This is a genomic window from Streptococcus equi subsp. zooepidemicus (assembly GCF_015689395.1).
Taxonomy (GTDB): Bacteria; Bacillota; Bacilli; order Lactobacillales; family Streptococcaceae; genus Streptococcus; species Streptococcus equi.
On sequence record NZ_CP065054.1, the window covers coordinates 1,093,544 to 1,151,214 of the forward strand.

Sequence of the window (57,671 nt, forward strand, 5' to 3'; positions counted from 1 at the left end):
GACCGTATTGCAGTTATTCATGACGGTAAAATTCAAGGTATTGTGTTGCCTCAAGATACCAATAAGCAAGAATTGGGAATTTTGATGGCTGGTGGTTCCATTGATAAGGAGGAGAGTCATGTCTAAAAATGCACAAAAGATTGCTGTGCCAATGATTTCTATCTTGTTAGGATTCTTACTTGGCGCTATTGTCATGTTTATCTTTGGCTATGATCCAATTTGGGGCTATGAGGGCCTATTTCAGGTAGCCTTTGGTAGTATCAAAAATATTGGTGAAATCTTCAGAGCGATGGGGCCGCTTATCCTTATTGCCCTTGGTTTTACCGTTGCTAGCCGTGCCGGCTTCTTTAATGTCGGGCTGTCAGGTCAAGCTTTGGCTGGTTGGATTGCTGCAGGTTGGTTTGCTCTTGTCAATCCTAATATGCCTCGTCCGCTTTTAATTCTGATGACGGTCTTGATTGGTATGGTTGCCGGTGGAATTGCTGGCGCTATTCCAGGTATTTTGCGAGCTTACCTTGGTACGAGTGAGGTCATTGTCACCATTATGATGAATTATATTATTCTGTATGTTGGTAACGCCATCATTCAAAGAGGCTATCCTGAAAGTGTTAAGCAAAGTATTGATTCAACCATACAGGTCAGCGATAATGCCAGCTATCAAAGTCAATGGCTGTCAGATTTGACCAATAATTCTCGTATTAATATTGGTATTTTCTTTGCACTTATTGCAATTGCAGTTATTTGGTTCTTGCTAAACAAAACAACTCTAGGCTTTGAAATTCGTTCAGTAGGTCTTAACCCACATGCTTCAGAATATGCGGGTATGTCCTCAAAGCGTACGATTATCCTATCAATGATCATTTCAGGTGCTTTAGCAGGCTTAGGAGGAGTTGTTGAAGGCTTGGGAACCTTTGAGAATGTTTTTGTACAGGGAAGCTCTCTAGCAATTGGTTTTGACGGTATGGCTGTTAGCTTGCTTGCTGCCAATTCACCGATTGGTATCTTCTTCTCATCATTCCTATTTGGGGTGTTGAGTATAGGTGCTCCTGGTATGAATATTGCAGGGATTCCACCAGAATTGGTAAAAGTAGTGACTGCCTCAATTATCTTCTTTGTAGGTGCTCACTATCTTATTGAACGCTATATTATCAAGCCTAAAAAACTAGTAAAGGGAGGTAAATAAGATGAGTTTAGTTACTATTTTTGCTTTATTGGTTTCATCAATGCTTATCTATGCTACACCTCTTATTTTTACAAGTATTGGTGGTACCTTCTCAGAACGGGCTGGTGTTGTCAATGTCGGCCTTGAAGGCATTATGGTCATGGGGGCTTTTTCAGGAATTGTCTTTAATCTTGAATTTGCTCATATCTTTGGCAAAGCTACTCCCTGGATTGCGGTTCTTGTGGGAGGAGTTGTCGGATTGATCTTTTCATTGATCCATGCGCTTGCAACAATTAACTTTAGGGCAGATCACATTGTCAGTGGTACAGTGCTAAATCTACTGGCACCATCACTTGCCATTTTCTTGGTAAAGGTGATGTACGGTAAGGGGCAAACTGATAATATCCAGCAATCATTTGGTAAGTTTGATTTTCCGATTCTCTCAAAAATTCCGATAATTGGGGACATTTTCTTTAGAAATACTAGCTTAGTTGGGTATTTAGCTGTTGCCTTTTCTTTCCTAGCTTGGTTTGTGCTTTATAAAACAAGATTCGGGTTGCGCTTACGCTCTGTAGGTGAACACCCTCAAGCAGCCGATACACTTGGTATTAATGTTTACCTCATGAAATATTATGGGGTTATGATCTCTGGTTTTCTTGGGGGTATTGGTGGAGCTGTCTATGCACAATCCATCTCTGTTAACTTCGCAGTGACAACCATTTTAGGACCTGGATTTATTGCCCTTGCCGCTATGATTTTTGGTAAATGGAATCCAGTAGGTGCTATGTTATCTAGCCTATTCTTTGGATTATCACAGAGCTTGGCAGTTATCGGAGCACAACTACCAGTATTGGAAAAAATCCCAACGGTTTATCTCCAGATTGCGCCATACCTATTGACCATCATCATTCTGGCTGCTTTCTTTGGACAAGCAGTAGCTCCAAAGGCAGATGGTGTCAACTACATCAAATCAAAATAAAAAAACAATTAGAGGCTGAGACAAAAGTTTGCCTCAAAATAAAACAAACGAATAAGTCTAGTTTTCGGAATCTTAGAAAACTGGACTTGTTCGCTTTTTAATGAATTAAATTAGGTCATAAAGTATATTAGTTAAGATTTTCTAAGATCAGACTCTTTTGTTCTTAGCAGATCCTTTAAAGGCATGCTATCAAGCTTTTTATCAAAAGAAGTGGCTTGACTTTGGTTTAGCAAGTGAAGTGCTGACAAAAGCTAGCTAAAACACTGAGTTGACAATGTAGAGAATGGCCCGTTTTGACAAGGTTAGAGTGCTTTTTGCTGTATGGTTTTTAATCCACGCACCTAAAAAGAAAGGACAGGACCTGTGCGAGCTTACTTGTGGTTAGTAGGTTTCAATCCATGCTTCCATAAAGAGAGCGATACAGCTACGAGAATAGGTCTTAGGGTAGCTTTACAGTTTGCTCACAGCTAATGGTGTAAAGCAAATAGACCACCCTGTAACGGGTGGTCATGGTTAGATATCAGCTCTTTTAAGAGACAAAGGCGTTGATTTCAGATTCAATATTGGCAATTTTTTCTTCGGCAAGCGCAAGGGTGTCACCAACAGTTGCGATATAAAATTTAATTTTTGGCTCTGTTCCTGATGGTCTTACAGCAAACCATGAATCATCAGCTAGGGTATATTTTAAGACATTGCTTGGAGGAGTGGTTAGCTGGGTTTGACCAGCTTTATGAGTTGCAGTCTGACTGAGGAAATCCTCTGTTAACACAATATCAGTGTGGTTAAACTGCGCAGGGGCATGCTTGCGGAATTTATCCATAATCTGTTTGATTTCAGCTGCGCCATCAACACCAGACAGCGTAACAGAAATAGTTTTTTCTGCAAAGTAGCCGTATTCCTTGTAAATGTCATCAATACCATCAGCAAGGGTTAGTCCACGAGAGCGGTAGTAGGCAGCAATCTCAGCCACCAATAGTACTGCTTGAATAGCGTCCTTATCACGTACGAATGGCTTAATGAGATAACCAAAGCTCTCCTCAAAGCCAAACATATAGGTGTAATTGTGCTTTTCTTCAAATTCTTGAATTTTTTCAGCAATGAATTTGAAGCCTGTCAAGACATTAAACATGGTTGCCCCGTAGCTCTCTGCAATTTTCGTCACTAACTCAGTAGAGACAATGGATTTGGCAAGAGCGGCATTGTTAGGCAGAGTTCCAGCCTGCTGATGTGCTTCTAAAATATACTTAGCAATTAAAGCACCAATTTGGTTGCCTGATAGGTTGCGATAGCTGCCATCTGCCTGCCGAATCTCAACCCCAAGACGGTCAGCATCTGGATCAGTAGCAACAAGAACATCAGCGTCAACCTGACGTCCAAGCTCCTCAGCAAGGGCAAAGGCCTCTTGACTTTCAGGATTAGGGGATTTGACAGTAGAAAAATCTGGATCTGGCTTCGCCTGCGCCTCGACCACCTGAACGGACTCAAAGCCTGCTTGTGCTAAGGCACGACGTGCTAGCATTTCACCTGTTCCATGAAGAGGAGTATAGACAATTTTCATGTCACGACCGTAATCATTGATGAGGTTCTGGTTGATATTGACCTTTTTGACCTCTTCTAAATAAGCAAGGTCAACAGCTTCACCAATTACCTCAATGAGTCCATTAGCTTTGGCTTCCTCTAAATTAGCAAGCCTAATGGCAAAGGGATTATCAATCGCACGAATGTAATCTGTTAGAGCGTCAGCGTCAGCTGGAGGCATTTGACCTCCGTCAGCCCCATAAACCTTATAGCCATTGAATGGAGCAGGGTTGTGACTGGCGGTAACCATGATACCGGCAAAAGTACCAAGGTGTCGTACAGCAAAGGAAAGTTCAGGTGTTGGCCGAAGGCTTTCAAAAACGTATGATTTAATGCCATGAGCTGCTAGCACCTGTGCAGATTCAAAGGCAAATTCTGGAGAAAAATGACGAGAATCATAGGCGATAGCGACACCTGCCTTCTTAGCAGCTTCTCCCTTTGACTCAACTAATGCTGCCAAGCCTTCAGTTGCTTGGCGAACAACAAAAACATTGATACGATTCGTTCCAGCGCCAATATAGCCACGCATACCAGCTGTTCCAAATTCAAGATTGGTGTAGAAGGCATCTTCCTTTGTTTTGTCGTCCATGCTAAGTAATTCATCTCTTAAATAGGCTGGAAGATCTGGAATATCAAGCCATTTTTGATAGTTTTCTGTGTAAGTCATAGTATTCTCCTTTATATTTTTAACCGCTTTCATTATATCATGTTGAAAAGGAAAAATCACTTATTTTCTGTAATAGCTTCCAATCATTTTTTCACATAAGGATCAATTTTCTTGCTTGTCACATATCATAAAAGCATGCTATCCTTATCAGACAGCATGCTTCATAGCGTGAGCCATATTATGATTTTTTAAGCTTGGATAAAGCTGGGATAAGAGTAATGGTAACGATAGCTGAAACAATCATTTCAGTAATAGCGTTGCCAGATACAATGGTAGTTAGAAACGTTTTAACATTGTCTCCAGAGGCTGTTGGGAAAAAGACAAATATTCCTGAGAGAACAAAAATGGTGTTTGTCAGCGAGCCAACAAGACCAGCTAGGACAAGCCCAAGCTCGTTTTTGATAAGCTTATAGCAATAATAAGGAGTGACCCCGATCAGGATACGAGGCAGCATAGCGATCATCAAGGAAGCCAGACTACCATTTGTGACAAATGGTGAGAAAAGATAGCTTGTTGGAAGTAAAACAAAGGTATTTGTGATCACACTGACAATCCCCATCAAGCCTCCTAAGATAGCTCCAGTGCGCGGACCATACATGATAGAAGCAACAATAACTGGAATATGGACGAGTGTTGGTTTAATTGGGACAGGCCAGATATAAAAAAACCAGCTACTAATGAAGTGAATAACCAGCATGACTGCAAAAAAGATGGCAATACGAGAGATTTCAGAAGATTTGTTATGATTCATTGCATTCTCCATTAAATTTTTATATTATAATACAGCAATTGCTAATCGGTGACCAGCTATCTTGCTAGCTGCTGACTAATTGCTGTAACCATATCATCAATATCTGCTAAGGCTCCAGGTCCTCTGTCGCCGCAGGCAAGGAGTGCTGTCTTAGGTGGTATTTCTCGAAAGCCAAGATCAGCTAAGCGTTTGATGTTTCCCTGAGTAATTGGGTTAAGGTACATGTTAGTATTCATAGCAGGAGCGATGAGTTTGGGTGTTGCCTCAGGCAGGGCTAGGGCGACACTGGTAACCATATTATCAGCAAAGCCATAGGCTAAATGAGCAATGGTATTGGCACTTGCAGGAGCAAGGACAAATAGATCTGTTGTTTTAGCTAGCTCAATATGATTGACAATTTTGACATCGTGCTCTGCCATGACATCTAGATGGACAGGATTTTTCGATAAGACCTGTAGGGTCAACGGAGTGATAAAGGCAGTAGCCGCTTGCGTCATCAACACAGTAACCTCATAGCTTTTTTTGGTTAATTGGCTGGTGAGATCAGCTGCCTTATAGGCAGAAATACTACCTGATACCGCAAGTGTTATTCGCTTAGTCATTGGCTATTATCCTTTCATAGATTAATTGTGCAAGCTCCTCTTTGGTGCTGGCAGAGCAGACTGTTTTGTCATTGACAAGAAAAGCCTTGTGCTGATTGGCCTTAATATCTGCTAGGTCATTGGCTACTATATAGTCTGCTTTGTTTTTATGCAGGCTATCTCGTGCCACTGAAATTAGCTCCTCAGCTGGAGCATTGACCAATAGCTTAAAGCCGACTAGCCTTATATTAGGATTCCATTCCTTAATATAGGATATGACTTTAGGTGTTTTTTTAAGAAAGAGCACCTGATAATCAGCTGCCGATGAGATTTTGGCTTCCTTATTGCTTGCTGTTAAAAAGGTCTGTAAATGATCAGCAGCTGCAACTGTATCAAAGTCTGTCATGTACACTGGGCTATAATCCGAAACAGCCATGCTGTGAATGAGAAGGTCATGCTTAGGAACCTCCTCTTTTAAGATAGCCATCAGCTGATCAACATTGGTCACCTCACGAATGGTCAAATGAGGCTGCTGTGCTGGTTTTACTGAAGTTTTTGTTGTCACTAGAGTAACGTCAAATCCCTTTGCTAGAAAGGTCTCAGCTATTATCTTTCCTAGCTGGCCAGTGGAATGATTGGTAATCCCTCTAACGGCGTCTATTGCTTCGGTTGTTCCGCCTGACGTGATTAATAATTTCATAGCCATATTTTATCAGAAAAAGCAAAAATAGTAAATAAAATCACTAATTAAAATTATTTTCACTGACAATGCTGATGCTATTAAGCTTTTTTTCTTTCAGAACCATTATAAAAACGAACATTTTTGTATACGAAATAAATCAATGTACGTTTAGGGTAGAGTGTGATATAATAACACTATCAAGTAAGAGTCAAGGAGTTTTCATGAAATTAGATATCGAAATTGCTCAAAGTGTCCCCTTAAAGCCGATTACAGAAATCGTTAAAAAGGTGGGGATTGATGCTGATGATTTGGAGCTTTACGGTAACTACAAAGCCAAATTATCCTTTGAAAAAATCAAATCAGTAGAGGACAATAAGCCTGGTAAGCTCATTTTAGTGACTGCTATTAATCCAACGCCAGCAGGTGAAGGCAAATCAACCATGTCTATTGGTTTGGCAGATGCCTTGACTAAGATCGGTAAAAAAACCATGCTGGCCTTGCGTGAGCCCTCTTTAGGACCGGTTATGGGGATCAAGGGTGGTGCTGCAGGTGGCGGCTACGCTCAGGTTCTTCCGATGGAAGATATTAACCTTCATTTTACCGGGGACATGCATGCTATTACCACAGCTCATAATGCTTTATCAGCCCTTATTGATAATCACCTTCAGCAGGGCAATGAGCTTGGTATTGACCCGCGTCGTATCATCTGGAAGCGTGTGCTTGATTTGAATGATCGTTCTCTTAGGCAGGTCATTGTTGGCTTGGGGAGTCCTGTCAATGGTGTGCCACGAGAAGATGGCTTTGATATTACAGTGGCCTCTGAAGTGATGGCTATCCTTTGCTTGGCGACTGATCTCAAGGACTTGAAGGCTCGTTTAGCTAATATTGTGATTGCCTATCGTTACGATAAATCACCTGTATATGTGCGTGATTTAAAGGTAGAAGGGGCATTAGCCTTGATTTTGAAGGACGCCATCAAGCCTAACCTTGTTCAAACAATCTATGGCACACCGGCCTTTGTACATGGAGGGCCATTTGCCAATATTGCGCATGGCTGTAATTCTGTTTTGGCGACATCAACAGCTTTGCGGTTGGCAGATTATACTGTTACAGAGGCAGGCTTTGGAGCGGATCTTGGAGCAGAAAAATTCCTTAACATCAAAACACCGAATCTACCTAAGGCTCCTGATGCAGTTGTTATTGTCGCAACACTTCGTGCCTTGAAGATGCATGGCGGTGTTGCTAAAGCAGATTTAACCTTTGAAAATGTTGCTGCGGTTCGGGCTGGCTTTGCTAATTTAAAGCGTCATGTTGAGAATATTCGTAAATTCAATATTCCGATTGTTGTAGCTATCAACGAATTTGTGACAGATACTAAAGCAGAAATTCAAGTCTTAAAAGAATTGTGTGCAGAAATAGCTGTTCCGGTTGAATTGGCAAGCGTGTGGGCCAAGGGGGCTGATGGCGGTATTGCTCTTGCCAACGCTGTTGTCAAGGCTATTACAGAGGAAAGCGCAGTCTATAAGCGTCTATATGCAGACAAGGATAGCTTAGAGGAGAAACTTAAGGCAATTGTGACTGAAATTTATGGTGGTAGGGCTGTGCAATTCGGACCTAAAGCTAAAAATCAGCTCAAGCAATTTGCCCAATTTGGCTGGGATCAATTACCTGTTTGCATGGCTAAAACCCAGTATAGCTTTTCAGACGATCCATCGCTCCTAGGCGCACCAGATCAGTTTGACATTACCATTCGTGAATTAGTGCCTAAGACCGGTGCTGGCTTTATCGTCGCCTTAACTGGAGATGTGATGACAATGCCAGGCTTGCCAAAGACTCCTGCGGCTATGAAAATGGACGTCACTGAAGACGGTACAGCGGTAGGATTGTTTTGATCAATTGGTCATAGCTAGAATCAGGATTGAAGAAAGCCTCAGAAAGGGGTTTCTTCAATCTTTTTTAATGTCTAAGGATAAGCTGATAACGACAGCTAATATTGTACTATTTTAATCGTTATTCACAATCTTTTTTTACCAGTAGAGGTGTCATATTGACAAACATTAATGCTTTAGTTCTGCTTTGGTGGGGATATTTTTTAATAATCTGACTTTTAATGTTAAATGATAAGATTAATTTTTCACAAATCTATTGTTAATAAAGAGATATTGTTATATTATTATAGTCAGGTACAAATGGAGGTTTTATTAGTGACTAAAAAATATCACTCAAAGAAAAGTTTATTATGCCAGTTAACACTGGCAACAACAAGTATTTTATTGCTTCACAGTCAGTCTGTATTTGCCGAGGAGCAGCAGGGCTCAGACGCTTCTGTATCACAAGCGAGTCCAGTTGTAGCTGTTGAAGCTATTGCTACAGGTGACAATTCTCAAGCAGCAGCAAGCAGCCAGGCGGCTTCAGAAACAGAGGCTAAAACAGAAAAAGAAATATCAGCCTTTGCAGAAGGCCCAGAGAGTATAGCACCGACCAATTTATCACTGAATGACTCGGTCAACGCTAAAGCCTTACAAGAGCAAACACAAAAGGGAAGCGGAGCGGTTATTGCTGTTATTGATGTTTCCTTTGATCCTGAGCATGACGCCTTTAAGCTTGATTCAGACTTAAAAAATAGCGATACTATTCCTGCTAAAGAGGTATTTCTTGCTAAAAAGCAGGATCAGCACATCACATACGGTAAGTGGTACAACGAAAAAATTATTTTTGCCTACGATTACACCAAGCAATCAGATGATATTGGCGGCTTGACCGCTGATAATGGTCATGGTAACCATACTGCCGCTATAGCAGCAGGTAATGGGAAAACACCAGCAGGAAATGGCCTTCGTGTTGAGGGGATTGCACCAAATGCTTCTCTTATGCTGATGAAGGTAACTGGTGCCCCAGAAAGGGATCAATTTGCAAAATCCTATGCTAAGGCGATCACAGACGCGGTTAATCTAGGAGCTACAGTGATTAGCATGAGCTTTGGAAAAACAGCGGATTCCTTATCAACGGTTCATGAGGACGTTAAAAAGGCTATAGCCTATGCTCAAGAAAAGGGTGTTTTGTTGGTTGCTGGAGCTGGTAATGAGAGTGCAGTTGGTATGGGAACTCGAGAGCCTCTAGCAGCAAATCCTGATTTTGGTACCCTTAATAGTCCAGCTATTTTTGAAGAGGTTATCAGTGTTGCGGCTTCCAATCCTGTTTACGCTATTAGCCAGTCTGTCAATACTAAGACCGCAGACGGTAGTCAAAAACTAGCTATCTTTATGTCAGAGGGCGACTCATTTGATGCTGATCAGGATTACTTTGTGGCTGATGCCAAATTCGGTGAAGCCTCTCACTTTACTGGTCTTGATATTAAAGGCAAGGTTGCTTTGATTGAACGTGGCGGCTCACTTAGCTTTTATCAAAAGATTGAAAATGCTGTTAAAGCTGGTGCTAGCGGTGTGATTATCTACAATAACAATGCGCTTGAAGGAAGCTTTACGATTGAAAAGGCCTCTATTCCAAAGGAAGCTCACATTCCTGTTGGCTTTATGAGCTACAAGGACGCTCAAGCTCTTAAAAAAGGTCAAAGCTTTACCTTTAATAAGGCCTATGAGAAAATGTCTAGCAATGCTGGTGGCCGCGTTATCAGCCAATCCAGCTGGGGTGTGACAGCAGAAGGTCGTATCAAGCCAGATATTTCAGCACCTGGTGTCAATGTCTACTCTGCAATTCATGGTAACCAATATGATTACAAGACTGGTACAAGCATGTCAACACCTATGGTGTCAGGGCTTGTGGCCATGCTACATAAAGCTTACAAAGAGAAATTCCCAGAGCTTTCTGATAAGGAGCTTTCTCAGCTTGTTAGAGCTGTGTTGATGAGCTCAGCAAGAACACTTTATAGCACAGAAAACAAGGCTTATATTTCTCCACGCCAGCAGGGTGCTGGTGAGGTAGATGGTCAAAAGGCACTAGCAGCCAGCTATTACCTTACTGATCAGAAGCAAAACCCTAAAATCAATCTGGGGAACATTACAGATGAATTTGTCATTAATCTAAATGTTAATGCCCTATCGAAAAATCAAGGGCCTAAAAAGCTTTATTTCCAAGTCAACCTAATCACTGATCAAACTAAAGATGGTCACTTCACCTTGCAGCCAAAAGCATTAAAGGATTCAGAGTGGCAGGAAATTAATATCACCGAGGACCAGCAGCATATTCAAGTTTCTGTTGACGCTAAGGCTTACGCTGCTGAATTGTTAAAAGCAATGCCCAATGGCTACTTCCTTGAAGGCTTTGTCCGTTTCACAGACAATTTAGACACTAAGGAAGAATTGATGAGTATTCCATTTAGTGGCTTTAGGGGTGATTTTGCTAACTTGCCAGCCTTAGATACTCCTATTTATGAGACGCTTGAGCATGGTGCCTTTTATCAAAAGCTTGAGCAAGATCCTGAAACAGGTAAATACATATTACCAGAGAAATTCAGCAAGCTAACTGCTTTGATTGGTCAGGTCAGCCCATACTTCTTGTCTCAGGATACAAAAAATGGTACAGTCAACGAGCTAGGTCCTGAAGCAGAACGGTATATCATTTTAGGAACACAGGAATCAGCTGATCAAAAGGATTTGATAGCAAAAGAGGCAAATAGAACCTTCTTAATTTCCCCAAATGATGATGGCAATAAGGACTTTATTCTCTTCCAAGGGGTATTCCTAAGAAGCGTTAAGGACATTAAGGCTCAGGTGCTTGATCATCAGGGTCAGGTCGTTTGGGAAAGTGATGTTGCTACAGCACAGAAATACTATCAAGCGAGTGCTGTGTTACCGTATCGCTTTGAGCATACAAAATGGAGTGGAAAAGACGCCAATGATCAGCCTGTAGCAGATGGTAGCTATACCTATCGCGTTTGGTATACTCCTGTAGCAGATGGTGCTGAGGCTCAAAAGCAAGACTTTAAGGTTCAAGTGAAAACAAGCCTACCAGAGCTACCAAAATCAGCTTCCTATGACGAATCTACCAGAACACTTAAGATCGACACTGCTAAATTCTCAGCCTACCGTATTCAGGTTGGCCATATTGTCGAGATTGGAGAAGGAGAGGAAGCAGATATTGTGATCAATTACTTCCAATTGGCTGAGGACGGCACAGTTATCATTCCAAAAACAGTGACCTCCGAGCTATCAGGTGAAGAGGTTGAGGTTGATATGGCAGCACTAAAAGTAATCGTCGAAGATGAATTTGGCAACTTTAACGCGATTGCTCTTGCGGACCTTTTAAAACAAAAGGAACCAGAGATTAAAGACGACAAGCAGCCTGAGCCTGAGACACCAATGCCAGAGCAGCCAAAGGGCAATGACTCATCTAAGGAGCAGCAGTCACCTAAGGGTAATAATTCAGGTTCTAAGCAGCCGTTAGTCATGAAGCAAGATAGTGCAGTAAAACCGATGACCTCATCGCCTAGCTATGAGCTTCCTAAAACCTCAGAGAAACAAGGCTCATCATTATTAGCAGGCTTAGGTATGCTACTAGCTAGCCTATCTCTAGGCTTATTTAAAAAGAAATCAGATAATTAATCTCATCACCTGATGAGACTTGGATTGAAGGGGAATCATATCTCCTTCAATCTTTTTTAGTTTTTGAGGCAATAGGTCTTATGAGGATTACAGGCTGTAAAGGAAGTATTGAGGTCTTTTTTAATGCTTGCACTAATTGCTGAAACTTTTAGCAGCGACTTAAATCATGGCCTCCAGTTTTATGATATAATAAGAAAAAATAAAGCTGGAGGGTTGACTATCAAAAAGAATAAAAAAGTAAGATACCTGCTCCATAAAGGGAAAAAAGGATTGCTGAGGGGGATTTTTAGCAGAACAACCATTATTGCTGCTTTGATCGTTCTGCAAATCTTCTTTTTATGCCAGTCCTATGCTTGGATGGAGCAGTATCGTGTTTTAATTGCTATTATTGAGCGTATTTTTTCAATTTCAATTGTCTTGTACCTGGTGAATAGTGATATGGACGCTATTTCAAGGGTGACATGGCTGATTCTTATTATGATAGCCCCTTTACTAGGCTCTTTATTTCTTATTTACACTAAATTAGATTGGGGTTATCGTGACCTAAAGCAGCGAATTAACCATTTAGTTGACTTGTCTTCTCCTTACTTGAGAGATGATGACGCTATTTTACAGGCGTTGAAGGGGCATACCTCAACGACCTATCACCTCGTTCAGTATTTAGAGCGCAGTCGTGGGAACTTTCCCATTTATCGCAAGACTCAAGCTACCTACTTTCCCATCGGAGAAGCCTTTTTTGAAGGTTTAAAAACTCAGCTTTTATTGGCTAAGTCCTATATTTTTCTAGAATTTTTTATCATTGCAGAGGGGCAGATGTGGGGAGAAATTTTAGGAATTTTAGAAAAGAAGGTGCAAGAGGGAGTAGAGGTTCGCGTTCTTTTTGATGGCATGACAGAGCTGTCGACCTTATCAGCGGATTATGCTGCCAGACTTGAACGCATTGGTATCAAAGCAAAGTCTTTTTTGCCGATCTCGCCTTTTATTTCAACCTACTACAATTATCGGGATCATCGTAAAATTGTGGTGATTGATGGAGAGGTGGCCTTTACAGGCGGTATTAACCTAGCTGATGAGTACATTAATGAAGTCAAACGCTTTGGGCATTGGAAGGACGCAGGTCTTATGCTAAAGGGTGAGGCTGTTGATAGCTTTTTGATCATGTTTTTACAAATGTGGTCAATTACCGAAAAAAGGCTGATCGTGGAGCCTTATCTGTCCCAGCATACAGAGGAGGTCGCCTCAGATGGCTATGTCATTCCTTATGCAGACTCACCACTTGATACCGACAAAATTGGCAGAAACGTCTATATTGATATCTTAAATCACGCTAAGGAATATGTTTATATCATGACTCCGTACCTGATTTTGGATGGCGAAACAGAGCATGCTCTCAGATTTGCAGCAGAGCGAGGGGTGGATATTCGGATTATTATGCCAGGTAAGCCTGACAAGGCTGTTCCTTATGCCCTTGCTAAAACCTACTATAAAGGCTTGATCACCTCAGGAGTTAAAATCTACGAATATAGTCCGGGATTTGTGCATTCTAAGGTCTTTATTTCAGATGATTCTAAGGCAGTCGTTGGAACCATTAATCTGGATTATCGCAGCCTCTATCATCATTTTGAATGCGCCACCTACCTTTATCGTTCCTCTGTTATTGCAGACATTGTTCAGGATTTCAAAGAAACCCAGGCAAGCTCTAAGCTAGTCACAGAAAGTCAGCTAAGGCAAAGACCTTGGTATCAAAAGCTCGTTGGTTTATTGGTTAAAACAATAGCTCCCCTCTTGTAAAGAGATGATATGTTTGCTATAATAGACCTATGCGATGAGTCGATTGTGGTTTTTAAATCACAGTTGTGCTGGGGAGGTCATTAAGGCAGGAGCCGACTTTGATAATTTGTGTGAACCTTTTTATCACATTCGTGATACGAATGCCCCTGAGAGCTGAGAGTTTTTCTCAGCTTTTTTTGTTGTGATGTTTAGTTCATCTCACTGTGTTAGATGTGACTCTCATCATATCCATAGCATAACTGCCACTCCTAAGGGGGTATGTTATCATGGAACAATAGCACTGATGTGAAAAACTTATCTATTGACTGTCATATCATAGGCTTCTAGCTACGACAAACGCATGAAGAAAAAATTTCCAAGATATTTCTGAAATGCGAAAACTTGTTCTGAAAAATAGGAAAGCCATAGCGATAGTTGCAGAAAAGAAATTTTTCAAGAAAAGTTTATAGAGGGAGAATATAACAATTCAGGAAACACTCTGTCAAAATACCCTAAAATGGCTATTTTGCTATTTTCACAACTTTTTCAATAAATGATTTTCTTCATGCGTTTGTTCTGGCTTCTAGCTTGCTTTTCTTTTGTGATGAAATAGGCTATAATAGGTCCATTATCATCAGTTAAAGTGAGGTAGACCTATGGGATATACAGTAGCAGTGGTTGGAGCGACAGGCGCTGTCGGTCAGCAAATGATTAAGATGCTGGAGGAGTCAAGACTGCCTATTTCAGCTATTAAATTATTAGCGTCTGCACGTTCAGCAGGAAAAATCCTCTCATTTAAGGGAGAGGATTTTGTTGTTGAGGAGCTAACAAAAGCAGCCTTCCAAGGCATTGATCTAGCCCTTTTTTCAGCAGGAGGCAATGTTTCTGCAAAATATGCCCCTTATGCTGTTGCGGCAGGTGCTGTTGTGGTTGACAATACCTCTTATTTTCGTCAGCACCCAGCTGTTCCACTTGTTGTTCCTGAGGTAAATGCTCACGCTCTTGATACACATCAAGGCCTTGTTGCTTGCCCTAATTGCTCTACGATTCAAATGATGATAGCGCTGGAGCCTATTCGTCAAAGGTGGGGTCTTGAGCGTATTATTGTTTCCACCTATCAGGCTGTTTCAGGTGCTGGTCAATCAGCGATTCGTGAGACCCTAGCTCAGTATGACCAGGTTATTAACCAGGGCTTGTCTCCTAAGGAGGTGGAGGCAAGTGTTTTACCGTCAGCTGGTGACAAGAGACATTATCCAATTGCTTTTAATGCTTTACCACAGATTGATCGTTTCACTGAAAATGACTACACCTATGAAGAGATGAAAATGACAAATGAAACGAAAAAAATCATGGAGGACGATACGATTAAGGTGTCTGCGACCTGTGTTCGTATACCCGTTTTATCAGCCCATTCAGAATCTATTTATATTGAGACCAAGGCAGTAGCTACTATCGAAGCTGTTAAGGAGGCGATTGCACAATTTCCGGGTGCTGTTTTAGAGGACGATACCGGAGTGCAGCGATACCCGCAGGCCGTTAATGCTGTTGGCAGTTGTGCGACCTTTGTAGGAAGGCTTCGTAAGGATTTAGATGTTGAAAAGGGCATTCACATGTGGGTGGTATCTGACAATTTGCTCAAGGGCGCAGCCTGGAATTCTGTTCAGATTGCAGAGACCCTGCACGAGCGTGGGCTTGTCCAACCAGCACAGGACAATTTATTTGATTCTAGTGTCTCTTTTGACTGATCATTCCTAAGAGGCATAGGAGCCTAATAGCTTGACAAATGATGAAAACATTTGCATAATGAATGTAAGCAATGAAACTAAATGAAAAGAGGCGCTCTTATGCAAATTATTAAGCGTGACGGTCAGCTGGCAGACTTTGATCCGGATAAGATTTATCAGGCTTTGATCAAGGCAGCAAGAACAGTTTATGTGATTGATGACAGCTGGAGACAGCATCTAGCTCAAGTAACTAAAAAGGTTGTTATTGATCTAGAGGAGGTGCAGGCGGAGCGTCCGACGATTAATATGATTCAATCACTTGTTGAAAATCGTCTGATTGACGCAGGCTACATGACTATTGCAGAGCATTATATTGCTTACCGCCTCCAAAGAGATTTGGAGAGAAATGGCTACGGCGATAGCATTAGTGTTCATTTACGATTCGAGCAAATCAAATAGCTATTGACATTTTTATGACACTGAGACCCAATGAGCTATTCTTGGGTCTTTTCATGTGTCACTGAAAACAAGTCAAGCAGCTTAGATGGCATGTCAGGGCTGATTGTTAGAATCAGATACCTTGCTTTTCTTGTTGAGATGATTTGGGCATGGTGTGTTTTAAGAAGCTTTTTGCGATTGAATGCTTTATCTAATTGAATAATCAGTGCTTGAGGAGTGAGCTGATAAGCTAGGTTAGGAAGGTGTTTTTGTAGAAAATCTAGTAAGTTATGCGCTCTATTGTTGAAAAAATGCCTCATTTGCTTTAGGTTTTTTTGAAACATACCATTTGCTAAATATAATGCTAGTGCCTTTTGCATGATCAGGTTGGTATCAAGGTCAATCATTGACTTTTGTAACAAAAAGCCTTCCTTGAGATCATCAGGTAAAAGCAGGGCTCCAATGCGCAGAGCAGGAAAGACGCTCATTGAAAATGATTTCAGATAGATGACCCGGTGTTGAGTGTCGTAGTAGTGTAGCGGAAGCTCACTATGCGATGCAAAGTCCCCTAGATAATCGTCCTCTACGATGTAAACCTGATACTGCTCTGCCAGCCGAATAATGCTTTCCTTTTCTTTTTTGCTGTAGGATAGGCCAAGAGGGTTTGAAAATCGTGAAATAGTATAGAAAAAAGCGATCTGTCCGGTTTTAAAGATGCTTTCAAGCTGATGAAGATTGATACCGTTGAAATCGCGTTCAATGGTTTGGTAGGGTAAGCCTAAGGAAGTCGCTAGCTGCTCCATTCGGTGATAGGTCGGTGTCTCAAGGAGAATGTGATGGCGGCCATTGGGAAACCTCATTTGAGCTAAAATGTAAAGGGCCTGTTGTGTACCCGAGGTAATTAGCAGCTGATTTTTGTTAGCGTAAATCCCATTATCAGCCAAATAAGGTAGCAAAGCCTCTCGCAGCTCCTCAAGTCCCTCAGCCTTATGATAGTAATTAAATAAATCAGAATCTTTACCGTCTAGGGCTTCATTTAGGCAGAGCCGAAAATCCTCATAGGCCAACTGATTATAATCCTCAAGGCTTAGCTCAAAAGAATGCTGCTTTTCTTCAATTTTACCAAGCACATAATAGCCACTTTTTGGAATAGCATAAATGAGGCGCTTGTATTGTAAGGCTAAAAGTGCTCTTTGCACTGTATCCTTGCTGCAGTGATACTGTTGACTTAATTGTCTAATAGAAGGGAGTTTCTCTCCCTTTTTGAATTGGTTTGATTGCATGGCTTGCTCTAGGTCTGCAATGATTTGTTGATATTTACTTGTCATAAGTGTCCCCATACAGATGAAATCTATCCTTATTGTATCTCATCAGGGATTTTCTTACAATAGTTAAAAAAGAGATGAAGGAGCTTATTGGTTGTTAAAACGTGTTATTGTTGCAAATGATATTGTCGGAGTTGGCAAGGTTGCTCTGTCCGCTAGTATTCCCATTATGGCGGCTTGCCAGATTGAACAGGCCGTTCTTCCAACCTGTTTGTTATCAAGCCACACCGCAATTGCTAAGACGCCTTATATTCAGAGCACGTCAGAGGGGGTGAAGCCATTTTTGACAGCTTGGTCTCAAGCGGGTCTTGTCTTTGATGGCTTTTTTTCCGGTTATTTGTACCGTCCTGATGATGCTTTGATCATTCTTGATTACATCAAAAAGCATCAGCTTCCCTTTGTGCTAGATCCTATCATGGCTGACAAGGGAAGCATGTATGCGCAGCTAACCCCGCAGCATTTATCGGCAATGAGATTGCTCGCTCAAGCTGCACGGCTGATATTGCCAAATGTGACGGAAGCTTGTTTGTTAGCTGATATTCCCTATTTGGGAGAGACCTATAGCAGAGAGGATTTGGAGAGGCTATTGTTTAAGCTAGCTACACTAGGACCTAGAGATATTGTCCTTACTGGCATATCCTTTGATGATCAGCACATCGGCTTTGCTTATTATCAAAAGGCATCAGGGACGGTTAGCTATCATTTTGGAAAACGATACCCTTATCACTTTTATGGTACGGGTGATCTTGTCTCTGCTATTGTTAGCGCTGGGTATTTTCACAGGCTTGCTATTGATGAGTTGTTGGATATGGTTATTAGCTTCTTAGACAAGTCGTTAGCGGCTACTGTTGCGCTAAATCGAGAGCTTTCACTTGGAATTGCCTACGAAGCAGAATTGGGCAGCTTGGGAGCCGCGTTTAGAAGATTATTGGAGGAAAAAGATGACATCAAAACGATTGACTGATCAGATCGAGCTTAGCCTATTTGCTGCTCTTATTTTTATATCGGTTGAACTGCTGCGTATTCCAGTTGGAACCCAATTTATTCATCTAGGGAATGCCTTAGTGGTGGTGGCTGTTTTATTGTATGGTGCTAGAAGGGCAGCTTTGGTGGCAGCCATTGGTCTAGGACTGTTTGATATGATTAATGGCTATGCGGCTGTGGTCTGGATAACAGTGCTTGAAGCCTTAGTGGTTTGTTACCTGCTTCATGTGATTTATGAGAAACTTCTGAAATCAGTTGATAAACCGATGATTATTGTAGCAATTGGCTTGTTAGCAGCAGCAGCAAAATTAGTCATGAATCTTGTGAAATATAGCTTGATTGCTTATTTTGGCGCCCAGCTGCCCTTGTCTGTTGCTTTGTGGGCAGCACTTGGCAAAATTGGTGGCAGTCTTGGTACTGCCCTTGTGACCGTTATTGCTGTGCCTCTCTTATACCCTGTTTTTAAGCAATTAAGGCAGGCAGTAAAAAAGCAAGAAGCGAGTAATAGGCTTGGTTGAGCTAACCTTGCTAGCAGTATCATCATTTTTGTTATCTAAGCCTATTAATAACTAATGATTTGACAAACTATTTTTAGTTATTTTTAATGAAATAACGGTATTTCCTTGTATTAGAAATCATTTTCCTTTATAATGAATGATAAGGTTAGCTGATACAGGAGAGTGTTTTTTGTCCTTAAGTTCGATCTGAAAACCTGAAAAAGACGAGGCTGAAACAAAAGGCTACCTCAATATAAGACAAATGAACAGGTCTAGTTTTCTGAGATTCCAAAAGCTAGACCTGTTCGCTTTTTAATGAATTAGACTGGGCAATAAAGCATGTCAATTAAAAATGGCTAAAGCGCAGCTCTTGTTGTCTCAGACTCTCCATGTCTTTGTTGTGAGCGGCTTTCCACGACAAACGAGCGAAACAGTTCTTTCCGAATGATAGTAGGGATTAAAGCAGGCACTTTTAAGGTTTTTCCTATAGTAAAGTTTCTAAAATAATAAGACATATTCTTAAAATAGCTGAACATTAAAATGCAAAAAACCTTCTGTTCTTGCTAAAAATCTTTCATGCGTATGACGTAGGCTTTTTCAGCCTTCATTGACAAAAGGCTGCATTTTTGCCATAATTGAGAGAGTGTAAGCCGTTTTAACGGCTTTTTTGATGACAATAAAGGAAAGTAATCATGAGCATATTAGAAGTTAAGCAGTTAAGTCATGGATTTGGTGATCGTGCCATTTTTGAAGATGTTTCCTTTCGTCTTTTAAAGGGCGAGCATATTGGATTAGTAGGAGCAAATGGAGAAGGCAAGTCCACCTTTATGAGTATTGTTACTGGTCACTTGCAGCCTGATGCTGGTAAGATTGAATGGTCAAAGTATGTTACAGCAGGCTATTTGGATCAGCATACCGTTTTAGAACCTGGTCAAACTGTGCGTGATGTTCTTAGGACAGCCTTTGATGAGCTATTCAAAACAGAGGAGCGTATCAATGCCATTTACATGTCTATGGCAGAGGAGACAGCTGATGTCGACGCCTTAATGGAGGAGGTCGGAGAGCTACAGGACCGTCTTGAAAGCAGGGACTTTTATACCCTAGATGCTAAGATTGATGAGGTTGCGCGTGCCTTAGGAGTTATGGATTTTGGGATGGAAACAGAAGTGACCTCCTTATCTGGAGGGCAAAGAACCAAGATTCTGCTGGCCAAGCTGTTACTGGAGAAGCCAGATATTTTGCTGCTGGACGAGCCGACCAATTATCTTGATGCTGAGCATATTGAGTGGTTAAAGCGCTATTTACAGCATTATGACAATGCCTTTGTGCTCATTTCACATGATATTCCTTTTTTAAATGATGTCATTAATATTGTTTATCATGTTGATAATCGGAATTTGGTTAGGTATTCTGGAAATTACGATCAGTTTAAGGAAGTCTATGAGATGAAAAAGGCTCAGCTAGAGGCAGCCTATGAGCGTCAGCAAAAAGAGATTGCAGAGCTACAGGATTTTGTCAATCGTAATAAGGCCAGAGTAGCTACCCGCAATATGGCTATGTCCCGTCAAAAGAAGCTTGATAAAATGGAAATCATTGAGCTTCAGGCAGAAAAACCAAAGCCAAGCTTTGAGTTTAAGGAAGCAAGAACACCAAGCCGCTTTATTTTCCAAACAAGGGAGCTTGTCATCGGCTATGACAGACCCTTAACAAAAGATTCCTTGAACTTAACATTTGAGCGTCATCAAAAAGTTGCAATTATCGGTGCTAATGGTATTGGTAAGTCAACCCTCCTAAAGAGCCTGCTTGGCATTATTCAGCCACTGTCAGGAGAGGTGGAAACAGGAGATTTCGTGGAGCTTGGTTATTTTGAGCAAGAAACTGCAGGTGTTAAGCGTCAGACCCCACTAGAAGCAGTGTGGGACGCTTTTCCTGCTTTAAATCAAGCAGAGGTTCGAGCAGCCTTAGCCCGTTGTGGTCTAACCTCTAAGCATATTGAAAGTCAGATTCAGGTGCTCTCTGGTGGTGAGCAAGCCAAGGTTCGTTTTTGTCTCTTAATGAATCGTGAGCACAATGTTTTAATCCTAGATGAGCCAACCAATCATTTAGATGTAGATGCCAAGGAGGAGCTAAAGCGCGCCTTGCAAGCCTATAAAGGCTCTATTTTGATGGTTTGCCATGAGCCGGAGTTTTATGAGGGCTGGGTAACTGATATTTGGGATTTCAATCAATTAACGTCATCATAGCAGATGTTCAAGGTCTTTATCTTGGACATTTTTGCTACCTAAAGCAAAATCATTGACGATAGACCTGTATTTTAGTAAAATGACAATATAATAAATAAAAAGTGTTGTCACTTTGGATTTGATGATAGCTGAGCTTATAGCCTGGCGATAGGTATTATCGTAACTAAGCTAGTGCTTAGCTGTATCTAAACTAATCTGACACACTGATAGTTCTTAGCTTGCGCTGCCTAATCAGGCAGCCTCTGACACTGCGCAATAAAAGTCCATTGCATGGTGCAAATGATAAAAAGGAAATAGCACAATGGTGAAAAAACGACGAAAAATCAAGTATATGGATCTTTTACAATTGGTGCTTTTAGTAGTACCAGCTGTAAAATTAGCTAAAAAAATGATTAAGGAAGGTCATAGAAAGTAGGTTTGATGATGAAAAAAAGCTATGGAATCGGCTTAGGATTACTTCTGGGTTCAGCAGCGATTGCTGTTACGCATTTAAGTCTATCCTCAGCCAAAAAGAAAGAGCTCTTAAAGGAAAGCTCTGAAACTATTGAGGATTTGAATCGTTATATCCAAGAAAAGGGTGGACAGCTTGTTGAAACGGCCTCTGATAAGGTAGAAGCCTCTAAGGTTGCTGCTAATGCCTGTGGTCATTCAGCAGCTAAAGCTATTAAAGAAACCTTAGAAGCAATAAAGCCATAAGAGCGTCAAGCTAAATCGCCTGATAATCCTCTATAATATGCGACCAGTCTTATCGCTATAGCTGGTGTCAGTCAATAGGGCTGCACTTACGATGAGACATAGAGACAGCTAAGGTTCTCTAGGATCCAAAGGGAATCCCCTTTCTCGCTGTTTGTCCTGAGAATAGAAGATCGGACTAGTCAGATAGCTTCTTTGTTAAAGCCGATATTATGAAAGAGCTAGCTGTTAAGACAAGAAAAGAGTACTGCAAGCCAGCAAAAACAAGCTACAGCTTGTTTTTCTAACCCCCAGATTTGAGATGAGTGTATGTAAAAAGTGCCCTAGAGCACTTTTTACTGGCTAACAATAATGGAAATCGCTTTTGGAATAACCTTCAATTCAACAGGGAGATCATCAGCCTTATCGCCATCAATGCGAGTTCTAGGAATGGCTGATTGACGTTGATATTGTGGCAATAGCTTTAGAGAATCAGCTTGAAAATGGCTAATCTCCTTTACCTTGGAAAAATCCCCCCGTCTAAAGTCTCTAATATGGCGCAAGCATTTCAGAAATGATAGCCGGCTCATCGTGTAAACTTGACACAAGCCATCGTCAGCTTGTGCACCTGGTGAAAACGATGGAAGACCTGCTATAGTATTGGTTGTGGTAATCAATAAGAATTTGGTTTTCAAGTGAAGAACATGATGATGGCTGATTAAGCTAATTGCATATGTGCGGTTTCGTTTTAGTATCTTAATACTATCCTTTAAAAAGGCCAAGGGGCCAAATTTTCGTTTTTCTTCTGTAGTCACATTAGCCGCAATATCAGCAAGCAGACCCAAGGTTAGGCTAGAAATCATATAGCCCTTGTTTACCTTGCAAATATCTACTTTTTTAATCGTGCCAGATAAAATCGTCTCAAGTGCCTCAGTTAGCTGGAGTGGAATGTTTAAGGCCTTTGCAAAGTTATTGACAGTGCCCGACGGTACGAGTCCAATAACAGAATGAGCACCACCTTCATAAACACCTCCAATAATTTTATTAAGTGTCCCATCTCCGCCTAGAGGAATGACTAGATCAATATGATCCTGTGAGGATTTTTTGGCTAATTGAAAGGCTTGATCAGCATTTTTGGGGGTAATAATCTGAACCTTGTCTTCAGAAAAACCATTTTGAATCAGATAATGCTTGACCTTTTCAGCCAGGTCCTTTTCTGGTTTTCCTGAATTAGGATTGTAAAAAATATGTACCGTTTTCATATTGCTTTGATCCCTTCAACTATTTACTGCCCTTTATTATAGCATGAATCAAGCCAGGTGTCTGGGGGTAAGCAAGCGCTCGCGTTTAAAAAGTAGCAACAGCTACTTTTTACAGCATATAGAAAATAATGGCAATAACCTGTAAAGCAGAGGCTAAAAGGATAAAAAGGTGCCAGATCATGTGATAATAGGGCTTCTTTTTAGCATAAAAGCCTGCGCCGACAGTATAGGATAAGCCACCTAGTAGCATCAAGATTCCAAATGGCAGACTGGCCTTTTGGATAATCACCGGCAGGATAAAAACGACCAACCAGCCCATAATAATGTAAAGCGCAAGACTGAACTTTTCATTAATCGTTTTAGCAAAAATTTTATACAAAATCCCAAAAAGTGTGATTCCCCACTGGAGTATGATAATCACATAGCCCAACAAGCCCTCAACCAAGGATAAGGCAACAGGTGTATAGCTACCAGCAATAGCAATATAAATCATGCTATGATCAATGATACGTAAAATGTATTTGTGAGTTGTTCCATAGGACATGGAATGGTAAATCGTTGATGATAAAAACATGAGAAATAAGCTGATGATAAAAATAGATGCTCCAACGGCAGCTTTGAGATCATAAGTCTGGTAAGAGTAAATAGCAGTGATGGGTAGCAGTATCAGCATAGCAGCTGCTCCAATAGCGTGTGTCACACTATTTGCGACCTCTTCATTAACTGATAGTGGGAGACTTTGTTTAAAGGTTTGGTTCATGCTTGGTATCCTCCATTTCTCTTGAAAGCTTCATTGTGTGCTGATAGTCCTTGACGGTTTGACAAGCATAGCTAATAATTTCAGGCGTTGATTGGGTAAGGCCATTATTCCAATAGTTGACAAAGGTATCGTACAAGACCTCTGAGCTGGAGGCTGCTTGTAGCCTCGTCAAGACTTGACTAATATCCTGAATAGGAAATACATTTTTCAAAATGCTAATAGCAATTAAGCGGGCAACCTGCTTTTTTTGATATTTTTTCTTAATAGGTTTATCAATATAGCCATGTTTGACATAGTTATTGATCATTGAAGCAGTCAGTAGCTTATGGTCTGTGGCTTGACTCAATTGTGTGACTTGATTGACATAGAGTAACACTTGATCTAAGTATAACTCCAAATCAGGTAAATCCTTCCAGCTGGGCAGCTTATCATATTCCATTACTAAAACCCCTTTATCTAGTTTTGATAACTAGATTATATATTATTTAAAAAATAATAGCAAGTCAAAAGGTCGTATAGCACAAGAAATATGAGCCAATTCTATGATTTATCATAAAAACAATCATCAGAAATGCTTAAGCTTCATTGAGGATATGCTTTAAGTGTGATATAGTTGTAGTAATCATTTATTGATCAATTTGTTAACAGTTAGTTTATTCTAAGTGAGGATATATAGTAGAGCAATAGGAGGGCATGTGATGTCTCAAAAAGAAGTTGGTCACCAGTTTTTAGCTCGACTGGGAAAGAAACGACTACGGCCTGGTGGTGTTGAGGCGACAAATTGGCTGATTCAGCAAGGAGAGTTTTCGAGTGATTGCAAGGTCTTGGAGGTGGCCTGCAACCGTTGCACGACCTCCATTGAGCTGGCACAGACTTATCAGTGTCATATTACAGCAGTGGATTTGGATACCAAGGTACTGGCGGAGGCAAGAAAGGCTATTGAGGCAGCTCAAATGCAAGACTATATTCACCTTACCCAAGCTAATGCCTTGAAGCTGCCTTTTGCAGATAATAGCTTTGATATTGTTATTAACGAAGCTATGCTAACCATGTTGAATGATGCTGCAAAGGAAAAAGCACTCAAGGAATATTGGCGTGTTTTAAAGCCGGGTGGTCGCTTACTAACGCATGATGTTTCCTATGAAGCTGATGAAACAAAGGCTGTTATAGAGCAACTAAGAGATACGATTAATGTGAACGTATCGCCATTGCAGTTAGATGCCTGGAGACAATTGCTGGTAAACAGTGGCTTCACAGCAGTCAATTACTCCTATGGTAACATGACGCTCATGTCCCCACTTGGCATGATTAAAGATGAAGGGGTTGTCGATGCGATTCGTATTATGCTGCGCGGTATGAAAAAAGAAAATCGAAAGCAATTTTTAAAGATGCGTCATTTCTTCAACAAAACTGGAAGAAAGCTGTGTTATATTGCCGCTGTAAGTCAAAAATAACTAGAATAATGGTAAAGGAGAAGTGACATGTCATTGATTCATAAAATTCCAACAAGCACAGTCATTGATTTAGAATAGGGGTATACTATGAAAAAACTATTTATATTGTTATCCAACTTGCTTGCTAGTTTGTTCTTTGTTTGGGTGTTTACCATTTGGAGTGATACTTATGTTTCCCATTATTACCCTAACATTGCTGTGCATGATTCTTCTTCTGAGACAACCTTTCAGCAAGTTACAGAACGCTTGGAAAAACTAGCAAAAGAGATGGACAGTTTTATTGCGATTCAACATCAAGATCCAACCTCAGAAGGCAATACAGCTTTTTCTTATACGACCTTCGGGGAAGGAAAGTTACCTGATGGGCTTCAGGAAAGAACGCTTGAAGATTCTCAAAATAGTAGTGTTGAAACTAACTATTTTATATTTGATGGACACTTAGATATTCACTTGCTAAGGGATGAACTAAGTCATCTTGGCTTGACAAACATGCACCTAACGATTCCGTCTAAACTATCTACTTTACTATCTATATTTAGTTTCGGTTTTCAGTTAATAGGCTTATTGATTTTCTGTTTAACCTTCGGCTCTCTTACTTTAATTAACCAAATCAGCCAATTACGCTCGTCAGGTATTCGTCTTATTTCAGGAGAGCGACGGTGGTCAATTTTTCTTAGACCAGTTGTTGGGGATTTGAAAGGAATAGCTGTCGGTTTCGGTTTGGCTGTCATGCTCACTATTGTTTTGCAAAAGTTACTTTCGCTTCCGAAAGAATCTCTGTTGACCATAGGAGCAGGCTTGCTCAGCTATAACCTAATACTGCTGTTGATTTCCTTGTTTTTTGCTCAACTCTTCGCAGTTGGGATAAAAAAGGTACATCTGATGCAGATTATAAAAGGGCAAGTGCCTGTTAGAGGAATTATTAGTTTGATTTTAATCGGTCAGCTATTGGCTGTTATTATCGTGACGCTAGGGACAGGGAGTAGTTTAAAGTATTCCCAAGCCTGGCAGCAGCATAGGCTAGGGAAAGAAGCCTGGAGTCAGGAAAGGCAGTTGATTATCTTATCGATCAGCCGAGAAGGGACAGCTCTAGGTTTTGATGAGCAGACTCAAAGGAAACTCGCCGTTTGGTATAATTTAATGGATCAGGCTGTTTCAGAACAAAAGGCAATCTTATCCAGACACCAATTGATAGATCGTCTGATGCAAAATGGCATAAGTTCCTCCAAAAACTTGACAACCTCTACAGAATGGCAAGATTACAGCCCGAATGGCAATGTCCTTATTGTAACACCGCAATACTTGGAGCGTCAAAATATCCCTGTAGATACGGCTATTGAACAAAAACTGAATCACCTCGCACTAGGGGAATTTGTCTTGCTGTTGCCTGAGCATCTCCGTTCAGAGGAAGAACATTACAAATCTGTTTTTGAAGACGACTTAACTAGTCGCATGTCTAGTCAAGATGGTCGACAGCAAATGACTGCGACGGTAGCTTATTTGGAATCAAGCCAAGACCGTTTTGTGTATAATACGACACCTATTTCCTATCAACAGTTTCTGAAAGATCCGATTATCATTGTCGTGACACCCCAGTCAACTGGACCTCAGTCCGTCATGTTTTGGTTTGACGCGGTACAGAATTATGTCCTCTTTAATCAGTTGTCCGATGCCCAGGAGCTTATCCAGAGACAGGGCATTGAAAATTGGGTCTCAGAAATGCAATCAGGATACCAGAACTACATCACATTGTTGAATAATATCCAGAGGGAACGCTGGGTAATGCTTGCAGGAGCTGTGCTTGGGATAGCAACCTCAATCTTGTTGTTTAACACCATGAATAGTCTCTACTTTGAAGAATTTAGACGTGCCATTTTCATCAAACGTATTGCTGGACTAAGATTTTTAGAAATCCATCGGAATTACCTCTTGGCTCAATTGGTTGTCTTTTTACTCGGATTTGTTGCGAGTGTATTCCTTCAGGTAGAGATAGTGATTGCTTTCTTAGTATTGTTACTCTTCACTGGCCTATCTCTTTTACAATTACATGTTCAAATGCAGAAGGAAAACAAGATGTCCATGCTTGTTTTGAAAGGAGGTTAACATGATTGAACTTAAACAGGTGAGTAAGTCTTTTGGAGAACGAGAGCTATTTTCTAATCTTTCAATGACATTTGAGGTTGGAAAAGTCTATGCTTTGATTGGTTCAAGCGGTAGCGGAAAAACGACCTTGATGAATATGATGGGGAAATTAGAACCTTATGATGGGACTATTTTTTACCGAGACAAAGACTTAGCCAGCTATAAATCTAGTGATTTTTTCCGTCATGAATTAGGTTATTTGTTCCAAAATTTTGGCTTGATTGAAAATCAAACGATTGAAGAAAACCTAAAACTTGGTCTCATTGGTCAAAAATTGACTAAGTCTGAGCAACATAAAAGAGAGAAACAGGCTTTAGAACGTGTAGGTTTATCCTATCTGAACCTAGATAAACGTATTTTTGAGCTATCTGGGGGTGAGTCACAACGAGTTGCCTTAGCAAAGGTTATCTTAAAAAATCCGCCATTTATTTTGGCAGATGAACCAACAGCTTCAATAGATCCAGCCACGTCCAAGTTGATTATGGAGATTTTGCTGTCTCTTCGTGACACTAACAGATTAATCATCGTAGCAACCCATAATCCAGCAATATGGGAAATGGCTGATAAAATAATCACTATGGATAGTTTGCGATAATGATTCATAATTTTTGGGGTATTTTTAGCTATTAAGCCCTTGTTTTCTCCTAAGTTAATAGGTAAAGCTTATTTAGAAAGCAATTTTACTCACATTAGTGGAAAGTTGGTCAAATAATGTTGCGAAGAAGACTAGAGAGGATCATTTGGGTCTTCTCTTTTTTGGTCTTTATGACGATTAATATCCTCTTTTACAAAGGAGAAATTCAAGTGTCTGACTTGAAAAGGATAAGAAATTCTTTTACCATATTCTGTTTGTCCCAAAAATTTCTAAATAAAAGAATTGTAACTTTTATTTTCTAAACTTAACATTTTTTAAAAGCTAAGGACAGCGGGTGCAAGTTCCACGTAGGACTTAACCAGTTCTGCCCACTGAGGTCACAATTTATAGAAATAAGGAGGCAGATGTGAACGTAAACGATATACCTGTTGAAAATGCAATAGCAGAGTAGGGGGACAAAAAGAGTCTTTTGAAACGCTGGGAAGGCTTGGATTCAGTATACCCTGAATCGTTGGATTGCTGAGGTAAGAGAGCATCGGCAGTTCAAGCATATGTCATTAATCCAAGTCACAAACTGGCTTTCATCAATCTTGATGGATTTGAAGAACGTTTGAGATGGAAGCAGAGAATAGCGGTAAAATAAGGGAAATCGTGCTATAATAGTCTATGGTAATTTATTCTACTACGACTATTTTGATTTTCTTTATCATACAACTGGTAAATGGAAAAGATTACAGTTTCATATGCAAAAAATACCCGCAGGGCCAGGAAATAGGCTGAGCGAGATTACAGGGTAAAATTGAAGAGGCAATCTATTTAGCAGAGAATAGCTATAAGCCAGATACCATTAGGAATCATTTGATATTGTTGGCATTAAAAATAACCAAAACAAGTTGCGATTATATCGCCTGGTCTGGAGATAATGCTTAATATTTGGTGATTTTTTGGTGACTCGCATGATTTTTAAAAGACGAGGGGCTACCCCCCTTGCTACGAAAGGATTTTATACACATGGCTACGATTCAATGGTTTCCTGGACACATGTCCAAGGCAAGAAGACAGGTACAGGAAAATATTAAGCATGTTGATTTTGTGACGATTTTAGTAGACGCTAGGCTACCTTTATCAAGTCAAAATCCTATGCTGACCAAAATTGTTGGAGATAAGCCCAAGCTAATGCTTCTTAATAAGGCTGATCTAGCAGATAACACGCATACTAAGAAATGGCAACAATATTATGAGAAGCAAGGGATTAAGACATTAGCTATCAATGCTAAGGAACAGGCTACGGTCAAAAGGGTTACCGAGGCTGCTAAGGAATTGATGGCAGATAAGCTGCATCGCTTAAGAGAACGAGGCATTCAAAAAGAAACACTACGAACCATGATTATTGGCATTCCAAATGCTGGCAAATCAACCTTGATGAATCGCTTGGCTGGCAAAAAAATTGCTACAGTAGGCAATAAGCCAGGGGTAACTAAGGGACAGCAGTGGTTAAAGTCCAATAAAGAGCTAGAGATATTGGATACTCCAGGTATTTTATGGCCAAAATTTGAGGACGAATTGGTTGGTTTAAAATTAGCCTTGACAGGGGCTATTAAGGACCAGCTTTTGCCAATGGACGAGGTCACAATTTTTGGATTGAATTATTTTAAAAAGCACTATCCTAATCGCCTATTAAAGCGTTTTAAGGCCATTGATCTAGAGGCTGACGCTCCAGAAATCATCATGTCCTTGACACGCCAGCTTGGCTTTAAGGAAGACTATGATCGTTTTTACAGCTTATTCATCAAGGATATTCGTGATGGAAGACTTGGCCAGTATACCTTAGATCTGGTTGGTGGTGATGATGACAGCAATGACCATTAAAGACATTAAAGCTCGTTTAGAGGCTATTTCTAGTCTTTCTGATCCATTTTTTGAAGAGCTGAAGGCAGATAAGCGGCTTGGCGTTCAAAAGGCTGTATCTAACAGAAAAAGGGCTTTAGAGGCTATCTTAAAAGAGGAAGCCCGACTTGAGGCGATGTTGACGTATGAAAAGGCTCTTTACCAAAAAGGCTTTCAAGCGATTGCTGGTATAGATGAGGTTGGTCGAGGTCCTCTGGCTGGACCAGTTGTAGCAGCCTGTGTTATACTGCCAAAGGGTTGCACCATTAAGGGGCTAAATGATTCTAAAAAAATTCCTAAAGCTAAGCATGAAGCAATTTACCAAGCCATTCAAAAGAAAGCGTTGGGAATCGGTCTTGGAATTATTGACAACCATACCATTGACCATGTTAATATCTATGAAGCAACAAAATTAGCAATGACAGCTGCCATTAATCAGCTGGAGGGCTCTGTGAGTAAGCCTGATTACCTGCTCATTGATGCCATGACACTAGAGGTTCCTATTCCTCAACAGGCTATTATAAAAGGCGATGCGAGCTCTATGTCAATCGCTGCAGCCTCTATTGTGGCTAAGGTTACCAGAGATCGATTGATGCTTGATTACGATAAGACCTTTCCAGGCTATGGCTTTGCTAAAAATGCCGGCTATGGGACCAAGGAGCACCTGCAGGGATTGCACCAGTATGGTGTCACACCAATTCATCGGCAAAGCTTTGAGCCGATAAAATCAATGATCTTACGCTAAAAATCTCATTTTGAGAAAAGGTAGCTGCTTGAAAGCTTTTGCGGCCTAAGAACGATAGCCACTAGGCGGATCTACAATTCTGGTATTTTTCAATGGAATGCTATGTGATGAGCTGCCCTACAATGCTCATACAAAGGCTAGGAGGCCTCGATTTTTTTGCTGGAATCCTGTACAGCTCCTCAAGAGTTTGCAAAAAGCTTTGTTTAGTCAGAGCTTTTTTAATTTTTTTACGAATAAATCATTAGAGAGGTACAGTGATGAATAATTTTGAACTTTATAAATTAAAAAAGGCTGGGCTAACTAATTTAAATATTCTTAACCTGATTGACTACCAGCAGCGTAATAACAAGTCTCTATCCCTTAGAGATATGGCAGTGGTTTCTTGCTGCAAAAATCCAGTTTTATTTATTGAGACCTACAAGCAATTAAATGTCGCCTTGTTAAAAAAGGAATTCAACCAGTTTCCGAGCTTATCTATCCTAGATAAGCAATACCCATTGGCCTTGAGGGAAATCTATAATCCTCCTGTTTTACTCTTTTATCAAGGTGATTTAAGCCTGTTAGAAAAGCCTAAGCTGGCAGTCGTTGGCTCTAGAGAATCCAGTGAAATTGGGACGCGGTCTGTTTACAAAATCGTCAAAGAGCTTAAGAATCACTTTGTCATTGTAAGTGGACTTGCTAGAGGTATTGATACCAGTGCTCATCTCGCTTGCTTGAAAGCAGGTGGGCAAACTATAGCTGTTATCGGGACTGGCCTAGATCGCTACTATCCAAAGGAAAATCACCAGCTACAGGAGTTTTTATCTCAGCGTCATCTCGTGCTCAGTGAATATGGGGCTGGAGAGGCCGCCTTGTCTTATCATTTCCCTGAAAGAAACCGTATTATCGCAGGTCTTAGTCGAGGTGTCCTTGTTGTTGAGGCTAAGCAGCGCTCTGGCTCTTTGATTACCTGTCAGCTAGCTATGGAAGAGGGACGTGATATTTTTGTCGTACCTGACAATATTCTTAATGGGACATCAGCGGGCTGTTTGAAGCTGATCAAAGATGGTGCCAGCTGTGTCACTCATGGCAGAGACATTCTTTCAGAATACCACTATTCTTAACTTTTCTTCCTATTTATGGAAAATTTTTTGTGTCAATCGAAAATGACAATGTCTTGAAAAAATCGGTTAGATAAGTGAAAAATCTGTTATAATTGTGGGTGAGAAGAATTCTTCTCACGCTGGAATTCTTCATAAGATTTTCCGATTTTATGAAGGTATTGTTTGAAAGATGCAAGTTTCCACGGATGGGATTGTGGTGGAATATACTTGCGTCTTTCTTTTTTAGTTTTAGGCACCATTTCGAATTCTTTGGAGTGCTTCTCGTGTTTTGGTAACTTTCTAGTGGCATAAATATTGTCTGCGATATTAAGGTAGATGTCTCCATCGAATGCCTCAATCACAAGTGCTTTTGTCTTACGCGTAAAATAGATTTCTTTATCCCCTTCGACGGGCAAGTAGAAGTTGTTTTGATATCGAATATGATGCCCACTATCAATTACTCTTTCAGAGATTCTCGCTAACAGTAGGTTTCGCTGGGCTGGTTTAGGTGCTTTCTCAAAAACAGACTCACTAGCCAGTCCACCAAACTGCTTGTTAAATCGTTTAATCCATCTCTTAAGATAACGATTCGCTTGAGAGATGCTGGTAATTTGATTCCTCTGTAAATCAATTGGTAGACGCGATTGAAGGGTCTGATTAAGACGTTCTACACGCCCTTTAGCTTGAGGGATAGAAGACGTTTCAATGGCAATACCAAGCTGATGGCAAGCATATCCAAACTGTGTAAAGGTATCTTCCTCGATCTTTTTAGACTGACTGGAAGCATAAGTGAATACAGTCCTTTTATCAGTAAGGAATTGGAAAGGGATACCATGTACCTCTAGAATCTGTTCTAAGACATGATAATACCCGTTTAGCGTCTCCTGAGTATCAAAGTAAGCCCCGACAATATCACCGGAGGCATCGTCAATAGCGACATGAAGGTGTGTTTCCTGTTGTCCAAACCAAGGGAATTGACTGGCATCCATTTGAATGAGTTCCCCTTTGAATTTCTTTCTTGCTCGGCTGGGATGAGCTTTGTCAGGTTCTTCAAAGAAGTTGGAAGCAGTTGGGAGTTTGGATCCTCTTTTTTCTGCCTCCCTTTTCTTTTGTTTGGCTTCTTGTTTCAATCGTCTTTTCGTTGCTCGTTGAGTCTTTGGAGATAGAAACCCTGCTTGGTAGAGTAGTTTTCTAACAGTTGTATCTGAATAGGCGATGTTTTCTTCTTCCGCTAGTAGTTCGCAGAAATGAACAACATTTGGTCTTAAATCACCGTAACTTTGATATTTCTCGATAATCCTTCTCTTTGTTTCTAAAGACATGGCATGAGTTGGTCTTTTTGATCTATTACCATGAACGAAAGCTGACTTTCCTTTCTCTTGATAGGCTAGTATCAATCGGTTCACCTGCCTCTTGCTTAACCCTAATTCTACACAAGCTCTATTTTTCTGCTTTTTACCCTCACAAACAGCTTTGATGACTAGGTATTTCTTTGACTCTATCATAGTTAGTTCTATTTTCCTCATCTTTCTAGTTTAACAGACGGGACATTTTCACATTCGACCTAGCTAAGACATTATCACTTTCGAATGATATCTTCCTATTTATGGAAAATTTTTTGTTGACAGTTCTTAAAAAATGGGATATTATGCTAGAAGCTTTAACCATAACTGTTATAGGAAGTGTGTCAATTGGTAACAAAAACAGCAACTAAGTCAAAACGAGAGACGAAAAGGTCTGCTACAAAGAAAAAATCAGCAGCTGCTAAAAAAAATCTAGTCATTGTTGAATCACCTGCTAAGGCTAAAACCATCGAAAAATATTTGGGACGTCAGTATAAGGTCGTTGCCTCGGTTGGTCATATTCGTGATTTGAAAAAATCATCAATGTCTATTGATTTTGACAATCATTATGAGCCACAGTATATTAATATTCGTGGTAAGGGTCCGCTGATTAATGCCTTAAAAAAAGAAGCAAAGAATGCTAAAAAGGTTTATCTAGCAAGTGACCCGGATCGTGAGGGAGAGGCCATTTCATGGCATTTATCACATATTTTGGGACTTGATCCTGATGATAACAATCGTGTCGTTTTCAATGAAATCACAAAGGATGCCGTCAAAGAAGCCTTTGAAGGCCCAAGAAAAATTGATATGGATTTGGTTGACTCACAGCAGGCACGTCGTGTACTGGATCGTATTGTTGGTTATTCCATTTCGCCAATTCTCTGGAAAAAGGTTAAAAAGGGGCTTTCAGCAGGGCGCGTGCAATCGGTTGCTCTAAAGCTAATCATTGACAGAGAGCATGAGATTAAGGCCTTTGTTCCTAAAGAATATTGGTCAATTGATGGTCTCTTTAAAAAAGGAACAAAAAAATTCCAAGCAAGCTTTTACGGCCTTAATGGCAAAAAGATGAAGCTCAATACCAATGATGATGTTAAGCTTGTTTTGTCTCAATTAAGCAGCGATGATTTTATGGTTAGTAAGGTTGAGAAAAAAGAACGCAGGCGTCATGCTCCTTTACCTTATACAACCTCCTCATTGCAGCAGGACGCAGCCAATAAGATTAATTTTCGGACTCGTAAAACAATGATGGTTGCTCAGCAGCTTTACGAGGGGATTAGTCTTGGTCCTAATGGAACACAAGGGTTAATTACTTACATGCGTACGGACTCTACTCGTATCAGCCCAGTTGCTCAAAATGATACCGCAGGCTTTATTGTTGAACGCTTCGGTAGTCAGTATTCTAAGCATGGCAATCGGGTTAAAAATGCTACTGGTGCTCAAGACGCTCATGAGGCTATTCGACCATCTAATGTGAACCATACGCCAGAGGCCATTGCTAAATTTTTAGATAAGGATCAGCTAAAGCTCTACACCTTAATTTGGAACCGCTTTGTCGCTAGTCAGATGACGGCTGCTGTGTTTGATACTGTTAAGGTTAACCTCGAGCAAAATGGTGTCCTTTTTGTTGCCAATGGCAGCCAGATGAAGTTTGACGGTTATATGGCTGTTTACAATGATTCTGATAAAAGCAAGATGCTTCCTGAAATGACAGAAGGAGAAGTGGTTAAAAAGGTTACATTAACGCCTGAGCAGCACTTTACCCAACCACCAGCTCGTTATTCAGAAGCAAGCCTGATTAAGACACTGGAAGAAAACGGTGTTGGAAGGCCATCAACCTATGCTCCAACACTCGATGTGATTCAGCGTCGTTATTATGTTAAGCTGGCTGCTAAACGCTTTGAGCCAACGGAATTAGGCGAAATAGTTAATCAATTGATTGTGGAATTCTTCCCTGATATTGTTGATGTCAAATTCACAGCTGATATGGAAGATAAGCTTGATCAGATAGAGATCGGCAAGGAAGCCTGGCAGAATGTGATTGACCAATTCTACAAGCCATTTGTTAAGGAGTTAACCAAGGCTGAAACGGAGATCGAAAAAATTCAAATCAAAGACGAGCCGGCTGGTTTTGACTGTGAGCTGTGCGGCCACCCGATGGTTGTTAAGCTAGGTAGATTTGGCAAGTTTTATGCTTGTAGTAATTTTCCTGAGTGCCATCATACAAAGGCCATTACAAAGGAAATTGGAGTTTCTTGTCCAGCTTGTCAGCAAGGCCAGGTCATCGAGCGCAAAACAAAGCGTAACCGTATTTTCTATGGCTGCGACCGCTACCCTGAGTGTGACTTTACCTCGTGGGATTTGCCGGTAGGACGGTCTTGTCCGAAGTCAGGCGATTACCTTGTTGAGAAAAAAATTCGTGGAGGCAAGCAGGTTGTGTGTAGTAATGAAGCCTGTGACTATAAAGAAGAGATTGTAAAGTAGGTTTGAACTATTTTAGCAGAGGTCCATTATAATGGAAATATAGATAATTTTCCATTATAATGGACTTTTTGGTTTTTGCCTGTTATAATGGAAGTCATAAAAGGAGGGAAAATCATGCTATATATCGCTGTTATTGGGGATTTGATTCATTCTAAGCAAATTCAGTCGCGTTCCTTGGTACAAGAGTCCTTAAAAGCCTGTTTGGAACAGCTCAATCATGACTTTTCTCCCTATATCGTCTCTAACTTATCTGTGACTTTGGGTGATGAATTTCAAGGCCTGTTGACTAATGACGCACCTGTTTTTCAGCTCATTGATTTGATTAATCAAGCCCTGACAGGCTACCCTGTCAGGTTTGGTATTGGACAGGGAACTATTTTGACTGATATTAATCCTGATATTAGTATTGGTGCTGACGGTCCAGCCTATTGGCGTGCTAGAGAGGCTATTCATTACATTCATCAAAAAAATGATTATGGCAATACCCAGGTAGCTATACGGACTGATAAGGAGCAAAAGGATCTGGTGCTCAATAGCCTTTTAGCGGCTGGTGAGGCTATAAAGGCTAGCTGGCGTGCTAGTCAATTAGAGGTGTTTCATGCACTTTTAGGCTTAGGAATCTATGAAGAGCAATTTGATCAACAGCTCATTGGTGATACATTGGGCCTACAATCAAGTGCCTTGTCAAAGCGCTTAAAAAGCAGCAGTGTAAAGGTTTATCTTAGAAGTCGCCAAGCAGCTTTGACCTACCTACAAGAATAAAAAGAGGAAAGGAGCCACCTATGCAGGGCTTATCTGATTACCTTTATCAGCACCCTATTTTAGTGCTGCTAGTGATTTGTCATTTTTTATCAGATTATCACCTTCAGAGTCAGCTCATTGCTGATAAAAAGGAGGAGGAGTTCGCTTATCTTGGACTACATTTGTTAGGGATAGCTGCTCCATTGTTTCTAGTGGTGATGTGTATGCCTAAGCTTTGGCTAACAGCTGTTCTTATTTTTAGTAGCCATGCTGTTATTGATTATTTTAAGCCAAAATGGGCTCATATCATTAAGCTGGATCGGTCGTGGATCTTTGTGTTGGACCAGCTCCTGCATCTTTTCATCATTCTGGCTTTAGCCGCTCGTGTTAATCAGGTTGAGCTCCCTGATTGGTTACATGCTCGGCAGTTATTGTTAGTGCTTTTTATTGTTTTGATCACCAAGCCTGTCAATATTATCTTTAAGCTCTGCTTCAATAAATTCCAGCCAGCTGGTGACAAACCAATGGATACCATTGTAGGGGCAGGTGCAGCTATTGGTAATTTAGAGCGAATTGTTATGGGTGTTTGTATGGTGATGGGACAATTTGCTTCAATCGGACTGGTACTTACCGCTAAGTCTATTGCTCGTTACAATAAAATCTCTGAAAGCCCAGCCTTTGCTGAATATTATTTGATTGGGTCGCTATTTAGTGTTTTAAGTGTCTTTATCGCAGCATGGCTGTGTTTCTTCTAAACAATAACAAAGGCAGGCCTTCGCTTGCTTTTATTACTAGAAAAGGCTTGTTTAGTTGCTACCAGTAAGATGATGAGGTCTGGTGAAATATTTTTGACTAGATTTTGAAAAGTAAGCCTTAAAAAGCCTTCCAGTAACTGCTGCAATGAAGAAGATATGTGGATAGCTGGTATTGGGCGAAGGCTAATGTTTTGCAGTTGGCTTTATGGAGAGTGTGCAGGTACAGACTTATCTCCTTGGTATAAAAGACTGAGGCCGTTCACACAACAGACGCGCGAAATAGCTATGTCCAAATGATAATATAGTTTAAAGCAGATACTTTCAATGTTCTTACTATAGTAAATCTATACAAAATCGTACATATTCTTGAAAGAGCTGGGTATTGAAATACAGGAAGCTTTATTTTCTTGCTAAAAATCTTTTATGCGTCTGTCGTGGGTTGTCCAGCTCCTTCTTTTGCTTTGCTCTTATTTCTGTTATAATAGGCAGGGTAATTACTTGAAAGAAAGAGTTGCGGGGCAATCAGTGATGGATAAGTCCCCAAAGAGGTATTGGTCTATTGTCTCAATCTTATATTAATGTTATTGGTGCTGGTCTAGCTGGATCAGAGGCAGCTTATCAAATTGCTAAGCGTGGTATTCCTGTTAAGCTATATGAGATGCGTGGTGTCAAGGCAACACCGCAGCACAAAACCACCCATTTTGCGGAATTGGTTTGCTCCAACTCTTTTCGTGGTGACAGCTTAACCAATGCAGTAGGGCTTTTAAAGGAAGAGCTGCGTCGTCTGGATTCGATTATTATGCGTGCTGGCGAAGCCCATCGTGTCCCTGCCGGAGGAGCGATGGCTGTAGATCGCGAAGGCTATGCCAAGGCTGTTACAGCTGAGCTTGAAAGTCACCCTCTGATTGAAATCATTCGTGAGGAGGTTATTGACATTCCTAGCGATGCTATTACAGTAATTGCAACTGGCCCCTTGACCAGTGACAGCCTTGCTGAAAAAATACATGCCTTAAATGGTGGTGCTGGCTTTTATTTTTACGACGCAGCAGCTCCGATTGTCGATAAGTCAACCATTAACATGGATAGGGTTTATTTAAAATCACGCTACGATAAAGGAGAAGCAGCTTATCTGAACTGTCCAATGACTAAGGAAGAGTTTATGGCCTTTCACGAGGCTTTGACAACAGCAGAGGAAGCTCCTTTAAATGCTTTTGAAAAGGAAAAGTATTTTGAAGGCTGTATGCCAATTGAGGTTATGGCAAAGCGTGGGATTAAGACTATGCTTTATGGACCAATGAAGCCAGTTGGCTTGGAGTATCCAGATGATTACAAGGGACCTCGTGACGGTGACTTTAAGACGCCTTATGCTGTTGTTCAGCTGCGTCAAGACAATGCTGCAGGTAGCCTTTATAATATCGTGGGCTTTCAGACGCATTTAAAATGGGGAGAGCAAAAGCGGGTTTTCCAAATGATTCCAGGTCTTGAGCATGCTGAGTTTGTGCGTTACGGTGTGATGCACCGTAATTCCTATATGGATTCGCCAAAGCTTCTGACACAAGGCTTCCAATCACGTGCCAATCATAGGCTTTTCTTTGCAGGTCAAATGACCGGTGTGGAGGGCTATGTCGAGTCAGCAGCTTCTGGACTTGTGGCTGGCATTAATGCTGCTCGGCTATTCAGGGGAGAAGAGCCACTTGTTTTTCCAAATACAACAGCAATTGGCAGCCTGCCTTATTACATTACACACGCGGAGAGCAAGCATTTTCAGCCAATGAATGTCAATTTTGGCATTATTAAAGAGCTTGATGGTCCTCGTATCAGAGATAAAAAGGAGCGCTATGAAGCTATCGCTAAACGCGCCTTAGCTGATCTGGCGGCTTATTTAACAGTATAATCATTACCCCCCTCTCTAGTGCTAGAGAGGGGGTGGCTGTTAATTAATAATGCTTAAGGTCTGTTGCTGCTTTAATCTTAGTAATCGTGGGCTGAGCAGCCTCGCTCCTAAAAAAATCAAGTGAGGTTTTAGGAAGGAGTAGCTCTAAGAGAGCTTGATCATCGTCCTTGATGGCCTGTCTGGCAAGAGAGGCGCTGATGATTTTGCCTTCTGCAAAGGTTTTCCTAGGGATAACTTGCACATCAATGCCATAGCAAGGCAGCTGCTTGAGCATGACGGTGTTGTAATGCTGTGTGACCATGCTGGTAGGCTCTTCGCCAACATAACGCCTCTTGATCTGGAGTTTTTCTGCAATGTGACGGAAAATGACAATATCCAATTTAGCTTGACTATCAATAACTGCTAGCTCATCTTTTTGAAAATAAGCAGGAAAGGTTGCCTGACTAATCATGTAAGGTCCACTATCGTGGTATATGATATTTGCTAGGTGTGCAGTCCCTTTGATGATTAATTCCTTTCGGATATGGTAGGGGATCAGGCTACTGTCTTGACTGACCATAAAGAGATGAACGAGCTCGTTGTCAGCGCAGGCCTTTTCAATCAGATGCAGATGACCAAGGGTAAATGGATTAGCATTTAAAACGATTGCTGCGGTCTTTTGAGGACTGACCTGGGGCTTTTCTAGCTGTGACAGGTAGTGCTCAAAGCCTCTTTTTTTATTTTCTAAAAAACAAAGAGTATCATCAACCATTGCAATGACATGAAAGCCAAGACTTAGCAATAGAGGGGCAGCTGATATTTTAGTGTAGATAAACAGATGATAATGCCCACGTGAGTAGGCCTCCTCAATCAGATGTGAGACAATGTGATTAAGTAAGCCTTGTCCTTGGTAGGCTTGATCAACAGCTAAACAGCGCAAGCTATTGCCATACAAAGAACCAGTAGCAATAGGCTCACCCTGCTCATCAATAATAGCACAGGTATAATCTAAATGCGGGTCTCTTCTAATGTGCTGTTTTTGTAACAAGCAATCAATTTTTGCTTTTTGCTGCTTGTCAAAGGGAAAAATATGCTGTATCAAGTGCTGTGTCATGTGATCACCTCTTATTACGAAAGTATCCTCTTGCCTTTATTATAGCACGCTATGGGCTTATCCTTAAGCATCTTAGCTGGTTTATGAAAAAGAATGCACAAAAAAGACATCAATGACCTATTGTCTCCGATGTCATTATGATATGATTAGGGCTTTTAGATAAATGATTAAGGTATGGAGGATTTAAGCCTGCAGAAGGTGGCAATAATAGTTTTGTCTTATGCTATAATAGAGCTATTGATATTAAGGGGGATAAAGGGACTGGTATGCTTTCGATTCTAATGACTTTATTAGTTGGGACACTGGGAGGACTTGTTGCTAAGCGGCTGAGTATTCCTGCCCCTTTTATGATTGGGAGTATGGTAGCTGTTGCTCTAGCTTCTATCCTGACAAAGCAGGTAGAGGCTATTAGCCCCATGAAGATTTTTGCTCAGATTATTAGTGGTGCCTATATTGGCCAAAGCGTCAGCAAATCTGACCTGCTTAATCTGCCCAAGCTAGCCAAGTCTATTATTAGTCTCATGTCCTTGTTCACGCTGAATATGTTTCTTCTTGGTGGGGTATTTGTTTACTGCTTTGATCTTGATCCTGTAACAGCCTTGTTGAGCTGCTTACCTGGTGGCATTATGGACGTTTCTCTTATGGCAGTTGATATGGGAGCAAAGGCTGATATGGTTGCAACATTACAGTCAGCTCGATTGGTCGGTATGCTCTTGTTTCTTCCTGTTTGGGTGACGTTTTGGGTCAATCGCTTTGACCCAAAAGCAAAAGCTACTAAAAAAAAGATAGTCAAAAGTGCTAGCTCCCAGGATACAAGACCTTCTAGGAAAAAGCAGCTATGGAATAACATTCAGGTTTTAAGCATTGCTAGCATTGGAGGTTTGATCGGTTTAGGGCTAAAGATACCTGTAGGCGCTCTGATTGTTTCTTTGCTTTTTTCGACAGCACTGAAGGTGCTTCGGCAAACAAGTCAAATGCCAAGTACACTTCGTTATATAGCTCAGGTTTTTGCTGGCTCTATTATTGGAACAAGTTTTACTCAGGATAGTCTGCTTCAAATGGGACGTCTGATTGTTCCTATTCTTTTACTTTTGAGTAGCTATCTGATCATCAATCTCTTTTTTGGCTATATCATGTATAAAAAAGGGATCTTGGATCTGCAATCGGCACTCTTTGCCTCATCGCCTGCTGGCGCGACAGATATTTCACTATTGGCTGGTGAGCTTGGCGGAGATATGCCTAAAATCGCTGGCATTCAAATCAGTCGAACCCTCTATACTGTTGTTATCATGCCCTTGTTGGTTAAGTGGCTCATTAGCATATGGTAAAAAGAAGAGCCCCTCAGAGCATGAACCAGAGATATTTTACTATTACCAAATAGCACATCAAGGGTTTTGTTCAGGCTTGGAGCTGTTATAATTGATTTTCTAAAAAGGCAAAGTAGAGACTTAGCACTAGTAGATCAGCAGTCCCTCCAGGACTGAGATGCTGTTGAATCAGCTTATCGTTGTAAGCTGACAATGCAGCCTTTAAGTCAGTAGCGCTCAAAGCGCTATTGTGCAATAGCAGCATGTCCTGTTTGACCTGCTGCCAAGCTTTGATGCCTCCTCGGTGAATCAGGTTGCCATCTTCCACAATAGACATGAGGTAAACCAGCAGTTGCAGCTGAGCGGTCTCCTGATCAGTGCTGCGAAGGCTCTTGCGCAAAAAAGGTAGCGCCTTGTGAGCAATTGTAGGATAGCCCTCGCTGGCTTCTCCTCGAGGGCCCTTTATACCGTAATCTAGAAAGAGCTTCTCACCATAGGTGAGCTCTTTTGTTAGGTCTAAGCTACCAAAATCAGCCTCAAGGAGATGGGCTGTTAGAGGCTTGACGAGCTGACAAATAGCCAGACTATCCTCCTCAGTAAAGGCTGTTACATGAGCCAAGAGCTGTGGTTGATCGGCAAGATACATTCCCGTTGCCCCAAGCAAAAGTGCTAAGGAAAAATTGACCCCCTTATGGGTATTAACCCCCTTGGTTGCGCTGAACATGGCTTGCTCAGCCTCAATGCCTGAGGCGCGCAAGCGCTCAAAGATCAGGCTAGGATCTTCCTTAGCATGGTAAAAGCCAATGTCTAAATAAATCTTAAAAAAGGGGGCTAAGGCCAGAGCGCTATCAACAAAGGTTAAGAAGCTCATGTCATCATGAGCCCCGTTATCAAGCTGATCCACAAGCCCAGGCTTAGGAGATAAGGACACTTCGTAAAGCAAAGCCTTTAGAGCAAGCCTGCTAATATCATCAAATACCTTCTTAGTCATCCTGACGCCTGCTCATTTCCTGTAGGATAAATTCTAGTGAGCTGTTGAGGTGCTCATGCGTAATAAGGGTAATTTGCTCGTGGTCACGATTTTTCATGCCACGATAAATCATCCAATGCTCAGATAAAGCGCGTTTTCGTCTTTCTAGGGAAGAGATCGAAATTTTTCTAAAGTAAACAAGATAGGTCTGCAATTCAGTGACAATTTCTTTTAATCTGATCATCTGACTGTAGCTGTAAATCAGATTATTAAAGCTGTTGAAATTATCTAGAATTCTGTTGAGATCGTCATCTTCTATAAAGGTTTCACAATCAGCCAACAAATCATGCATGACCTGAAAATCTTCCTCTGTCATCAAATACATAGCGGTGCTTGTTGCTAGTGTCTCAAGTGCCTTTCTGATTTCAAAGATTTCACAAGCATCTTGGATACTAACACCTTTGACAATAATGCCTTTTTTAGGAATATGCTCTACCAAATGCTCCTCTGATAACAATCCTAAGGCGTACCTGATTGGTGTTCTGCTAATATTTAAGGCAACGGAAAATTCTTTTTCGTTGATACGACTGCCAGCAGGAATTTGTCTTAAAATAATCGTTTTCTTTAGAGCATTATAAAAAGCTATCTTCAAAGGGATATTACGGGATAAATCAAGATTATTTTTTACCGCTTCGATAATAGGATTCATATCATCTCCTTAATGTTAATGTCATAATATTATTATACTGAAAATCATTATGAATGAAAATAACTATTGGGTCCTGAAAAGTGAAAGCCATGCTCGTGAAAGAACATGGCTTTCATTAGTCTTCATTACAATCCTTACCAGTACTAAGTCTATTGTGGAATGTAAAGCGGCATTTGCCCCATAGCAATAATGGTTACAACAAAGATAATAAAGATGACAACGGCGTATTTAGCAGCTTCCTTTTGCCACTCTCCCATATCAAGACCAGTAAGACGAAGAAGCAGGTAGATAAACGCAACTAATGGACTGAGCAAATGGAAAGCCTGTCCCATAAGAGAAGCAAGAGCCATTGCCATATGACTAAAGCCATATTCAGCTCCAGCCTCCGCTAGAACTGGCAAAATACCATAGTAAAAGCCATCATTTGAAATAAAGAAGGTACCAGGTGCTGAAATCAAGGCAATCACAAGTCCCCAGAAGCCAGCCAACTGCTTTGGAATAATCGTTGCAAAGCTTTGGGCAAGAGCACTAGCCATACCAGAGCCTTGGAAAAGCCCCATAAAGATACCAGCAGCAAAGACCAAAATAACAACCTGAACAGCATCGCCAGCATTATCACCAATACGCTTTGTTTGGTCCTTTAGGACAGGATAGTTAACAATAAGGGCAATACAGGTTCCCACTGCAAATAAAAGAAGTGGTGCCATAGCAATAGCCTTATAGAAAGAACCGGCAACCAGCCAAGTAATTAAGCCAATTGTTAAGGCAGCATTAAAGACAAAGTTTTTAGGGCGACGGATAGAAAGCGTATCTGGGTCTGTAATGTCTGTTAGCTTACGCATCTCCTCTTCGGTCAAATCAACAACACCAAGTCTTGCACGTTCCTTGCGCCCCATGCTTGGCGCAACCCAGCAAATGACGTAAAGAAGAGACAAAATCATACCAGGTGCGAGGTATCCAAGGATTTCAGGTCCCACACTAAGTACAGACATAGCACGCGCAGTTGGACCACCCCAAGGAAGCAGGTTCATGATGGTGTTTTGCAAGATAATCAAGACACCCAGATTCATGATGCGCATGTTTAATTTCTTATAGATTGGTAAAAAAGCAGAGCAGCAAATCAAGGTTGTTGTCGTACCATCACCATTAAGTGAAACAGCTGCTGCAACAATAGCAGTTGCCATCAAGACCTTCATCGGGTCTCCCTTAGCAAAGCGAATCATTTTTTCAGTAATCGGGTCAAACAAACCAGCATCTAGCATAATGGAAAAGAACAGAATCGCAAAAAGCAGCATAATACCTGTCTTAGCAGTGTTATTAATACCGTACATGATCATAGGACCAATAGCTGTCAGATTTTTAGCAAGCCCATCCTCACCGACAAAGGCAACAAACTTGGCATCTGATGTAAAATCAGCAGAGCCTGTTAATATAACAGCAATTGTCATTATCAACGGAATCATGACCAGAGCTGTAAAAGGGGTCATTTTTTTCTTCATGACGACATACATGAAGATAATAATCATAGCATAAGCTAGAACTGTTAATAACATATTGTTATCTCCTTTTTGATTTTATGATTTCAGTATAAATGAAAGCGTTCGCAAAGGAAATACCTCCATGTACGGAAAAACACAAAAAAAACATCTTGAAAGCAGCGCCTGAAAAAATAAATGGTTACATTAATGTTTTCAAACGCCATTAGTTGCTCTTATCCTCAGCAATTACACTGTGTTTCAGCGTTTTTTAAAATCAGTCCTACTTGTTTTTAGTTACCCTATTTTGTAAAATCAGTTAACTAAAATAAGAAAATCCTTGAAAATGTGAAAGCGCTCTTAGAAAGAACACAAAAAAGCCATTCCAAAAAGAAGAGGTGGTATATAATAAGCATAGAAGCTTCCCATTCGTGGGCAAACTAAGAAAGGAGGTAGCTTATGCAGTTTTTCCAAAACATATTTAGACGCTCTAAAAAAGAGGCAACAACAAGCCATCAAGATAGAGAGAATAAGTCTGAATTTCCGTTAGATGACTGGGAGCCAGTGCCTAGCTACGTTGCGGCAGACAAAAAGGACTATCAGACAGTTAGTCTGATTGCCAGTGCCATTGCAGCTGGTGAGCAAGCTAGCAGTCAGTTTAAGGTAAAGCGAATCCTAAAGCGCAATCCTGAGGCCTTAACCGTATCCTTAATTGCATCAAGCATTGCAGCTGGTGTTTATCCGGAGAGTCAATTTCTGGTTAGGTCCATTTATAGTAAGAAAGTAAACGTTAGTCATAACTAGTAAAAGGAGAAAAGATTATGTTGCGTAAGTTTAAAATTACCATTGACGGGAAAGAGTACCTAGTTGAAATGGAAGAGATCGGTGCTCCCACCCAAGCCCCAGTAGCACCTCCTGTTCAGCCAGCAACGCCGGCTCCAGTAGCTGAAGAAAAGGTGGCTCCGCAAGCTCCAGCAGCAGCGCCTGTATCAGCGGGGGCAGATGCGATGCCATCACCTATGCCTGGTACTATCTTAAAGGTTTTAGTTAATGTCGGTGATGTCGTACAGGAAAATCAACCTCTATTGATTTTAGAGGCTATGAAAATGGAAAATGAGATTGTTGCCTCAACAGCTGGTACAGTCACAGGGATTCATGTTACTGCAGGTCAGGTGGTCAACCCTGGTGAAGGCCTCATTACCATTAGCTGATTACTCAATTATCTTTCAATTTAGAATGTAGTAGAAAGGGAAGTACATTTGTGGAAACATTAATTGCAGGAGTAACCTCCATCACTATTCCTCAAATCATTATGATGCTTATCGGTGCAATCTTAATGTACCTAGGAATAAAGAAAGAATATGAACCAACCTTACTAGTTCCTATGGGGCTGGGCACTATTTTAGTCAACTTTCCTGGAACAGGAGTCTTAACACAGGTTGTTAATGGCGTTGAGCAAGAAGGGGTCTTTGATGCCTTATTCAATTTTGGAATCGGTACAGAGCTATTTCCATTACTTATTTTTATCGGTATTGGTGCCATGATTGACTTTGGTCCTTTACTTCAAAATCCTTTCATGCTATTATTTGGTGCGGCGGCTCAATTTGGAATTTTCTTTGTAGTCGTTGTAGCCGTATTAGCTGGTTTTGATATTAAGGAAGCAGCTTCAATTGGTATCATTGGTGCTGCTGACGGTCCAACATCAATCTTTGTAGCAAACCAATTGGCAAAGGATTTGCTAGGCCCTATCACAGTGGCAGCTTATTCTTATATGGCCTTGGTTCCGATTATTCAACCATTTGCAATCAAGCTGGTAACCACCAAAAAAGAACGTCGCATTCGCATGACCTATAAGGCTGAAAACGTATCACAATTAACAAAGATTCTCTTTCCTATTGTGATCACACTTGTAGCCGGCTTTATTGCCCCAATTTCTTTACCATTGGTTGGTTTTTTGATGTTTGGTAACCTGCTTCGTGAATGTGGTGTTTTGGATCGCTTATCACAAACCGCTCAAAACGAATTGGTCAATATCATCAGTATTTTACTAGGACTAACCATCTCTATCAAAATGCAGGCCGAGCTTTTCTTGAATGTGCAAACCCTGCTTATTATCATCTTTGGTTTGTTGGCCTTTATCATGGATTCGATTGGTGGTGTGATGTTTGCTAAATTCTTGAATTTATTCCGTAAGGAAAAAATCAATCCAATGATCGGAGCTGCTGGGATCTCAGCCTTTCCAATGTCAAGTCGTGTGATTCAAAAAATGGCTACTGATGAGGATCCGCAGAATTTCATCTTGATGTATGCTGTGGGTGCTAATGTATCTGGTCAGATCGCCTCAGTTATTGCAGGTGGCTTGCTGCTTGCTTACTTTAGCTAAGAAAGGACGTGCTTATGACAATCAATATAGACCATTTGATCCAATCCTTTGAGCTAATGGCGCTTGGAATGGCAGGAGTGTTTGTTGTTTTAGGAATTCTCTATATTGTAGCAGAGGCTCTGATTAAGCTATTTCCAGTAGAAAAATAATAGAATATGATCTAAACAAGGAGGTCAATCAAATGGAAATCAAACAAATTGCTGTTGCTGGTTCGCTTGAATCCAGCGACATGATGATAACAATATCACCTAATGATGGTCAGGGAATCGTTTTGGAATTGGATTCAAGCGTTGAAAAACAATTTGGCAATCATATCAGAGCATTAATCAAGACAACACTTGCCAAGCTAGGCGTTGAGTCAGCAACGATCGAAGCTGTTGATAAGGGAGCCTTGGATTGTACCATTCAGGCAAGAACAATTGCAGCAGTCCATCGTGCTGCTGGAGTTGAGCATTACAACTGGAAGGAGATCGACTCATGGAACGCTTAAGAAGAACGATGATGTTTGTTCCGGGCGCTAATGCGGCTATGCTAAGAGACGCACCCTTGTTTGGAGCGGACTCTATCATGTTTGATTTAGAAGATTCAGTTTCCTTAAAAGAAAAAGACACCTCTCGCGCCCTTGTTCATTTTGCGCTAAAAACCTTTGATTATTCAAATGTTGAGACAGTTGTGCGCGTTAATGGCCTAGACTCTTGTGGTGCTCTGGATATTGAGGCAGTTGTGTTAGCAGGTGTTGATGTTATTCGCCTGCCAAAGACAGAAACTGCCCAGGATATTATTGATGTTGAGGCAGTCATTGAGCGTGTCGAACGTGACAATGGGATTGCTGTCGGTCGTACACGCATGATGGCGGCTATCGAGTCTGCAGAAGGGGTCTTAAATGCTCGTGAGATTGCAAAGGCCTCAGACCGTCTCATTGGTATCGCCCTTGGTGCAGAGGATTATGTGACCAATATGAAAACACGTCGCTACCCAGACGGACAAGAATTATTCTTTGCCCGCAGCATGATTCTTCACGCAGCACGTGCTGCTGGGATCGCAGCAATTGATACCGTTTATTCAGATGTCAACAATACAGAAGGCTTCCAAGCTGAGGTGCGTCATATCAAGCAATTGGGCTTTGATGGCAAATCTGTCATTAATCCTCGTCAGATTCCATTGGTAAATGAGATTTACACACCAACCGAAAAAGAGATTAGTCATGCCAAGCAAGTGATTTGGGCTATTCGTGAGGCTGAAGGTAAGGGATCAGGTGTCATCTCATTAAATGGAAAAATGGTAGATAAGCCAATCGTAGAGCGTGCACAGCGGGTTATCGCTTTGGCAACAGCTGCTGGGGTATTAACAGAGGAGGACATTTAGCATGGTTAAAAATAAACTTGGTCGTGATATTCCTCAGGAGTATGCTGATCACTATGGAGTATTTGAAGGAGAGCTAGCACGTATCACTAGCTACAATGAATCAAGCCGCCGCATTAAGCCTGTAAAGCCAGGTGACAGTAAATTGCTTGGCTCTATTCGTGAAGCTATTGAAAAGACAGGCCTAAAAGATGGCATGACCATTTCATTTCACCATCATTTTCGTGAGGGGGACTTCGTCATGAATATGGTTCTTGATGAGATAGCCAGCATGGGAATCAAAGATTTAGCTATCGCTCCAAGCTCTATTGCCAATGTGCATGAGCCATTAATTGAGCACATCAAAAACGGAGTGGTTACAAGCATTACCTCATCAGGTTTACGTGATAAGGTTGGTGCAGCTATTTCATCAGGGATTATGGAAAAGCCTGTTGTGATTCGTTCTCATGGAGGACGCGCTCGTGCGATTGCTAGCGGTGATATTCATATTGATGTTGCCTTTTTAGGGGCACCAAGCTCAGATGAATATGGTAATGTCAACGGTACGATTGGTAAGGCTACCTGCGGCTCACTTGGCTATGCTATGATTGATGCCAAATACGCAGATCAAGTAGTGGTATTGACAGATCACCTAGTTGATTACCCCAACACCCCAATTAGCATTCCGCAAACTGATGTTGATTATGTCGTGACAGTTGATGCTATTGGTGATCCGCAAGGAATTGCTAAGGGAGCAACGCGGTTTACAAAAAATCCTAAGGAGCTCCTAATTGCTGAATATGCAGCCAAGGTCATCACACAATCACCTTACTTTAAGAATGGCTTTTCCTTCCAAACGGGTACAGGAGGAGCTTCCTTAGCAGTGACTAGGTTCATGCGTGAGGCCATGCTTCAAGAAAATATCAAGGCAAGCTTTGCCCTTGGAGGCATTACAAACGCTATGGTAGAATTGCTCGAAGAAGGATTAGTTGAGAAAATCCTAGATGTACAGGACTTTGATTACCCTTCAGCAGTTTCGCTTGGTAAAAATGCTCAGCATTACGAAATTGATGCTAACATGTATGCTTCACCACTAAGCAAGGGATCGGTTATCAATCAATTAGACACCTGTATTTTATCAGCACTTGAGGTTGATACCAATTTCAATGTTAATGTCATGACAGGTTCTGACGGTGTTATTCGTGGGGCTTCCGGAGGGCATTGTGACACAGCCTTTGCTGCCAAAATGAGTCTAGTGATTTCGCCTCTGATCCGCGGACGCATTCCAACCTTTGTAGATGAGGTAAATACAGTAATTACACCTGGAACAAGCGTTGATGTGGTTGTCACAGAAATAGGTATTGCTATCAATCCAAACCGTCCAGATTTGATCGAGCATTTCAAAGACTTGGAGGTTCCTCAATTTAGTATCAAGGAATTAAAAGAAAAGGCCTACTCGATTGTTGGGACACCTGATTGTATCCAATACGGTGATAAGGTTGTAGCTCTTATTGAGTATCGTGATGGCAGCCTAATTGACGTTGTCTACAATGTCTAAGGAAATGATTTTCAAGGGGGAAGCTGTTACCCTAGCTGACATGCTAAGGGCACGTGAGGACAGAAGTTTTCGTCAAGGAAGGCTTCTAACAGAATTTCCAAACGAAAGCCTGCTTTGTGTGACCATGAATATTCCAGGCCCCATTAAAACGTCACCTGCTTTACTTGAGGTCTTTGATAATGTTATCAGGGCAATCCTAGAAAAGCTGGCTGGCAATCAGATTAGCTATCAGCTTCGTTTGCTGCCTAAAACGGGTTATGAATATTATCTTGTGACAGCCTTAGATAGTCAGGCATTAAAGCTTAAAATGATTGAGCTTGAGGCTGATTTACCGATTGGCAGGCTAATGGATTTGGACGTTTTAGTGATGTCAAATCAGCTGCCAACCCCTATCAGTCGAACAGCCTTAGGCTTTCCTCCACGTAGCTGTTATCTTTGCTCAAAAGAGGCTAAGGCTTGTAGCAGAAATCGCAGTCACTCGGTAGCAGACATGCAGGCAGCCCTTGCACAATTGCTTCAATCATTTTTTGAAGGAGACAATCACCTCAGTTAGACTTAACGGTATTCTTATAAGGAGAATGATATGACAAAAATCCGTATAACAGAAACAGTTTTGCGTGATGGTCAGCAAAGTCAAATTGCCACCCGCATGACTACAAAGGAAATGATTCCGATTTTAGAAACACTAGATAATGCTGGCTATCATGCCCTAGAAATGTGGGGAGGAGCTACCTTTGATTCTTGCCTACGTTTCTTAAATGAAGACCCTTGGGAGCGTCTAAGAACCATTCGTAAAGCAGTCAAGAAAACCAAATTACAAATGCTTCTGCGTGGGCAAAATCTTTTAGGCTATCGCAATTATGCTGACGATGTCGTCCGCAGCTTTATCCAAAAATCCATTGAAAATGGTATTGATATTGTACGCATTTTTGATGCCCTAAATGATCCCCGTAATCTAGAGACGGCCGTTTCAGCGACAAAGGAATTCGGCGGTCATGCACAGGTTGCTATTTCCTACACAACAAGTCCGGTTCATACTGTCGATTATTTTGTAGCCTTAGCAAAAGCTTATCAGGCTATCGGTGCAGATTCTATTTGTATCAAGGACATGGCTGGGGTGTTAACGCCAGAGATAGGCTATCAATTAGTGAAGCGTATTAAGGAAAGCATTGATCTACCACTTGAGGTTCACACACATGCTACCAGTGGTATTTCTGAAATGACCTATCTCAAGGTCGTAGAGGCTGGTGCAGATATTATTGATACTGCCATATCCTCATTTGCCGGCGGGACAAGCCAGCCAGCAACAGAATCGATGGTTATTGCTTTAGAGGACTTGGGGATTGATACCGGAGTAGACATGACAAGGCTGACAAAAATTGCCGAGTATTTTAATACTATCCGAGATCACTACAGGGCAGAGGGCATTTTAAATCCCAAGGTTAAAGACACTGAGCCTAAGACCTTGCTTTATCAGGTTCCTGGCGGCATGCTGTCCAATTTGCTAAGTCAGCTTAAGGAACAGGGACTCACTGACAAATATGAAGAGGTTCTGGCTGAGGTTCCAAAGGTTAGAGCTGATTTAGGCTACCCCCCACTGGTGACTCCACTATCGCAAATGGTGGGCACTCAAGCCTTGATGAATGTTATTTCAAGTGAGCGCTACAAGGTTGTCCCAAATGAAATCAAGGACTATGTCAGAGGACTTTATGGTCAACCTCCTGCGCCACTAGGCGAAGGCATTAAAGAGAAAATCATTGGTGATGAAGCTGTTATCACTTGTCGTCCAGCAAATTTGATTGAGCCACAATTGCCCTTGCTTCGTCAAGAAATTGCAGGCTATGCCTGCTGCGAGGAGGATGTATTGAGCTATGCCTCTTTCCCTCAGCAGGCAAAGGATTTCCTAGGACGCAGAGAGGATCCCTTTTATGATATCCCAGTTCAGTACGTCACCGTTGATATAGCAATGGATTAATCAAAAGAATAAAAAGCAAGATAACTAATAAAATCAATCTCCTAATTATTAGTCAAAGCTACCTACCAATAAACTCCTTGATCATAACCACCCGTCTAATGAAATGACCCCCAAAAGGTCAGTCCAAAATGCTAAATATTGAAGGCTGCTACATAACGGGTGGTTTATTTGTTTAGCACCTGCTGAGCAAGATAGACTTAAAGTCACACATATTAAAAAACAAGCTGATACTATTAGGGTCAGCTTGTTTTTTAACAGTTATAGCCTTATTTCTTCTTAAAAGGAAACTTAATTTGCTTAACAGCTTCGATGGTATCAGCAATTCTTTGATTTCGTTCGACAGCCTTTAGGGTCTCTTGATCTAAAATAGCCTGACTTTTCTCAAGGACATCTACAGTAACATAATAAAGCTTCACTAAGCTTCCCAGCTTATACTTTCCAGGCTTGGGTGACATGGAAACAACCTCATTTAAGCTAGCATGTATCCATTTTTTACTAGGCTTGACCGGCAATAGTGCGACAACAAAACCTAGCTGTTCCAGATGCTTTTGCGCTTTATCAACAGGTAAATTAATCACATCATCTAAAAGCGTTAGCTGCATTTCCTTTTCATGCTTTTGTTCCATATGCTTTTCGATAATGGGACGGGTGTTATCTATCGTTTTTCCTATAATTTCAGTGGTATCAGGGATAATGGAAAACAGCTTTCCGACAGTCCCTAGCGTTTTTTTGATTTTCTTAGCCATTGACGCTTCTCCTAAATAGAATTCTCCTTTCATTATATCAAAATGATAAGAAAAATGATGTTATAAAACTTACAAATCTGTAAGTCACCCATCAAATCTTGTAAGCTAACCAGACTATTAATTAGGGTAAACTATAAGCTGTAAAGAAAAAAGAGTTTAGAGCAATAGGTTCAGTCAGCTAAGACGATTCTTGTTGAGAGCTGGGCTGCTTCATGAAAGAAGGAGTGGTTAAGGCTGACAAAAGGCACTAAATGCATCACTAGCTAAATACGTCACGATAGTGGCTATATTTAAAGCTAAAAGAGTATAATAGACACAAAGGAGTTTCATATGTTATTAGAAATTAATCATTTAGAGAAGGTTTTTCGGACACGCTTTTCAAAGGAAGAAACTAGAGCCTTACAAGATGTTGATTTTAAGGTTGACAAGGGTGAGTTTATTGCCATCATGGGAGAGTCAGGCTCAGGAAAAACAACCCTATTAAATATTCTGGCAACTCTGGAAAAACCAACCAAGGGATCTGTTTTATTGAATGGCACTGACATTACAAAAATTAAGGAGGGTGACCTAGCTAATTTCCGACTTCAAAACCTAGGCTTTGTTTTTCAGGATTTTAACCTCCTAGACACCCTATCGATCAGAGATAATATCTTTTTACCCCTTGTTTTAAACCGTAAGCCATTTAAAGAAATGGAAAGACGGCTCAACATCATTGCCCCTAAGCTGCGCATTGAAACGCTTTTAGATAAACGTCCATTTGAAATTTCTGGTGGTCAAAAGCAAAGGGTTGCTATTGCAAGAAGCTTAATCACCAATCCGCAATTATTATTAGCTGACGAACCAACAGCAGCACTTGATTACCGCAATTCAGAGGATATTCTCAATCTTTTTGAGGCCATTAACCTAGACGGTCAGACACTCTTGATGGTAACACACTCTGCCAATGCTGCTAGCCATGCTAAGCGAGTACTGTTTATCAAGGACGGCCGTATTTTCCACCAAATCTATCGTGGAAATAAAACGAATTTAGAATTTAGCAAAGACATCTCGATTGCCATGGCCGGTCTTTTAGGAGGTGAATAAAGATGTTTTATCTCAAACTAGCTTGGAATAATCTACGAAAGTCCTTATCCGTCACAGCTCCTTTTTTACTGGCAAGCACTGTTTTATATATGCTCAATTGTATTGTCTTGATTATCATGATGAGCCCCGTATCAGAATCGATGAGACATGGGTTTATGCTATTAGGACTAGCAATCTTTGTTTTAATCATCTTTGCCACTATTATGGAGATTTATAGCTATAATTTTTTACTAAAGCAAAGAAGTCGAGAATTTGGTCTGTACAATATTTTGGGAATGAATAAAAAGCAGGTTGGTTTAGTCTCAACGATCGAGCTTGTTTTTATGTACTTAGGGACAGTAGTCGTAGGAAGTATCCTATCAGCTATTTTTTCACACGTCTTTTATTTGATTTTCGCTAATCTGGTAAGAGCAGTCCATTTAGAATTACAAATCAATCCTGTTGCTTTTATTTACACCACTTTAATCTTCGCTGCTATCTTTGGTTTATTAGAGGTTGTTGGCTTGATTAAAATCAGAAAGACCTCTCCCTTAATGCTCTTTCGTCATAAAGAACAGGGTGAAAAAGAGCCAAAGGGTAATTTATTACTAGCAGCCTTATCCATCATATTGCTTAGTATTGGCTATTACATCTCCTTATCATCGACAAAGCTGACAGCATTAGACACTTTATATCGGTTTTTTATAGCAGTTATTATCGTTATTATCGGGACCTATCTCTTTTACATTTCCTTTATGACTTGGCACTTAAAGCGTCGCCGTCAAAACAAGGCTTATTTTTACCAGCCAGAGCATTTTGTCAGCACCTCTCAGATGATTTTTAGAATGAAGCAAAATGCTGTAGGCTTGGCAAATATTACCCTCTTAGCTGTTATGGCCTTTGTTGCAATAGCAACAACAACTGCGCTTTATGCTAATAGCGAGGCAATGTCTAATCAGCTATTTCCTAAAAATACTCATATTAATTTTGATAATTCAGAGATTGACAATCAAAAAGAGGTTTTTAACAGACTTATTGTTGAAAAGACCAATAAGCCTGCCTCGGATTTTCTAGTCTATTATAGTAGCATGGTTTCTTTTGAAGTATCCCAAAAAGAAACCATTGTAGTAACCAAAGAATCCTTGCTAAATCCTAGTCCAGTCACTACAGGCTATGTCTACTTAGTCACTCAAGATGATTTTCGCGCCTTGGGCAATCAATTGCCTGAATTAAAGGATAATCAGACTGCCTTCTTTAAGCAAAGAGGGGATAGTCAATTACGACAGCTGGATATTTTGGGCAAATCATATACCAATGTCAAAAATTTAACATCAGTAACCTTCCCAGAGGCAGCTAACACTTATAATGGTGCAGTTCTTGTGGTCAAAGATATGGAAACACTAAAGGATATTCAAGATAGCATTCAAAGCATTAATCATACTGGCGGACGGGCCAGCATTTCAGCCTATGCTGATTTAACTAAGGCTGACCTTAGGAGTATTAGTGATGACAAGGGAATCATTAGTGATGGCGATACTGTTATAGGCCATATCGAAACTAAAGAGGAGTACCTCCAATCAACCTATGTCTTAACCGGCGGCTTCCTTTTTACAGGCTTTCTTTTAGGCTTGAGCTTTGTACTTGGGGCTGCACTGATCATTTATTACAAGCAATACTCTGAAGGCTATGAGGATAAAAAATCTTACAATATTCTTCAAGAGGTCGGCATGAGCAAACAACAAGTCAAAAAAACCATCAATTCCCAAATTGTATTGGTGTTCTTTATGCCCATAGCTATGGCAGTCCTACATTTTTGTGTTGCTCTGGTTATGCTCAAGCAAATGCTCTTGCTCTTTGGCGTTTTAAACACTAGCCTCATTTACCTAGTTAGTGCGATGACCATTGGTGTTATTATCGTTATTTACTTTACCATTTACAGGATAACAAGCAGAACCTATTACAATATTATTGAACGATAAGACAAGTGGCGATTTTTCGCCACTTTTTTGATAAAATAATATTATGATTAAAGCTGGAAAAATTTATATTGTCGAAGATGACGCTGCTGTCTTAACACCCTTAAAAGAGCACCTGAGTCAGAACTACCAGGTTCTTACCGTCTCTAACTTTAGAGACATAAAACAAGAGGTGATTGATTATAAACCGGATCTCATTCTTATGGACATCACCTTACCGTTTTTTAACGGCTTTTACTGGACCACAGAAATTCGTAAAACATCAACAGTGCCAATTATTTTTATCTCAAGCAGTAATGATGAGATGGATACGGTCATGGCACTTAATATGGGAGGAGATGATTTCATCTCCAAGCCCTTTTCTCTAACCATTTTAGACGCAAAAATCGCAGCATTTTTAAGACGCTCACAGCAATTTAGCAGTGATGATGTGACCATAGATCAATTTAAGCTACATTTTGATGGTACCTTATCTAATGGCACAGATAGCATTCATTTATCGCCAACAGAGCACAAAATCTTAGCGATTTTATTTACTCACCCGCAGCAAATTGTTTCAAAGGAAGATATTCTAGCAAGGCTTTGGGAAAACGAGAGCTTTATTGATCAAAACACGCTTAATGTTAACATGACGCGTCTGCGCAAAAAAATATCAGCTATTGGTTTTGACCGTATTCACACAGTGAGAGGAGTAGGCTATATTATCAAATGATAAGAGCATTTTTTAAGGAATATTATTCCTGGTATATCCAGTATGGGGTTGTTATGGCTGGTTATCTGCTGATCTTTTGGCTTTATAGGCTTCCTTTAGGCTATTTTAAAGTGACTAGCCTAACCATACTAACCTTGCTAATATTGCAAGGCTTTGGAAACTATATTAGGTTCAAAAAGAAGATGAAGATTTTACAAGAATTTATTTATGTAAACGAATTAGATCAGCTGCACTCCCCTAGCGAACAAGCCTATAGGTCTTTGATTATTAAGCTTAAGGAAGCAGAAACAGAGGCAGCACTAAACCAGCTTAACAACCAAAAGAATACAGAAGCACTGATTAAAATGTGGTCTCACCAAATGAAGCTTCCCCTAGCGGCTATGTCCTTAATGATTCAAACCAACCATATTGATATTAAGGATTATCAGATCTAGGTTCTACGCTTGGAGCATTATCTCAACAATCTATTAAGCTATTTGAAGTTTAACCAGCATAGTGATGATTTTCGGTTTCAGGTTTGCTCTGTAAAGCAGCTTGTGACCTCAGTTATCAAGAAGTCCAGCCAAGCTTGTATTGCTAAGGGTATTAGCATTGCAGTTGATGGTGATTGGCAATTGAGCACTGACAACAAATGGCTGTCATTTGCACTGACACAAATTATTGACAATGCGATCAAATATTCTAAGCCACAAGGTCACATCAAAATCAGCATTAAGGGAGACAGTATTTCTATATCAGATAATGGTATTGGAATACTAGAAGAAGATTTACCACGTCTGTTTGAAGAAGGCTTTACTGGCTACAATGGTCATGAGCATCAAAAGGCAACCGGTTTAGGCCTCTTTATGACAAAGCAAATACTTGATAAATTAAATTTAGACATAACTATTTCCAGTCAAATTGACCAAGGAACTCTAGTCGTGATTCAAAAAAAAAAAAAAAAAGCATTCTAAACAGACCAAATTCTCGACTTCTTTGCTGTAAAAAATGATAGCCATAAATCTCCATGCAAAAAAGACTGAAAGCACAGATTTTCAGTCTTTTTAAGTAGGATAAGGTGACTAATCTATTTTGCATAATTTTAGTTATGTAAAATCATAATTGATCCAGGGCATTTTTTTGCTCATCGTTAACAATATGAGTGTAGAGATCTGTGACTTGGGTCGAGGCATGACCAAGCTGATGACTTACTAGGACCTGTGACTTTGTGGTATCATAAAGTCTCGTCGCAAGCGTATGGCGTAGCTTATGAGGAGTTACACGAATTTTAAAGCCTTCAGAATATTTGCCTACCATTTTTTCAATGCTTGAGGCGTCTATCCGATTAGGGAGCCCACGGTAGGCTGTTAAAAAGAAGGCTACGTCCTGTTTTTCTGCTTGATAGCGGGCTTTTCGCACTGATAAATAGGCTTCTAAATAAGGCTTGGCAAAAGCAGCAACATTGACCGAATCTCTCTTACCTCCCTTACGGGTAACCTCGACCAGCATCATGTTGAGGTTGACATCCTTAAGATCTAGATTAACTGCCTCGGACAATCGAATACCAGATGCCAGCAGTAGAGCGATAATGGCTAGGTCGCGTTCCTTATTTTTTCGGAAAGAAGCCTTT

General features: G+C 40.7%; 50 protein-coding genes and 2 pseudogenes (2 of these 52 running past the window's edge). 37 read left to right on the top strand and 15 right to left on the bottom strand.

All coding sequences use genetic code 11. The annotated features are described in order from the left end of the window. The 3 genes in view from I2432_RS05230 to I2432_RS05240 are tightly spaced (at most 1 nt apart) and all read left to right on the top strand, a layout consistent with a single transcriptional unit that may run on beyond the window. Positions 1–126: the end of an ABC transporter ATP-binding protein gene (locus I2432_RS05230; RefSeq protein ID WP_043025785.1), read on the top strand. The gene continues 1,407 nt to the left of window position 1, outside the view; 126 of the gene's 1,533 nt are visible here — the last part of the coding sequence; its start codon lies beyond the left edge, outside the window; the stop codon is at positions 124–126. Further along, positions 119–1,183 (top strand): ABC transporter permease, encoded by a 1,065-nt coding sequence (locus I2432_RS05235; protein ID WP_014622827.1) that lies wholly within the window; start codon positions 119–121, stop codon positions 1,181–1,183. The genes I2432_RS05230 and I2432_RS05235 overlap by 8 nt, the downstream gene beginning before the upstream one ends. 1 nt (position 1,184) lies before the next feature. After that, positions 1,185–2,141, top strand: coding sequence for an ABC transporter permease (locus I2432_RS05240; protein WP_111678071.1), 957 nt, complete (start codon positions 1,185–1,187; stop codon positions 2,139–2,141). Between the two features lie 529 nt (positions 2,142–2,670). Here the strand turns inward: I2432_RS05240 and I2432_RS05245 are convergent. The 4 genes from I2432_RS05245 to I2432_RS05260 all read right to left on the bottom strand — a co-directional run bounded on the left by I2432_RS05245 (position 2,671) and on the right by I2432_RS05260 (position 6,418). Beyond that, a complete protein-coding gene (locus I2432_RS05245) occupies positions 2,671–4,386 on the bottom strand; it encodes a phospho-sugar mutase (protein ID WP_159334861.1) in 1,716 nt (571 codons plus the stop codon). 178 nt (positions 4,387–4,564) lie between these two features. After that, a complete protein-coding gene (locus I2432_RS05250) occupies positions 4,565–5,137 on the bottom strand; it encodes an ECF transporter S component (RefSeq protein WP_196820070.1) in 573 nt (190 codons plus the stop codon). Positions 5,138–5,193: 56 nt separating this feature from the next. Beyond that, a complete protein-coding gene (coaC, locus tag I2432_RS05255) occupies positions 5,194–5,739 on the bottom strand; it encodes a phosphopantothenoylcysteine decarboxylase (RefSeq protein WP_206158615.1) in 546 nt (181 codons plus the stop codon). Further along, complete coding sequence (locus I2432_RS05260; protein WP_282185038.1) at positions 5,732–6,418, bottom strand: phosphopantothenate--cysteine ligase; 687 nt, start codon at positions 6,416–6,418, stop codon at positions 5,732–5,734. The genes coaC and I2432_RS05260 overlap by 8 nt, the downstream gene beginning before the upstream one ends. A gap of 203 nt (positions 6,419–6,621) precedes the next feature. Between I2432_RS05260 and I2432_RS05265 the strand changes: the two genes are divergently transcribed. From I2432_RS05265 to I2432_RS05285, 5 genes are all read left to right on the top strand, one after another. Continuing rightward, positions 6,622–8,292 carry a formate--tetrahydrofolate ligase gene (locus I2432_RS05265; RefSeq protein WP_206158616.1) on the top strand — a complete coding sequence of 557 codons (1,671 nt, stop codon included), beginning with the start codon at positions 6,622–6,624 and terminating at the stop codon, positions 8,290–8,292. 312 nt (positions 8,293–8,604) lie between these two features. Continuing rightward, a complete protein-coding gene (locus I2432_RS10425) occupies positions 8,605–11,961 on the top strand; it encodes a S8 family serine peptidase (RefSeq protein WP_206158617.1) in 3,357 nt (1,118 codons plus the stop codon). Positions 11,962–12,174: 213 nt separating this feature from the next. After that, positions 12,175–13,752 (top strand): cardiolipin synthase, encoded by a 1,578-nt coding sequence (gene cls, locus I2432_RS05275; RefSeq protein WP_206158618.1) that lies wholly within the window; start codon positions 12,175–12,177, stop codon positions 13,750–13,752. Between the two features lie 635 nt (positions 13,753–14,387). After that, positions 14,388–15,476, top strand: a complete 1,089-nt coding sequence (locus I2432_RS05280; RefSeq protein ID WP_043030778.1) for an aspartate-semialdehyde dehydrogenase — start codon at positions 14,388–14,390, stop codon at positions 15,474–15,476. A gap of 99 nt (positions 15,477–15,575) precedes the next feature. Further along, complete coding sequence (locus I2432_RS05285; protein ID WP_012515578.1) at positions 15,576–15,914, top strand: ATP cone domain-containing protein; 339 nt, start codon at positions 15,576–15,578, stop codon at positions 15,912–15,914. Positions 15,915–15,949: 35 nt separating this feature from the next. Here I2432_RS05285 and I2432_RS05290 read toward each other — a convergent pair whose 3' ends face one another. After that, positions 15,950–17,221, bottom strand: coding sequence for an aminotransferase-like domain-containing protein (locus I2432_RS05290; RefSeq protein ID WP_206158619.1), 1,272 nt, complete (start codon positions 17,219–17,221; stop codon positions 15,950–15,952). Positions 17,222–17,312: 91 nt separating this feature from the next. On the opposite strand from I2432_RS05290, the gene I2432_RS05295 reads away from it, so the two are divergent. The 4 genes from I2432_RS05295 (at position 17,313) to I2432_RS05310 (ending at position 21,638) form a co-directional block, all read left to right on the top strand. Beyond that, complete coding sequence (locus tag I2432_RS05295; RefSeq protein ID WP_206158620.1) at positions 17,313–18,182, top strand: pyridoxamine kinase; 870 nt, start codon at positions 17,313–17,315, stop codon at positions 18,180–18,182. Beyond that, positions 18,160–18,720, top strand: a complete 561-nt coding sequence (locus I2432_RS05300; RefSeq protein ID WP_041790444.1) for an ECF transporter S component — start codon at positions 18,160–18,162, stop codon at positions 18,718–18,720. Before I2432_RS05295 ends, I2432_RS05300 begins: the two co-directional genes overlap by 23 nt. Positions 18,721–19,391: 671 nt before the next feature. Beyond that, positions 19,392–20,942: an ABC-F family ATP-binding cassette domain-containing protein gene (locus I2432_RS05305; RefSeq protein WP_206158621.1), complete on the top strand. Its 1,551-nt coding sequence runs from the start codon at positions 19,392–19,394 to the stop codon at positions 20,940–20,942. A gap of 420 nt (positions 20,943–21,362) precedes the next feature. Then, complete coding sequence (locus I2432_RS05310) at positions 21,363–21,638, top strand: hypothetical protein (protein ID WP_249093412.1); 276 nt, start codon at positions 21,363–21,365, stop codon at positions 21,636–21,638. 332 nt (positions 21,639–21,970) lie between these two features. Here I2432_RS05310 and I2432_RS05315 read toward each other — a convergent pair whose 3' ends face one another. From I2432_RS05315 to I2432_RS05325, 3 genes are all read right to left on the bottom strand, one after another. Next, positions 21,971–22,876: a diacylglycerol/lipid kinase family protein gene (locus tag I2432_RS05315; RefSeq protein ID WP_206158622.1), complete on the bottom strand. Its 906-nt coding sequence runs from the start codon at positions 22,874–22,876 to the stop codon at positions 21,971–21,973. 109 nt (positions 22,877–22,985) lie between these two features. After that, complete coding sequence (gene trhA, locus I2432_RS05320) at positions 22,986–23,636, bottom strand: PAQR family membrane homeostasis protein TrhA (RefSeq protein WP_012515586.1); 651 nt, start codon at positions 23,634–23,636, stop codon at positions 22,986–22,988. Further along, positions 23,620–24,075, bottom strand: coding sequence for a DUF1836 domain-containing protein (locus tag I2432_RS05325; RefSeq protein WP_043983552.1), 456 nt, complete (start codon positions 24,073–24,075; stop codon positions 23,620–23,622). Before I2432_RS05325 ends, trhA begins: the two co-directional genes overlap by 17 nt. 259 nt (positions 24,076–24,334) lie before the next feature. Between I2432_RS05325 and I2432_RS05330 the strand changes: the two genes are divergently transcribed. The 7 genes and pseudogenes from I2432_RS05330 to dprA all read left to right on the top strand — a co-directional run bounded on the left by I2432_RS05330 (position 24,335) and on the right by dprA (position 31,562). Then, a complete protein-coding gene (locus I2432_RS05330) occupies positions 24,335–25,090 on the top strand; it encodes a class I SAM-dependent methyltransferase (protein ID WP_206158623.1) in 756 nt (251 codons plus the stop codon). An 87-nt stretch (positions 25,091–25,177) separates the two neighbouring features. After that, entirely contained in the window at positions 25,178–27,193 is a 2,016-nt protein-coding gene (locus tag I2432_RS05335; RefSeq protein ID WP_206158624.1) for a DUF1430 domain-containing protein, read from the top strand. Between the two features lies 1 nt (position 27,194). Further along, complete coding sequence (locus I2432_RS05340; protein ID WP_206158625.1) at positions 27,195–27,827, top strand: ABC transporter ATP-binding protein; 633 nt, start codon at positions 27,195–27,197, stop codon at positions 27,825–27,827. Between the two features lie 406 nt (positions 27,828–28,233). After that, positions 28,234–28,470: pseudogene (locus I2432_RS10330) on the top strand (DNA-binding protein). A 368-nt stretch (positions 28,471–28,838) separates the two neighbouring features. Further along, the gene (ylqF, locus tag I2432_RS05345; RefSeq protein ID WP_206158626.1) at positions 28,839–29,696 is read left to right on the top strand and encodes a ribosome biogenesis GTPase YlqF; all 858 of its coding nucleotides are present in this window, start codon (positions 28,839–28,841) and stop codon (positions 29,694–29,696) included. Beyond that, positions 29,677–30,459 (top strand): ribonuclease HII, encoded by a 783-nt coding sequence (locus I2432_RS05350; protein WP_206159083.1) that lies wholly within the window; start codon positions 29,677–29,679, stop codon positions 30,457–30,459. The genes ylqF and I2432_RS05350 overlap by 20 nt, the downstream gene beginning before the upstream one ends. A gap of 257 nt (positions 30,460–30,716) precedes the next feature. Next, complete coding sequence (gene dprA / locus I2432_RS05355) at positions 30,717–31,562, top strand: DNA-processing protein DprA (protein ID WP_043983543.1); 846 nt, start codon at positions 30,717–30,719, stop codon at positions 31,560–31,562. Positions 31,563–31,648: 86 nt separating this feature from the next. Here the strand turns inward: dprA and I2432_RS05360 are convergent, their stop codons facing one another. Further along, positions 31,649–33,046 (bottom strand): ISNCY-like element ISSeq2 family transposase, encoded by a 1,398-nt coding sequence (locus I2432_RS05360; protein WP_115250549.1) that lies wholly within the window; start codon positions 33,044–33,046, stop codon positions 31,649–31,651. A 186-nt stretch (positions 33,047–33,232) separates the two neighbouring features. On the opposite strand from I2432_RS05360, the gene topA reads away from it, so the two are divergent. From topA to trmFO, 4 genes are all read left to right on the top strand, one after another. Further along, the gene (topA, locus tag I2432_RS05365) at positions 33,233–35,365 is read left to right on the top strand and encodes a type I DNA topoisomerase (protein ID WP_206158627.1); all 2,133 of its coding nucleotides are present in this window, start codon (positions 33,233–33,235) and stop codon (positions 35,363–35,365) included. Positions 35,366–35,479: 114 nt separating this feature from the next. Continuing rightward, positions 35,480–36,127, top strand: a complete 648-nt coding sequence (locus I2432_RS05370) for a SatD family protein (RefSeq protein ID WP_043038966.1) — start codon at positions 35,480–35,482, stop codon at positions 36,125–36,127. A 20-nt stretch (positions 36,128–36,147) separates the two neighbouring features. Then, positions 36,148–36,861 (top strand): DUF3307 domain-containing protein, encoded by a 714-nt coding sequence (locus I2432_RS05375; RefSeq protein WP_043038967.1) that lies wholly within the window; start codon positions 36,148–36,150, stop codon positions 36,859–36,861. 559 nt (positions 36,862–37,420) lie between these two features. Continuing rightward, the gene (gene trmFO / locus I2432_RS05380; protein ID WP_206158628.1) at positions 37,421–38,755 is read left to right on the top strand and encodes a methylenetetrahydrofolate--tRNA-(uracil(54)-C(5))-methyltransferase (FADH(2)-oxidizing) TrmFO; all 1,335 of its coding nucleotides are present in this window, start codon (positions 37,421–37,423) and stop codon (positions 38,753–38,755) included. 43 nt (positions 38,756–38,798) lie between these two features. On the opposite strand, the gene citC is transcribed toward trmFO, so the two are convergent. Further along, positions 38,799–39,848: a [citrate (pro-3S)-lyase] ligase gene (citC, locus tag I2432_RS05385; RefSeq protein WP_206158629.1), complete on the bottom strand. Its 1,050-nt coding sequence runs from the start codon at positions 39,846–39,848 to the stop codon at positions 38,799–38,801. Between the two features lie 266 nt (positions 39,849–40,114). Between citC and I2432_RS05390 the strand changes: the two genes are divergently transcribed. Beyond that, the gene (locus I2432_RS05390) at positions 40,115–41,176 is read left to right on the top strand and encodes an AbrB family transcriptional regulator (RefSeq protein ID WP_206158630.1); all 1,062 of its coding nucleotides are present in this window, start codon (positions 40,115–40,117) and stop codon (positions 41,174–41,176) included. A gap of 85 nt (positions 41,177–41,261) precedes the next feature. Here the strand turns inward: I2432_RS05390 and citG are convergent, their stop codons facing one another. The 3 genes from citG to I2432_RS05405 form a co-directional block, all read right to left on the bottom strand. Beyond that, positions 41,262–42,146, bottom strand: coding sequence for a triphosphoribosyl-dephospho-CoA synthase CitG (gene citG / locus I2432_RS05395; protein WP_206158631.1), 885 nt, complete (start codon positions 42,144–42,146; stop codon positions 41,262–41,264). Continuing rightward, complete coding sequence (locus tag I2432_RS05400) at positions 42,139–42,834, bottom strand: GntR family transcriptional regulator (protein ID WP_206158632.1); 696 nt, start codon at positions 42,832–42,834, stop codon at positions 42,139–42,141. The genes citG and I2432_RS05400 overlap by 8 nt, the downstream gene beginning before the upstream one ends. 149 nt (positions 42,835–42,983) lie before the next feature. Next, positions 42,984–44,387: a CitMHS family transporter gene (locus I2432_RS05405; RefSeq protein WP_206158633.1), complete on the bottom strand. Its 1,404-nt coding sequence runs from the start codon at positions 44,385–44,387 to the stop codon at positions 42,984–42,986. 381 nt (positions 44,388–44,768) lie between these two features. Here I2432_RS05405 and I2432_RS05410 point away from each other — a divergent pair, with 381 nt between their 5' ends. From I2432_RS05410 to I2432_RS05445, 9 genes are read left to right on the top strand one after another with little or no spacing between them, the layout of a single operon-like run. After that, positions 44,769–45,113, top strand: a complete 345-nt coding sequence (locus I2432_RS05410; RefSeq protein ID WP_164336867.1) for a hypothetical protein — start codon at positions 44,769–44,771, stop codon at positions 45,111–45,113. A gap of 17 nt (positions 45,114–45,130) precedes the next feature. Next, entirely contained in the window at positions 45,131–45,520 is a 390-nt protein-coding gene (locus I2432_RS05415) for an acetyl-CoA carboxylase biotin carboxyl carrier protein subunit (RefSeq protein ID WP_206158634.1), read from the top strand. 50 nt (positions 45,521–45,570) lie between these two features. Beyond that, positions 45,571–46,692, top strand: a complete 1,122-nt coding sequence (locus tag I2432_RS05420; protein WP_037581197.1) for a sodium ion-translocating decarboxylase subunit beta — start codon at positions 45,571–45,573, stop codon at positions 46,690–46,692. 14 nt (positions 46,693–46,706) lie between these two features. Further along, on the top strand, positions 46,707–46,841 hold the full coding sequence (locus tag I2432_RS10430) for an OadG-related small transporter subunit (protein WP_012515617.1): 135 nt from the start codon (positions 46,707–46,709) through the stop codon (positions 46,839–46,841). A 32-nt stretch (positions 46,842–46,873) separates the two neighbouring features. Next, a complete protein-coding gene (citD, locus tag I2432_RS05425; RefSeq protein ID WP_037581193.1) occupies positions 46,874–47,182 on the top strand; it encodes a citrate lyase acyl carrier protein in 309 nt (102 codons plus the stop codon). Beyond that, positions 47,170–48,057 carry a citrate (pro-3S)-lyase subunit beta gene (gene citE / locus I2432_RS05430; RefSeq protein WP_037581191.1) on the top strand — a complete coding sequence of 296 codons (888 nt, stop codon included), beginning with the start codon at positions 47,170–47,172 and terminating at the stop codon, positions 48,055–48,057. Before citD ends, citE begins: the two co-directional genes overlap by 13 nt. A gap of 1 nt (position 48,058) precedes the next feature. Then, positions 48,059–49,591, top strand: a complete 1,533-nt coding sequence (gene citF / locus I2432_RS05435) for a citrate lyase subunit alpha (protein ID WP_206158635.1) — start codon at positions 48,059–48,061, stop codon at positions 49,589–49,591. Continuing rightward, the gene (gene citX, locus I2432_RS05440; RefSeq protein WP_206159084.1) at positions 49,584–50,144 is read left to right on the top strand and encodes a citrate lyase holo-[acyl-carrier protein] synthase; all 561 of its coding nucleotides are present in this window, start codon (positions 49,584–49,586) and stop codon (positions 50,142–50,144) included. Before citF ends, citX begins: the two co-directional genes overlap by 8 nt. Before the next feature lie 30 nt (positions 50,145–50,174). Further along, positions 50,175–51,566, top strand: a complete 1,392-nt coding sequence (locus I2432_RS05445) for an oxaloacetate decarboxylase subunit alpha (protein WP_206158636.1) — start codon at positions 50,175–50,177, stop codon at positions 51,564–51,566. Positions 51,567–51,832: 266 nt separating this feature from the next. On the opposite strand, the gene I2432_RS05450 is transcribed toward I2432_RS05445, so the two are convergent. Beyond that, positions 51,833–52,312: a PASTA domain-containing protein gene (locus tag I2432_RS05450; protein ID WP_021320776.1), complete on the bottom strand. Its 480-nt coding sequence runs from the start codon at positions 52,310–52,312 to the stop codon at positions 51,833–51,835. Between the two features lie 330 nt (positions 52,313–52,642). Here I2432_RS05450 and I2432_RS05455 point away from each other — a divergent pair, with 330 nt between their 5' ends. The 4 genes and pseudogenes from I2432_RS05455 to I2432_RS05470 all read left to right on the top strand — a co-directional run bounded on the left by I2432_RS05455 (position 52,643) and on the right by I2432_RS05470 (position 57,046). After that, a complete protein-coding gene (locus I2432_RS05455) occupies positions 52,643–53,395 on the top strand; it encodes an ABC transporter ATP-binding protein (protein ID WP_012515624.1) in 753 nt (250 codons plus the stop codon). A gap of 2 nt (positions 53,396–53,397) precedes the next feature. Then, on the top strand, positions 53,398–55,353 hold the full coding sequence (locus I2432_RS05460) for an ABC transporter permease (RefSeq protein WP_111692456.1): 1,956 nt from the start codon (positions 53,398–53,400) through the stop codon (positions 55,351–55,353). Between the two features lie 43 nt (positions 55,354–55,396). Beyond that, positions 55,397–56,062, top strand: a complete 666-nt coding sequence (locus I2432_RS05465; protein ID WP_021320779.1) for a response regulator transcription factor — start codon at positions 55,397–55,399, stop codon at positions 56,060–56,062. Then, positions 56,059–57,046, top strand: a pseudogene (locus tag I2432_RS05470) (sensor histidine kinase). The gene I2432_RS05465 and the pseudogene I2432_RS05470 overlap by 4 nt, the downstream one beginning before the upstream one ends. A 111-nt stretch (positions 57,047–57,157) precedes the next feature. Here I2432_RS05470 and xerS read toward each other — a convergent pair. Continuing rightward, on the bottom strand, positions 57,158–57,671 hold the final stretch of the coding sequence (xerS, locus tag I2432_RS05475) for a tyrosine recombinase XerS (RefSeq protein ID WP_206158637.1). It continues 557 nt past the right edge of the window; the window shows 514 of its 1,071 coding nt (coding positions 558–1,071); the start codon falls outside the window, past its right edge — the gene reads right to left on this strand; the stop codon is at positions 57,158–57,160.

Coding starts and splice junctions, on each gene's coding strand:
- I2432_RS05235 (WP_014622827.1), top strand. CDS start 119: ATGTCTAAAAATGCACAAAAGATTGCTGTGCCAATGATTTCTATCTTG.
- I2432_RS05240 (WP_111678071.1), top strand. CDS start 1,185: ATGAGTTTAGTTACTATTTTTGCTTTATTGGTTTCATCAATGCTTATC.
- I2432_RS05245 (WP_159334861.1), bottom strand. CDS start 4,386: ATGACTTACACAGAAAACTATCAAAAATGGCTTGATATTCCAGATCTT.
- I2432_RS05250 (WP_196820070.1), bottom strand. CDS start 5,137: ATGAATCATAACAAATCTTCTGAAATCTCTCGTATTGCCATCTTTTTT.
- coaC (WP_206158615.1), bottom strand. CDS start 5,739: ATGACTAAGCGAATAACACTTGCGGTATCAGGTAGTATTTCTGCCTAT.
- I2432_RS05260 (WP_282185038.1), bottom strand. CDS start 6,418: ATGAAATTATTAATCACGTCAGGCGGAACAACCGAAGCAATAGACGCC.
- I2432_RS05265 (WP_206158616.1), top strand. CDS start 6,622: ATGAAATTAGATATCGAAATTGCTCAAAGTGTCCCCTTAAAGCCGATT.
- I2432_RS05280 (WP_043030778.1), top strand. CDS start 14,388: ATGGGATATACAGTAGCAGTGGTTGGAGCGACAGGCGCTGTCGGTCAG.
- I2432_RS05285 (WP_012515578.1), top strand. CDS start 15,576: ATGCAAATTATTAAGCGTGACGGTCAGCTGGCAGACTTTGATCCGGAT.
- I2432_RS05290 (WP_206158619.1), bottom strand. CDS start 17,221: ATGACAAGTAAATATCAACAAATCATTGCAGACCTAGAGCAAGCCATG.
- I2432_RS05300 (WP_041790444.1), top strand. CDS start 18,160: ATGACATCAAAACGATTGACTGATCAGATCGAGCTTAGCCTATTTGCT.
- I2432_RS05305 (WP_206158621.1), top strand. CDS start 19,392: ATGAGCATATTAGAAGTTAAGCAGTTAAGTCATGGATTTGGTGATCGT.
- I2432_RS05310 (WP_249093412.1), top strand. CDS start 21,363: ATGATGAAAAAAAGCTATGGAATCGGCTTAGGATTACTTCTGGGTTCA.
- I2432_RS05315 (WP_206158622.1), bottom strand. CDS start 22,876: ATGAAAACGGTACATATTTTTTACAATCCTAATTCAGGAAAACCAGAA.
- trhA (WP_012515586.1), bottom strand. CDS start 23,636: ATGAACCAAACCTTTAAACAAAGTCTCCCACTATCAGTTAATGAAGAG.
- I2432_RS05325 (WP_043983552.1), bottom strand. CDS start 24,075: ATGGAATATGATAAGCTGCCCAGCTGGAAGGATTTACCTGATTTGGAG.
- I2432_RS05330 (WP_206158623.1), top strand. CDS start 24,335: ATGTCTCAAAAAGAAGTTGGTCACCAGTTTTTAGCTCGACTGGGAAAG.
- I2432_RS05335 (WP_206158624.1), top strand. CDS start 25,178: ATGAAAAAACTATTTATATTGTTATCCAACTTGCTTGCTAGTTTGTTC.
- I2432_RS05340 (WP_206158625.1), top strand. CDS start 27,195: ATGATTGAACTTAAACAGGTGAGTAAGTCTTTTGGAGAACGAGAGCTA.
- ylqF (WP_206158626.1), top strand. CDS start 28,839: ATGGCTACGATTCAATGGTTTCCTGGACACATGTCCAAGGCAAGAAGA.
- I2432_RS05350 (WP_206159083.1), top strand. CDS start 29,677: ATGACAGCAATGACCATTAAAGACATTAAAGCTCGTTTAGAGGCTATT.
- dprA (WP_043983543.1), top strand. CDS start 30,717: ATGAATAATTTTGAACTTTATAAATTAAAAAAGGCTGGGCTAACTAAT.
- I2432_RS05360 (WP_115250549.1), bottom strand. CDS start 33,046: ATGATAGAGTCAAAGAAATACCTAGTCATCAAAGCTGTTTGTGAGGGT.
- I2432_RS05370 (WP_043038966.1), top strand. CDS start 35,480: ATGCTATATATCGCTGTTATTGGGGATTTGATTCATTCTAAGCAAATT.
- I2432_RS05375 (WP_043038967.1), top strand. CDS start 36,148: ATGCAGGGCTTATCTGATTACCTTTATCAGCACCCTATTTTAGTGCTG.
- citC (WP_206158629.1), bottom strand. CDS start 39,848: ATGACACAGCACTTGATACAGCATATTTTTCCCTTTGACAAGCAGCAA.
- I2432_RS05390 (WP_206158630.1), top strand. CDS start 40,115: ATGCTTTCGATTCTAATGACTTTATTAGTTGGGACACTGGGAGGACTT.
- citG (WP_206158631.1), bottom strand. CDS start 42,146: ATGACTAAGAAGGTATTTGATGATATTAGCAGGCTTGCTCTAAAGGCT.
- I2432_RS05400 (WP_206158632.1), bottom strand. CDS start 42,834: ATGAATCCTATTATCGAAGCGGTAAAAAATAATCTTGATTTATCCCGT.
- I2432_RS05405 (WP_206158633.1), bottom strand. CDS start 44,387: ATGTTATTAACAGTTCTAGCTTATGCTATGATTATTATCTTCATGTAT.
- I2432_RS05410 (WP_164336867.1), top strand. CDS start 44,769: ATGCAGTTTTTCCAAAACATATTTAGACGCTCTAAAAAAGAGGCAACA.
- I2432_RS05415 (WP_206158634.1), top strand. CDS start 45,131: ATGTTGCGTAAGTTTAAAATTACCATTGACGGGAAAGAGTACCTAGTT.
- I2432_RS10430 (WP_012515617.1), top strand. CDS start 46,707: ATGACAATCAATATAGACCATTTGATCCAATCCTTTGAGCTAATGGCG.
- citD (WP_037581193.1), top strand. CDS start 46,874: ATGGAAATCAAACAAATTGCTGTTGCTGGTTCGCTTGAATCCAGCGAC.
- citE (WP_037581191.1), top strand. CDS start 47,170: ATGGAACGCTTAAGAAGAACGATGATGTTTGTTCCGGGCGCTAATGCG.
- citF (WP_206158635.1), top strand. CDS start 48,059: ATGGTTAAAAATAAACTTGGTCGTGATATTCCTCAGGAGTATGCTGAT.
- citX (WP_206159084.1), top strand. CDS start 49,584: ATGTCTAAGGAAATGATTTTCAAGGGGGAAGCTGTTACCCTAGCTGAC.
- I2432_RS05445 (WP_206158636.1), top strand. CDS start 50,175: ATGACAAAAATCCGTATAACAGAAACAGTTTTGCGTGATGGTCAGCAA.
- I2432_RS05450 (WP_021320776.1), bottom strand. CDS start 52,312: ATGGCTAAGAAAATCAAAAAAACGCTAGGGACTGTCGGAAAGCTGTTT.
- I2432_RS05455 (WP_012515624.1), top strand. CDS start 52,643: ATGTTATTAGAAATTAATCATTTAGAGAAGGTTTTTCGGACACGCTTT.
- I2432_RS05460 (WP_111692456.1), top strand. CDS start 53,398: ATGTTTTATCTCAAACTAGCTTGGAATAATCTACGAAAGTCCTTATCC.
- I2432_RS05465 (WP_021320779.1), top strand. CDS start 55,397: ATGATTAAAGCTGGAAAAATTTATATTGTCGAAGATGACGCTGCTGTC.